Origin of the sequence: Algoriella sp., assembly GCF_036647415.1 — a bacterium.
Lineage (GTDB): Bacteria > Bacteroidota > Bacteroidia > Flavobacteriales > Weeksellaceae > Empedobacter.
The window spans coordinates 1-57,671 of the sequence record NZ_JAVXKG010000015.1 but is presented as its reverse complement, the minus strand read 5'-3'; the positions used below and the strand labels follow the sequence as shown (position 1 = coordinate 57,671).

Here is a 57,671-nt window from a genome sequence, read left to right as displayed (position 1 = left end):
AATATGTTTTGTAATCTTCTAACGTTTTTGTAGTATGGTTTAATTTATTTTCAGATTTTAATTTTTCTATCTGAAGTAATAAAACTTTGTTTTCATAGTCAGAATTTTTAATTTTCATTTTTCGTTTAAGCGCTAGAAAAACTAGGAAAATTGCTAAGATTAACAATGAAATAATAACTATTAAAGCATTTTTTAATAATTTACTTCTCTCTACTTTTTCTTGCTCTGCTTCAAATTTATAATCAAAATTCTTTTTTTGAATGTCCCAATTTATTTTATCGATGATTGCTTTTCCATCTGTTTTTTCTAAATGAGATTCAATATCACTTAATTTTCTTCTTAATTTTAATTCTTCTTGTGTATCATTTTCTTTTAATGCTATTTCCAATAGAGTAGAGTTGATTTCTAATTCGAAACTCTTCAAGTAATCTTTTGTCGAAGCATATTCTTCAGCTAATTTGATTGTTTTTTTAGCTTCCGTAATATTATTTTGATTCAAATAGATTTTCCCCAAACGTATATTTGCAAACATAACATTTCTTTCATCATTTTCTTTTTCAGAAATATCAATATCAGTTTTTAGATAAGCAATAGCTTTTTCGAAATCTTTATTGTGACAATAGATTAACGCTAAATCACCCAGTATTTTTGCATATCTTATTTGATCGTGATTTTTTTGGGCAGAAATTTTTGCTAATTCATAATAATGTTTTGCGTTGTTGTAATTTTTACTTTCGTAATACAAAGCACCTAAAGCATTCAGAATATTTCCATATTCTTTGTCATAATTATTCGTGTAATCTAATGCAAGTTTTAAGTAATCTTTACTTTTTTCTACGTTACCTACATTTCCAAAAAAAAATGCATTCAATTTATAAACATTACTTTTCTGAATAATTTCAGAGTGATCTGTTGTGTCAAGTACTCGTGAAGCATACATAAAGTGTGGAAAAGCTTTCTGATATTCGCTATAATTATAATAGTAGAAACCAAATTTTGTGTGAAGCCAAATTTGTAAACCAGGATTTCCTAATTCTTTAACTATTTTATTAGCTTTTGCATATAATTGATTACTTTTTGAATTTACTTTATCAAATTGTTTAGAATATATATCAGCCAAATAAATATAATAAATTACATCAAGGTTTTTTCTAAGATAAGAATTTGAAGTGCTATTTAATTTCTCAAAATTGTTTTTTAATAGAACAGAATCATTTACTTCTTTATTTTGGTTGATAACATATTCTAACATTATCATGTCCTCTTTTGTGTTTTTTGAACTAAAAGAAGTAACGAAGATGAATGTTAGAATTGAAATTAAAAAGTAAATATAAGTTTTGAGCATATATTTTTTTTGTAAATATAGAGCAATTTTAACGATTATTTTAAAATTTTCATTTAGAAATTATCAGTTGAAGTGAAGTTGTATTTATTTGATATATAAATTGTTATTTAATGTCCACCCCAATGTCCACCCCTGTAATTTGATTTTTTTTAGAAGTTGTAATAGTTTTGACTAAGTAAAATAAAAGATTACTAATACAACTATTAACTATTACAACTATTACACTCTCGTAGCTACTTAAACCTATTTGTAAGTTAGATTACACAATTTAATTCTCTAAAGGAATACCTTCTTTAGAGAATTTTTTGTATTAAAAATTAACGAATTATTCTTCGTAATTTAGTAGAATAATAGGAAGAAATGGAGAGACTAAAAAAAACAAACTATTCAGTTTTAGATTTAGCTTATGTGAGAGATGGAGAAACTATAAACGAAACATTCAAAAATACATTAGATTCAGCACGATTTGTTGATGAGTTAGGTTTTTCTCGCTATTGGTTATCAGAACATCATAATATGCAAAATGTTGCTAGTGCTGCAACATCGTTATTAATAGGATATGTAGCAGGAGGAACTTCACGAATAAAAGTTGGATCGGGAGGTATAATGTTACCTAACCATACAGCTTTATCTATTGCCGAACAATTTGGAACTTTGGATGCTTTATATCCAAATCGTATAGATTTAGGTTTGGGACGTGCGCCAGGAACCGATCAATTAACAGCTTCTATACTTCGTCGTGGAAATAATTTTATGAATTATAATTTTGAGGAAGAAATAGAAAGTTTACAAACTTTTTTCAGTGAAGAGAATAAAGACAGTAAAGTACGTGCTTTTCCAGGAGAAGGAGCAAACGTGCCAATTTATATTTTAGGATCCAGTACAGATTCTGCTTTTTTAGCTGCAAAATTAGGATTGCCGTATGCATTTGCGGGACATTTTGCACCACAACAATTTCATCAAGCAGTAGAGATTTACCGTTCACAATTTCAGCCATCCAAATATTTGGATAAACCATATACAATTGCGTGTGTCAATATTATTGCGGCAGATACAGACGAGCAGGCGCATTATTTATCAATGTCAATGTATCAAGGTTTTTTAAATATTATTACAGATAAACGTCAACCAATTGTAGCACCCGAGAATACAAATTTAGAATTGGTTTCGCCAGAACAAAAATATATGCTGAAAGGTATGACAGCTTTATCGTTTATTGGCTGTAAAAATACATTGACGCAAAGTTTTCAAGAATTTATTTTTGAATCGAAGGTAAATGAAATCATGGCTTCATCAAATATTTTTGATCAAAAAGCAAAACGAAGAAATTACAAAATCATTAGCGAAATTTTTGGAAACTAATAGATTAATGCATTAAAATACAAAAACGTTTAGAGAATTATTTTTTAAACGTTTTTTTGTAATCAAAATATTTGTCTCTTTTGGCAAGATTCAATCGTTTAAATTTTTTGATTAAACCTAAAAACTTATCTTTGTCACTACTAAAAAAAATCATATAAAATTATGTACTCATTTGATAAATTTCACGAATTAGTTGCACAAACCATCGATGAAAATCCATTTTCTAAATCGCCAAACGAATTATACGAACCGATGGATTATATTTTAAATATCGGAGGTAAACGTATTCGTCCAATTATCGTTTTATTAGGTACAGATTTATTTGACGGTGATATTCATAAAGCTCTGAAACCATCATTAGCAATAGAATTTTTTCATAATTTCTCTTTAATGCATGATGATATTATGGATAATGCTTCTTTACGAAGAAGTAAACCAACAGTTCACGAAAAATTTGGAATAAATACAGCAATTCTTTCTGGTGATGCGATGTTGATAAAAGCATATCAATTTTTAGAAGATTTAGAGCCAGAATTATTTAAGAAAACAACGCAATTGTTTTCTAAAACAGCGTTAGAAGTTTGTGAAGGACAACAATATGATGTGAATTACGAAACGAAAGTAAATGTTTCGTATGAAGATTATATCAAAATGATTTCTTTAAAAACAGGTGTTTTATTAGGAACTGCGTTAAAATTAGGCGCTTTAGTTGGTGAAGCTTCTGAAGAAGATTCGGATGCGTTATACCAATATGGTTTGAATCTTGGAATTGCTTATCAATTAAAAGATGATTATTTAGATGTTTTCGGAAGTTTAGAGCATTTAGGTAAAAAACATGCAGGAGATATTTTTGAGAACAAAAAAACGATACTTTATATTTCTGCATTAGAAGCTGCAAACGAAGAAGAAAAAGAAGAATTGTTATATTGGTATAGCTCTAATACAGATAATGTTGATAAAATATATGCAGTAGAAAATCTATTTAGAAAACTAAATGTGAACCGCAAATTATCAATGTTAATTAGAGAATATACAAATAAAGCACACAGTTTCTTAGATCAGATTGATGTTCCAGAAGAACGTAAAAGTCATTTAAGAGAATTGAGTGAATTTTTAATTGATCGTCAAGGATAAAATGAATTTCAGGACAGAATTAACAATCAATCAAAGCGATTTTTTGATCAATCATGATCAAAAAATTGTCAGTTTTGGCTCATGTTTTGCCGAAGAAATGGCAGCTCGTTTGCTTGATTTAAAATTTAATGTTCTTGCAAATCCATTTGGAATTTTATTTCATCCATTAGCAATAGAAAATGCTTTGCAGCGTATACAAGCCAAAACTTTATATGTTGAAGAGGAAATTTCTAATTTAGATGAACTATTTTTTAGTTGGGATCATCATTCAAGTTTTAATTCAACTTCTGCAGAAAAAACAGTACAAAATGTGAATAATGCTTTGATAAAAGCACATGATTTTCTTACAAATGCAGATGTTATTTTTATTACGCTAGGCACATCTTGGGTGTATAAAATAAAGGAATTAAATTTGGTTGTCGCGAATTGTCATAAAGTGCCAGCAAAGCATTTTGACAAGGTTTTGTTAACGGAACAACAAATAAAAACTTCGTTGCACAATTCATTGGACATGATTACAGAAATGGCACCAAATGCAACTATTATTGTAACAGTAAGTCCTGTTCGTCATTTAAAAGACGGAATGATAGAAAATAATGTAAGCAAAGCAAAATTGTTGAGTGCTTTGTACGAAGTGACAATGAATTTTGATCAAGTAAATTATTTTCCCTCGTATGAATTGATAATGGACGATTTACGTGATTATCGTTTTTATGCGGACGATTTATTACATCCTAATAAGCAAGCGGTAAATTATATTTGGGAAAAGTTTGCTTCGGCATATTTTACACCAGAAACACAACAAATAAATAAACAAATCGAAAAAATTACAACGGCAATCAATCATCGTCCATTTAACGAAGAATCGATTTCTCATCAAAAATTTATTTCGAATTGTATAAAACAAATGCAAGATTTAACTGATACTAATTCAAATTTAGATTATCAGAAAGAAATCGAACATTTCAAATCAAAATTAAACCATGTTAATTGATACACACACGCATTTATATTCAGAGCAATTTGAAAATGATATAGATGAGGTAATTGCAAGAGCGATAAATAATGGTGTTAAACGTTTTTACTTACCAGCAATAGACAAAAGTTATACTGACAAAATGTTGGCTTTAGAAGCGAATTATCCAAATGAAATGTTTGCGATGATGGGGCTTCATCCATGTTCGGTAAATCCTGATACAATTACAGAAGAATTAAATCATGTAAAAGAATGGATAGATAAACGTCCATTTAAAGCGATTGGCGAGATAGGAATTGATTTGTATTGGGAAAAAGAACATTTACAGACTCAACAAGATGCTTTCAAAACGCAAATAGAGTGGGCAAAAGAAAAAAATCTTCCGATTGTGATTCACTGTCGTGATGCTTTTAATGAAGTTTTTGATGTTTTAGAAGAAGTAAAAGATGAGAAACTTTTCGGAATTTTTCACTGTTTTTCAGGAACAAAAGAAGACGCACAACGTGCGATAGATTATAATCTGAAATTAGGAATTGGTGGAGTTGTAACGTTTAAAAATGGTAAAATAGATCAATTTTTACAAGATTTTGATATCAAACATATCGTTTTAGAAACAGATTCGCCATATTTAGCTCCAGTTCCATTTAGAGGAAAACGAAACGAAAGTAGTTATTTAACATACGTTTGCGATAAGTTGGTAGATGTTTATCATCTTTCAGCAAAAGAAATTGAAACAATTACAACAAAAAATGCATTAGACATTTTTGAACGTTAGGATAAATCAGAATAGAAAAATTATATTTGCAAAAGAAAACCTTTGGATAAAATGAAATACAAAAGAATATTACTAAAATTGAGCGGAGAGGCATTAATGGGAGATTTACAATATGGTATTGATCCAAGTATGCTGAAACAATATGCACAACAGATAAAAGAAGTAGCAGAATTAGGTTGCGAAGTAGCAATTGTAATTGGTGGTGGTAATATTTTTAGAGGTGTTCAGGGTGTTGCTTCTGGTATGGATCGCGTACAAGGTGATTATATGGGAATGTTAGCAACTGTAATCAACAGTATGGCTTTACAAGGAGCCTTAGAAGATGCAGGTGTTAATACACGTTTACAAACGGCAATTCGTATGGAGCAAATCGCAGAACCATTTATCAAAAGAAGAGCAACTCGTCATTTAGAAAAAGGTAGAGTAGTAATTTTTGGTGCAGGTACAGGGAATCCTTATTTTACAACAGATACAGCGGCAGTTTTAAGAGCAATTGAAACACAAGCAGATGTTATTTTAAAAGGAACTCGTGTAGATGGTATTTATACTGCTGACCCAGAAAAAGACTCTACAGCAGAAAAATTCGAAACAATTTCTTACCAAGAAGTGTACGATAAAAACTTAAAAGTAATGGATATGACAGCTTTTACTTTGAGTGAAGAAAATAATTTACCTATTATTGTATTTGATATGAATACAGAAGGTAATTTGAAAAAATTAATTTTAGGAGATAACGTAGGTACTCTAGTAACAAATAAATAAATCCCGAAATGGAAGAATTAGATTTTATCTTAGATACAGCTAAGGAACAAATGCAAGGAACTGTAGATCACTTACAAGTAGCATTTGATAAATTGAGAGCAGGTAAAGCATCTCCAGCAATGTTAAGTTCAGTTCGTGTAGATTATTACGGAAGTTTAACACCGTTAAGTCAAATTGCAAATGTAAATACACCAGATGCAATGACGATAAGTGTACAGCCATGGGAAAAAAATTTAATCTACGAAATTGAGAAAGCAATTATCAATTCTAATTTAGGTTTTGCACCTTCTAATAACGGCGATACCATCATTATTAGTATTCCTCCTGTTACAGAAGAACGCCGTAAAGAGTTAGTAAAAATGGCAAAAGCAGAGATGGAGCATGCGAAAATTTCGCTTCGTAACGCACGTCAAGATGCTAACAAAGCTCTAAAAGTTGTAAAAGAAGCATCAGAAGATATGGTGAAAGACTACGAAACACGTGTTCAAGGTTTAACAGATAAATTTACTAAAAAATTAGAAGAAGCTTTAACTAAAAAAGAAGGAGAAATAATGAAAGTATAATCTTTCTCAAAAAATATATTTTTTAAGGCAGCGTTTCGCTGCTTTTTTTATTTATTTGCATAATTAATTTCTAAAAATGAAAAAGTATCTATTCTTTTTAAACTTCTGTATTTCACTTGCCATTTTCGCTCAAATTAAAGTAAGAGTATATGATGCGCAAGACGAATTTCGTTTAACAGGAGCTAATATTTATGACGATACAAAACAATTTCTTGGTCAAACAGATGAAGTAGGAGAGTTAGACATTAGCGATTCTATTCATTCTATAGATATTGTAAAAAATGGCTATTTTTCTGAAACGATACAAACCGACGGTAAAAAGTTGATTGAAATTATGATGAAACCTTCTTACATTAGTTTAGATGAGGTTACATTCACGTCTAATGATTCGGTTGGTCGAAATATTATCATCAAAGCCATAAAAAATCAATCTAAAAATTCCATCAGAAATGGAGGAAATATTTTCCTAAAATCATATACCAAATTTTGGAGTACAGTAAATAATGATTCAATTCCCTATATCATTCAACCCAAAAATCATAAAGATTCGGTTTCTAATCAATGGAAAAAATTGATAGAAAACAGTCACTTGTTTTTTGGAGAACGAGCAATGGATCATAAAATTTCAAAAAGATTGGGAATGAAAAATATTGTACAATCTTCACGAATTTCTGGAATTCGCTCACCTTTGTACGAATATCTAGCGATGCAACCAATTGCGTTTAATTATGATCAAGATAAAATTAATTTTTTCTTTAAAGGAATTGTAAATCCTGTTAGTAGAGAAGGATTATCGCATTATCGATATGGTTTTAAAGAAGATATTTTTGTTGACGGTCGTCAAATAGCTGTTGTCAGTTTTTTTCCATCTATAAAAACAGATAAAAGACAAATAAAAGGAATACTTTGGATTGATGATAAAACGAATGCTTTAATAAAATTTGAAGCAGAAAATACAAATGCAAATTATGTTGCAGAGTTAGAAGCAGACTGGAAATTGAATAACGGAACATGGATTCCGAATCAACAAAAATATCGTATGGAAGCTGGTAATTTTAAATTTACTGAAAAATTAGCAGGTGATGATTTTATTGATAAAAAAGAAAAAATTTGGATCAATTTAGAAACAACTTTCAAGGATATTCAAAATCCAGCACATTTCAAAAGAAAAGAATTTATTGGATACGAAGACGAAATTGCTTACAATAATCTGAATGAGAATAAATGGGACAATGTAATGCAAAATTACAGAGATTCTACTTTGTCTAGCAAAGAAAGACACACCTATCAAGCGATTGATAGTCTTGGACAAAAATATAAACTAGATCAACAGATGAAATTGATGCGAATCATAAATTCTGGAGGAAAATTATCCTTAGGAAAAGTTGATTTAGATTTGACTAAGATAGTTGCTTTTAATGATTATGAGGGTTTTAGATTAGGAGCTGCTTTTAATACCAACGAAAACTGGAGCGACAAATATTCTCTAAATGCATATTCGGCATATGGTTTTAAAGACGAAACGTTCAAATTTGGTTTTGGAGGAGATTATTTTGTCAACAAACCATATTCTGGACGCTTGTTTGCCAAATATTCACAAGATGTTTCGGCATCAGGTAAAACACCAATTATTTTACAATCCAATTATACACGTCTAATAAATGGAGCTTTTAGTAATATTTATAACCAAGAATATTTTTCATACAAAAAATATTCAGCAGGTTACGAGCAAGATATTTTCAAGAATGTAACATTTAATATATCAGCAAACTACGAAAAACAAGCCGCTGAGTTTGATTATACATATTTGTTTAGAAATGGTTGGCATGATTTGTATAACACTCAAATTGCTCTACGTTTTGCACCAAAAGATAAGTTTATCAGAACACCTTACGGAAAAGTAACCGTGAATAGTGGAAAATCTGTGCTTTATGCAACTCTGACGAAATATTGGGATATTTTTAATTCAGATTATAGTCCTACTCGTATCAATGTTTCATACTTTGATATTTTTGATACACGTATTGGTAAAACAAATTTCAATATTAATGGAGGTTGGGTTGAAGGAAAAATGCCTTTGATGAATTTATTTGAAGGACAAGGAAATGCGAAACGAAACGATTTTGCAAACTTTGGAGTAGGAGGTGTAACAAATTTTGAAACCATGCGTCCAGGAGAATTTTATTCAGATCGCTTTATTTCATTTCAAGTAAAACATATTTTTGCAGGAGTTAAAATTGGTGAAAAAATCATCTTTCCACAATTTGTATACCGTGGAGTTTTAGGAGATTTGAAAAACAAAGAAGATCATCAAAATTTAAACTTCAAAACATTAAATAACTATTACCACGAAACAGGAGTAGAAGTCAATAATATTTTGTTCAAATCATTTGGTATAGGAGCCTTTTATCGTTTAGGAGCTTATTCTGAAGAAAAATTTCAAGATAATTTCTATCTAAAATTAACAGTGAATTTGAATTTCTTGTAGAATGAAGATTTTGTCATTTCAGAATCTCATGTAACGCTTGGTTTTAAATATAATGATTTGATTATTAAGTTTTAAATTATGAATCTTGAAAATAGTTAATAAACTAAATATTAATTTTATTTTTATGTAAAAGTATCAAACTGAAAATCTATGAAATATTTAATTCCAGCTTTATTTTTTGCATTATTTGGATGTAAAAGCGTCGAGCAAATAAATAAACAAAATGTAGAAAATGCGATTACAAAAAATGCTCTTCAATTATTAGAAGACAAAAGATTTCATTCAGTTTCTATTGCGGTATTAAAAAATGGAGAATCTACTATAAAACATTTTGGAGAATTAACAATTGGTAAAAGTAACAAACCAAATGATTCTACACTTTACGAATTAGCTTCTGTCACGAAGACTTTTACGGGTTATATAGCAGCTAAAGCTGTTCTTGATAAAAAAATAAATTTAGAGGACGATATCAGAATCTATCTCGACGAATCATATCCCAATTTTGAGTTTCAAGGTGAACCTATAAGAATAAAACATCTTATCACTCACACAAGTGGATTTCCTAATTTTCCTCCGAAAAGTGAAAATAAAGAGTCTTTTTTTGAAGGATTAAAATTAATTAAAATAGAAACGAAACCAGGAGAAAAATATTTCTATTCTAACACAGCTCCTGAGTTGACTGCATATATATTAGAAAAAGTATATCAAAAACCTTACGAGGAATTGGTAACAGAATTTATTTTGAAGCCAAATAACATGAACCAAACTAAGTTTTCACTTAATAAAAATGATAAAACAATATTGGTAAAAGGTTATAATGACAAAAACGAATTAATGCCCAATTTTGATAGAACTTTATGGGGCGGAATTGCAGGATTACACTCTACGACGACAGATTTAGTAAAGTATATGAAATTACATCTTGACAAGTCAAATCCTATTGTTAATGAATCTCATAAAAAAATATTTAAAGAAGGTTCTGACTTTTGGGAAGCTTATCATTGGTACATCATAGAAGATGATAATAAATTAATTTATAGACATCACGGAGGTATTTACGGAATGCAGAATTGGTTTGTAATTTATCCTAAACAAAATATCGGAATATCTATATTGACAAATACAAGCTTTAACGAAACAGGAGAAATCTTGGAAAAAGTGGTCGATAATTTGTATCTTGACATTAACGTAAACTAACCTCAAAAACCGTATAAAATGAAATTAAATGCCGGAATTATTACAGAGAAATTGACAGAAACTAAGAAATTTTATACCGAGATTCTAGATTTTGGAGTGACTTTCGAAAATGAATTCTATCTATTATTACATACGCCAGATAAAAGTAGCGAGTTAAGTTTTTTACTTCCTAATCATATAAGTCAACAACCACTTTTTCAACCAAATTTTGACGGAAAAGGAGTATATTTTACTATCGAAGTAGAAAATGTAGATGAAATTTATACAAAATTGAAATCAAAAAATGTACAAATTGAAATAGAGTTACGTGATGAACCTTGGGGAGATAGACATTTTGCAATTCAGGACCCAAATGGTGTGGGAATTGATATTGTAACATATTCACCACAATAATAATTTCACTTCACAAAATAAACTAAAATCAAAAATCCTTTACATTTTCATTGAAATTGTAAAGGATTTTTAGGTTGGTGTAAATTTATTGGCAAAAATTGTGCCTATAATTTTTATAACTTCAAATATTAACTAAATTTGTAAGAATAAATTAATAAAATATGCAATCGTACGGAATTAAGGCCTTACTAGATAAAGGCAAAGATTTGTTATTACAAGAAGTAGTTGTAAATGGATGGGTAAGATCATTCAGAAGTAATCGTTTCATCGCGTTAAACGACGGTTCTACAATTAATAATATTCAGGTAGTAGTAGATTTCGAAAATTTTGACGAGTCAATTATAAAACAAATTTCTACTGCAGCTTCATTGCAAATAAAAGGTGAAGTGGTAGAAAGTGAAGGAGCTGGACAAGAAATAGAGATTATTGCAAAAGAAATCAAAATTTTAGGAACGGCACCGTCAGAAGAATTGAAAGGAACAATTTTACAGCCAAAACAACACAGTTTAGAAATTTTACGTGAGCAAGCTCATTTACGTTTCAGAACCAATATGTTTGGTGCAATTATGCGCGTTCGTAACTCGTTAATGTTCGGAATTCACAAATATTTCAACGAAAACGGATTTGTTTACATCAACACGCCTGTTATTACGGGATCTGATGCAGAAGGAGCTGGAGAAATGTTTCATGTTACAAATTTAGATTTAGAGAATTTACCTAAAAATGAAGAAGGAAAAGTAGATTATACACAAGATTTCTTTGGTAAATCGACAAATTTAACGGTTTCTGGACAATTAGAAGGAGAAACAGCAGCAATGGGATTAGGAAAAATTTATACTTTCGGACCTACTTTCCGTGCAGAAAACTCAAATACTTCTCGTCACTTAGCAGAGTTTTGGATGATAGAACCAGAAATTGCGTTCTTCAATTTAGATCAAAACATGGATTTAGCAGAAGATTTCATGAAATATGTGATTTCTTATGCAATAGAAAACTGTAAAGATGATTTGAACTTCTTAGCAGAACGTTTTGATAAAGAACAAAAACAAAAACCAGAAGCTGAGCGTTCAGAATTAGGATTAATAGAGCGTTTAGAATATGTATTAAACAATAAATTTATTCGTTTAAGTTATACTGAAGCAATTGATATTTTAAGAGATTCTAAACCAAATAAGAAAGGAAAATTCAAGTATCCAATCGAAGGTTGGGGAACAGATTTACAATCGGAACACGAACGTTATTTAGTTGAAAAACACTTCAAAACACCTGTTATTTTATTTGATTATCCAGCAGAAATCAAGGCATTTTATATGCGTATGAACGAAGACGGAAAAACGGTAAGAGCAATGGATGTTTTATTCCCAGGAATTGGAGAAATTATTGGAGGTTCTCAACGTGAAGAGCGTTTAGAAGTTTTAGACGAAAAAATGGAAAAATTCGGAATTGATAAAGAAGAATTATGGTGGTACCGCGACACAAGACGTTTCGGTTCTGTGCCACATTCTGGTTTCGGTTTAGGATTAGAGCGTTTAGTATTATTTGTAACAGGAATGGGAAATATACGAGATGTGATTCCTTTTCCAAGAACACCAAATAACGCAGAATTTTAATCAAAATATTTGTTCGGATTTACACTTAAATTTTGTATATTTAAGGTAAATCCGATTTTTTTATAAGCCACAAAAAGCATACTATGTTAAAGCAGGAACTAAATTTTAAATTACAGCAAAAACTATCACCACAACAAATCCAATTAATGAAGTTGGTTCAACTTCCTACGGTTGCTTTTGAACAACGTGTGAAAGAGGAGTTGGAAGAAAACCCTGCTTTGGATGATCAATCTTCTGAATATGATGATGAGTATAGTAATGATCAGGACGAATGGGATAATCAGAACGATGATTACGGTGATGAACAAGTTATAGATACTGGAGACATCAATATTGATGATTATTTGAGCGATGATGATGTTCCAAACTACAAAACATATACAAATAATTACAGCGACGATGACGAAGATAAATCTGTACCTTATGCACAAGGAGAGAGTTTTATCGAGTATTTGAGAGGACAATTAAATACCTACAGATTAACAGAGCAACAATTTCAGATTGCCGAATTTATACTTGGTAATATTGATGATGATGGTTATATGCGTCGCGAAGTAAAATCGTTGGTAGATGATTTAGCATTTTCTCAAAATATCTATACTTCGCCAGAAGAAGTAGAAAATTTGTTGGTAAATTACATTCAACACATGGATCCAGTTGGTGTTGGTGCTCGTAATTTACAAGAATGTTTATTGATTCAGTTAGAGAATAAAGTAGAAACTGAAACAGTAGAATTAGCAGAAAAATTGATCACAGAATCTTTTGATGCCTTTACAAAAAAGCATTATTCTAAAATCATGGCAAAGTATGATGTTAATGATGACGAATTACGTGCAGCCATTTCCGAAATAGAAAAATTAAATCCGAAACCAGGAAAATCTTTCTCAAGTAGTAGTAAAATTGTAGAACAAATTACACCCGATTTTACGATTAATATTAATGATGGAGAGTTAGAACTATTATTAAACGGAAGAAATGTACCCGAATTGAAAATTTCGAATGCATTTGCAGAAATGCTAGATACATACAAAAAAACGGAGAAAAAATCGAACGATCAAAAAGAAGCCGTAATGTTTGTAAAGCAGAAATTAGACTCTGCAAAATGGTTTATAGATGCTGTTCAGCAACGCCGTAATACACTGTTGTATACGATGGAAGCAATAATGAAATTTCAGAAAGAATATTTTTTAACTGGAGACGAAACCAAAATAAAACCAATGATTTTGAAGGATATTTCGGATCGTATTGGAATGGATATTTCGACAGTTTCTCGAGTTGCAAATTCTAAATATGTAACAACACCTTATGGTACATTTTTAATAAAAGATTTATTCTCAGAATCACTAACTAACGAAGATGGAGAGGAGGTTTCTACACGCGAAATAAAACGTATTTTACAAGATGTAATAGCAGACGAAGACAAACGAAAACCTTTGACAGACGAAAGATTAACAGAAATCTTAAAAGAAAAAGGCTATCCAATTGCGCGTCGTACAATTGCAAAATACCGAGAACAACTTAATATTCCGGTCGCAAGATTAAGAAAAGAAATCTAAGATATATTTAAACAAAAAAAGAGCTTTTATAAAGCTCTTTTTTTATTGTTTTCCCAAGATTTTATCCATTCAAAATAATTTTCTTTGTAAAAATTATCATTCAATCTAGTAATAATTTCCTCTTGTTTTTTTTGATTAAAATCATCATCTATTACAGAAAATGATAAAAATAAATCTTTATTTGTCGTTTTTTTAAAGAAATTTTCATTCTTCAAATCTTCTAAAACTTCTATACATTTTTCGTTAATTTGATTCTGAAATTGATAAAACCAATCCTCATCATCATCGTGTAAATCGACTGCTTTTTTGCACAAATCATTTATTTCCTTGAATAAATTTTCTGCGCCCTTGTACTCAAATTTCCATTCAGAAGGTTCGTATTTGTAGTAATTAAAGTCATCTTCATCAGCAATTTGACTTAAAAACTCAACTGAGTTTGCAGACGGATGAATAGATATTGTAGAGTCGTTATTGCATAAAGCAAAAGAATAAATTTCTTGTGTAGGATTTTGAGTATAAATTTCTAAAAAAGCTTGTTTGGTTGATAGCGCTATTTTGTTCTTTAATTCATTAAAATCCATTCATTTTCTTAATTAAAATTAACATTTATAAAATTTAGTGAAAAGTAGTGAAAAAAGTTTAAAATAAGTATTGTTTATTTTTTTATCAAATAAAAAAAATGAAAAATCAGTGTAACATTTTTAAAAAATAGACGTCTATTAAGAAACAACCACTAATATGAATAAATTATTTTTCTCGCTAATACTTTGTGCTACAACGACCAACTTGTTCGCGCAACAAGAATATAAAGGAACTTTACAATACTCGGATCAAAAACCGATTGCTTTAGCAGATGTTATTATTTTGAAAGATGATAAGATTATTGATGAAACTTCTACGGATGAAAATGGTCAATTTTCGACAAATTTAGAAAGTGGAACTTATGTTATTCGTATTGAGGAAGCTGGTGTTTTATTACATTCCCAAGAAATTATTGTCAATCAAAATCAAGAATTAGGATTAATTATTGTTCCAAAATCAGAAAATGTTACATTAAAAGAAACTGTAGTTAAGAGTCAGAAAAAACTTGTTGAAAAACAAGTAGACCGCATGATTTTTAATGCTGATTTAGCTGAAGGAGCGCGTGGAGGAGATGCTTTAGATTTGCTAAAATTAGCGCCTCGTGTAAAAGTTGATAATGATGTAGTTTCTATTATCGGGAAAAGTAGTTTACGTGTTATGGTTGATGATCGGATGTTAGAAATGTCAGGCGAACAACTTACAAATTACTTGAAAACTTTACGTGCAGACGATATAGAAAAAATTGAAATAATTACAAATCCACCAGCTAAATATCAAGCGACAGGAAATAGTGGAATAATTAATATTGTATTAAAATCTGGAAAGAAAAATTCTTGGAATGGAAGTTTAACCTCTTCGTTGCAACATTATAATAAACCATATTGGAACAACAGCGCATCGTTTAATTATCGTAAAAATAAATGGACGTTTGTTTCCAATATTTTTGGTGGTTTTGGAGAATATGATGGAATTGGTCAATCTGATATTTATTTTACAAAATCGAATGAAATCTGGACTGAAAAAGAAAAAAATAGTGGTAAAAATAAAAATATTGGTGGAAAATTAGGATTAGATTATCAAATTTCGGACAAATTAACAACTGGTTTTACAGTAGATTTATATGAAGGTAATCGTAAAGGAACGGGCGGAACTAAAACAACAATCAATAGTTTGGATAAAAATGAATTGTTAAGTTATATTCTGAATGATAGAGGCGGAAGCAAAGGAAATACAAAATACAATACGCTGAATTATCATGTGATTTATAAGATGGATACAATCGGAAAGAAATTAACATTTGATTTTGATTGGGTAAATTTTAATAACAACAATACAAGTGTTACATCTAACCGTTTCTTTGATGGAGAAAATAAAGTGATAGATTCTTTGTATCAAGGAAATAGAAGTTTGTCGGACCAGAAAGCCAATAATTATAGTTTGAATATTGATATGGAACACCCAATTGATAAATGGAAATTAAATTATGGAGGACGTTATAGTTGGACGAATAATGACAGCGATAATCAGTTTTATAATACTTCTTCTGGCTCTCCAGTTTTTGATGAAAAGCTAAGTAATGGATTTTATTATGACGAAAATATCTTGGCTTTTTACGGTTCTGTAGAAAAAGAAATTTCAGAAAAATTGTCTGCAAAAGTTGGTTTGAGATATGAAAATACAGATGCAAAAGGTTTTTCTCCACAAGTAAATCAACATGATACATACAAATATGATGGTTTGTTTCCGACAGCTTATTTAATGTATAAAGCAGCCGAAAATCATTCGTTTACAATAAATGTAGGTCGCAGAATTGATCGTCCATTTATGGGACAACTAAATCCTTTCCGTACTGTATATTCACCGTATTCGTTTGCAGAAGGAAATCCAAAGTTAAAACCTTCTTACTCGTATAATTATGAATTAGAATATGCATACAAAGATTTGTCTATAACGACTTTATATTATCGAAATTCTACAGACGAAATCAATCAAATTGTGATTGTAAATCCAACTGAAAATACGCAAAATTGGATACCATACAATTATGCAGATTCTCAAAGTTTTGGAATTAGTGAAAATGTGAATTTTAAGCTCCTAAAATGGTGGAAAGTAAATGGAGCTGTTGATTTATTTTATAAAAAAACCAAAGGAATTATTCCTGAATATAATTATACACTAGATGGTTTTAATGGTGAATTTCGTTTGACAAATAATTTAGAATTAAATAAATCAAAAACGTTATTGTTTAATCATACCACGAATTATTCAACAAAATCAATCGATGCGATGTCGAGAGGTCGTGCGCAATGGGGAACATCTTTAGGTTTGAGAGCGTTGTTTTTGGATAAAAAATTGCAAGTATCGTTCAATGTAAACAATGTTTTTAAAGATAGAGCTTGGCAAGATCAAAGTTATAGTAATGATACTAAATTTACTTACACAGGACAATCAGTTCGTTTTTATCGTTTCGGAATTACCTATAATTTTGGTAAATCATTTAACATAGAACAATCAAAAAGTAGTTCAGAGAAAAATAGATTATAAAAAATAAAGCTCAATTTGAGCTTTATTTTTTTATATATAATTCATTCTGTTATTTTTTCGGGTTCAGGAAAAATATCTTGACTTTTAATTTCAAATTTTTTATCTGTTTTGTGCAATTTTAAATTTTCAATTGAGCTGATAATTAATTCTGTCAAACTATCTAATTCTTCAGGAGAATTTCGACTGTAAACTAAAACAGTTTTTTCAATATTATTCTTTTTTAAGTATAATTTATAAATAAACCCATCGAAAAAATTATTATCGAGATAAGTAGAGTCATATTCTTCTAATTTTATATTTTTAAGAGAATTATTTATTTTTTTTCGATCATCTTTATTTAAAATCGTATAATAATTTTCGTGATAATATGGATGTTCTAATTCGAAATTTTCATAATATTTCCTGATAAATACAGTATCACTTTTAGTTAATTTGATTGAATTATGAGCTTGGAAAAAATTACTATATGTTATATCAAATTCTTCAAAAGAATTATTATTTGAACAACTATTAATCAATAAAAAGCCTAAAAATAATTGTATGATATTTTTTTTCATATAGTAAATTTTAGTTTTACTTTTTCTCCATTTTATAAAAGATTAGAATAACGAAACTTATTGCAAACGAAACGCCCATTGCGAGAGCAGAAGTTTTCATTCCGCCAGAATATTCGATTAATAATCCATAAATAACTAATCCTAAAAATAGAGCAAATTTTTCTAACACATCATAAAAACTAAAATAGGTTGTTGTGTCTTCTGTTTCGGGTAATAATTTGGCGTAAGTAGAACGTGAAAGCGCTTGTATACCGCCCATTACCAAACCAACCATTGCGGCCATTACATAGAATTGTATTTTTACGTTTGGATCATTTTTATTGATTAAATAACCAATTATACACGTTATAATCCAGATGAAAATTCCGATTAATAAAGTCTTTTTATTTCCAATTTTTCCTGAAAGAAAAGAGAATAACCAAGCACCCAAAACAGCTTCAATTTGAATTAAAAGTATTGTTAAAATTAATTCTGAAGATGCCATTCCGATTTCTGAACTTCCAAATAAAGCTGCCATCAAAAAAATGGTTTGCATGGCTAAACTGTAAAAGAAAAATCCGGCTAAAAATATGCGTAAGTTTTTGAATTGATTCAAATGATGAAAAGTATCTTTCAACGATTTAAAACTTGTTTTGATAATATCTTTTGGAATTTCGCGGTTTAATTTTTTATTTGGTAAAGTTCTTAAAGCGATTTGTCCAAAACCAATCCACCAAAATCCTGTTAATAAGAAACTTAATCGTGTAAAAAATCCTTGTTTTTCAACTGGTGCAAATTGTATCATTGCTAAACAAATTGATAATAATACAACAGACCCAATGTAGCCAAACATATAGCCGTGTGCAGACGTTTTGTCCATTTTTTCTTCTGAAACTATTTCTGGTAAATAGGAGTTGTAAAAAACTAAACTTCCCCAAAAACCGATACTTGCAGTGATATTTAACAATAATCCTAACCAATTTAAACTAGAATCTGAATAAAAAAACATCGCCATACAAGAAAGCGATCCCAAGTAACAGAAAAATCGTAAAAATTTGATTTTATTCCCGATTACATCTGCAATAGAAGATAAAACTGGCGACATGACAATTACAATAAAAAAGGCAATTGCAAGTGAAAAATTGAAAGCTGTTTCGGGTAAAAGTCCTAATATTTTGGTTGGATTTTCTGTGCTAGAAAGCGTCATAGCACCGTAATAAACAGGGAAAATAGCTGAAGCAATAACCAATGAATGCACAGAATTTGCCCAATCATAAGAAATCCATGCTTTTATTAATTTTGAGTTATCTTTTTGTATCATATTAAATTATAGTAAATTGGTTGTATTGAGTTTTTAAACTTAAGAAAAATAAATAGAATGTTTTAAATAATAAATTTAAGAATTGGTTATTTTATACTGATAAAGCTTATTGTTAGGATAAATTGTTTGAGAAATTTGTTTAAAATTATTTTTTTCTAAAACTTTACAAGAAGCCAAATTTTCTTTTTTTACCCAAGCCTCCAAATAGTAAAAATCTTTTGTTTTCAGATAATCTACCATGATTTTTACAACAGCGCTTCCGTAACCATTATTCCAAAAAATTTCATCAATAGAATAACCAATAATCGCTTTGTTAGCAACGGGTTGATACATGATAGAACCAATTAATTTCTCTGATTTTTTTTCGATAATTGCAAATCTGTATTCGTAAGACGTTTGTTTCGTTTTTTTTGCGCGGCTTATCATTTCATAAGCATCTTCTATCACAATCATCGGTTTTGTTTCGCGGTATTTCATTGCTTCAGAATTAGAATATATTTCGAATAATCGATTTGCATCATCATCCATTAATTCTCTCAAATATAACCTTTCGTCTTGCATTGTAAATAGTAATTATAAATCAAAAATACTCTTTTTTGAAGATGACTAATGATTAATTTGAATATATTTTGTTCAAAAAAAAGTAAGTCTGTATATGAATATTATTTTTTGAATATTAATAGAAAATCAATCAATAGTTTTACATTTACAACTCAAATTATTAAGATTAATATGGCTTCAGGAATTTTTGCAATTTTAGATGATATTGCAGCTCTTATGGACGATGTTGCGGTAACAAGTAAAGTTGCAGCAAGCAAAACCGCAGGAATTTTAGGTGATGATTTAGCAGTAAATGCTGAGAAAGCAACAGGATTTTTAGCTTCAAGAGAAATACCAGTTTTATGGGCAATAACAAAAGGTTCTTTCATCAATAAACTAATTATTGTACCAATTGTTTTACTTCTTAACCATTATTTACCAGACGCAATAAAATATGTTTTGATTGCTGGTGGATTTTATTTGGCTTTTGAAGGTGTAGAAAAAATTGTAGAATTTATTTTTCATCGACCAAAAAAAGGAGAAGAAGTTATAGCCGAAGATAAGAATGAACAAAAAGAAGTTTCTGAAAAATCTAAGGTAAAATCTGCAATTATTACTGATTTTATTCTATCCGTAGAAATTGTAATTATAGCTCTTAGTACAGCTTTGGAAAAACCTTGGGCAATTCAAATTATGACAGTTTCTGTTATTGCAATTGTAGCAACAGTTGGTGTTTATGGTATTGTAGCACTTATTGTGCGAATGGATGATGCAGGATATAAATTGATAAAATTATCTAACGATAAAGGGGCGGTTTCTACATTAGGTCATTTCTTAGTAAAGGCTTTACCTTATGTTATAAAAACGTTGGGAGTTGTTGGTACTATAGCATTATTATTAGTTTCTGGGGAAATTTTTGTTCATAATATAGACTATATTCATCATCATTTGCCAACAAATATTCCGATAAAGATTAGTGAAGTTTTAGTGGCTTTAGTAGCAGGATTATTGGTCGTTTTATTGGTGACTATTTTCAAAAAAATATTCAAAACTGGAAAAGCTCATTAGAAGTTTTTAGTTTAGAAAACACAAAATCCACTCAATAGAGTGGATTTTTTTATTGAGTTATTTTTAAATAAATGAATTTCTTTTTCAGCTAAGAAACATCGTATAATATGTTATATCAATTTATTTCTTAACGAACTGAACCTCCAATTCCCCTAACAGGAGTTGTGGTAGGTGGAACAGGGTCTTCCTCTATCACTTGTGGTTCATCAATAGTAGCCTTGTTACTTTTTACTTCATTTTTAGGAGCTTCTATAACTTCTGGTTTCGGTTTTCTTAATTTATCCAACAAACGTTTTGCCTGCTTAGCTTCATCAGTTCCGTCATAAGCTGTCATCACGATTTCTAAAGCTTGTTCAAAATCTGCTTGTGAACTAGTTTGTTTAATCGTATAAGCGTTAAGTAAAGCAAATTTAGCCACAATTATTTCCGTAGGAAATTTTACAATTGCTTCTTGTACTTTTTTCTTAACATCGTCGTATTTTTCTTCTTTATATAAATCGTAGGCAACTTTGTAAGCATCCAAAGCTTCTTTTGTTTCTGCTGTTATATATTCAACATCTGGGTTAAGAATATAGCCTGCATAAATTGTATTTGGATAAGTTGTTAAGATTTCATTTTTGTATTGATCTTCAAGTTTTTGATCACGATTTTTATAGATTCGATACAATTGATACGTTGCTTGTAGCTTAACATCTTCTGATTTTGGAGGAGTAGCGACTAATTCTTTTAGCTCTTTTCCTGCTAATTCCGAATTATTAAACGTATCAAAATAACCAATTCCTAATGCTAATTGTGTTGTATCACGTTCAACTTTAAGATCATTTAGCGTTTTCATAGATGTTGGAATTTGCTCTAAATAAAAATCTAATTCGAAACGACGAGGATTACCTGCGTCAACTTTACCAGATAATTCTGCTTGTTTATCCTCTATAACTGTATTTATTGCATTAGAATTTCGCCAATTATCTTTCAAGGTTAATCCACCCCAAATGCGTTGAAATTCTGCTTGTCCAGTTGATTTTAAATTTTGATTATAGAAATAGAATTTTCCTTTATCAGGATTATCAAAGCTAGATGTAAAACTTGCAGTTTTTGTTTCTAACTGAAAATTTTCCATTTCTTTACGTTCTTCTTCAATACGTTTTTCTTCACTTTTCTTCATCTTTTCGATGTAGTTTGTAAAGAATTTACTTTGATCATCTTTAGAAAGAGCAGCTATTTTTAGAATAGAATCATTTTTCTGAACTAAATAATGTTTTTCCATCAGCTTTTTTAAAGCTTCATTACGTGTCAAAATTCTATTTTTATCTTCCTTCAAATTATAGGTCGTATAAGCAGAATCATAATAAGAAGAGGCGTAAACGTAGTCGTTTTGTTTAAATTTTATATCTCCATAATTTTCAAACGAACGAGCACGAATATACGGATCAGAAATAGGTCCTTTTATACTTAATTTTGCATATTCTACAGCATCATCCATATTATCTGAACGTAATGCCATTTCAGAAATACCGTAATATAATTCGTTTTGTTTTGAGGTATAAATACCTTTTTTTGCTATGTCAAGTAAGTTTTGTTTGTAGTTACCATAATTATTAACCTTCGGATCAAAATTAGCTGCAATTGCAAGCTGAGATTTAACTTCGAGATCAAAACCAGGACTCATTTTATATACTTTTGTAAATGCTTCTCCAGCTTCTTGTTGTTTACCTAATTTAGAAAAAACTTGTCCCATTACATAAAATAATCGAATACGTTCCTCTTTATTACTTGAGTAATATTCTGCTTTTTGTAGAGGATCTAAAGCTTCTTCGTATTTTTTCTGATCAATTAAAAACTCTGCATACGTACGTGCAATCAATGTTTTTAATGCTTTGCTTTTATACGGATCGCTTTCGTATAATTCTTTTAAATGCTCAGAACCATCAAAATAATTACCACCTTTTATTTCAGCAATTGTTTTGTAAATATCAGCTTCTTGTGCGTATGATGAACCTTTGAAGGTTTTTACAACATAATTTAATGCATCTAAAGCTTCAAAGTATTTTTTCTGATAAAATAAAGATTTACCAATCAAAAGATAAGCTCGACCAATCATTTTGTTGTTTTCTTGTCCTTTGATTAACATAGAATGTTTCTCAATAACAGTTGCAGCTTTTGATTCTACAGCAGCAAAGCCAACAGGTTTTTCTACTTTATCTGTATTGTTTCGGTTTCCACCACCAATACCAAAATTGGGTGTGTTTCCACCAATAATATTAGTAGAATCGGAGATAGAAAAATATTCTATTCCAATAGGTAAAATTTTAGAATAATTCTCTTCATAACTTTCCTGAAGCTCAGTATTCCTTTTTTCTAACTCTTCTTCAGCATTAAAAACTCCATTAAACCACGATGTCATTTTATGAAATTGGCGGTTTTTGAATGTATTTTTTTGTGTAGAACAGCCGATTAATAAACTTGCGGCAAAAAAGCTAAGTACAATCTTTTTCATGTTAGCGAATAAAAACAAATCTACAATAAAACGTTCGATTACAAAAAATCTTGTATAGCTTCTAGATTTTAGATACATTTATAAGAAGGAAAATATATTTATTTAGAATTTGAATAGATAGATTGTAAAATGATTGCTAACAATTTAGCATTAACGGAATTAAATTTTGACTAAAAAAAATAATGTAAAAGTTTCTGTAAAATTGGTATTATTCCTTTAAATTAGACCATTAATAATGTTATAAACAAACAAAATGAAAGCTTTTCTAGCTAAAATTTTCGCAAAACGTATTGTCAATAAAGAGCAAAAATGGATAAAAAATCCGTTGGAAACGCAAGACAAAATTTTAAAAGAATTGGTTGCTTTTGCAAAAAATACAAAGTTTGGAAAAGATCATCATTTTGATCAAATTAATACTTACCAAGATTTTAAGAAGTTAGTTCCTGTTCATGATTATGAAGGATTAAAACATTATTTTGATGAAGTTGTAGCAGGAAAATCTGATATACTTTGGCCAGAAAAACCAATTTATTTAGCTAAAACTTCGGGGACAACTTCTGGTGCAAAATATATTCCGCTTACCAAAGAATCAATTCCGTATCATATAAATTCTGCTAGAAATGCATTGTTGTATTATATACACGAAAAGCAAAATGCAGATTTTGTGAATGGTAAAATGATTTTCTTACAAGGAAGTCCTATTTTAGAAGAAGAGAATGGGTTGAAAGTTGGTCGTCTTTCTGGTATTAGTGCACATTTTGTACCTAATTATCTTCAAAAAAATAGGTTACCTTCTTATGAAACAAATATTATTGAGGATTGGGAAACAAAGGTAGATCGTGTAGTAGAAGAAACTGTAAATGCTGATATGACCTTGATTTCTGGTATTCCACCATGGTTGATTATGTATTTTGAACGATTGATTAAAGTTTCTGGAAAAGAAAATGTTCAATCAATTTTTAAGAATTTACAACTAATGGTAACAGGAGGTGTAAATTATGAACCTTATCGTGAAAAAGTAAATCAATTAATTGGTCGTAAAATAGATTTTATACAGACTTATCCAGCATCAGAAGGGTTTATTGCATATCAAGATTCGCAAAAATCCGAAGATTTGTTATTGCTGTTGAATAATGGAATATTCTACGAATTTATTCCTGTTGATGAATTTTTTGATGAAAACCCAACTCGTATATCGATAAAAGAGGTTGAATTAGGAAAAGATTATGTTTTAATTCTTAATACAAATGCAGGACTTTGGGGATATAATATTGGAGATACGGTTCGTTTTACGTCTTTATATCCATTCAAAATTGTTGTTTCAGGCCGAATAAAACATTATACATCAGCTTTTGGTGAGCATGTAATTGGACACGAAGTGGAGCAAGCTTTGCAAAAAACGATAGAGAAATTTCCTGCAAGTGTAAATGAGTTTTCTGTAGCGCCGCAAGTCAATCCAACAGAAGGATTACCTTATCATGAATGGTTAATAGAATTTGATCAAAAACCACAAAATATGCAAGAGTTTAATAAAGAATTAGACTTACAAATGCGAAAACAAAATACATATTATGACGATTTGATAACCGGAAATATTCTAACTCAATTACAAATATCTGTTGTAGAGAAAGGTGGTTTTCAGTTGTATATGAAATCAATAGGTAAGCTTGGCGGACAAAATAAAGTTCCTCGTTTGTCAAATAATCGCGAAATTGCAGATGAATTTTATTTATTAAACCTAATCCAAAAATAAAATGAGCACAGATACAATGATTTATAAAAAGGTAAAAAGTTCTCTAATAACTTTTTCTCAATTAATGCTACCGTCACATTCTAATTTTAGCGGAAAAATACACGGAGGCTTTATTTTATCACTTTTAGACCAAATTGCATTTGCGTGTGCATCAAAATATTCAGGAAAATATTGCGTCACAGCCTCTGTAGATCAAGTCGATTTCTTATCACCTGTAGAAGTTGGGGAATTGTTAACACTAAAAGCTTCAGTTAATTATGTTGGTAGAACTTCTGTTGTTGTAGGTATTCGTGTAGAAAGCCAAAATATACAAACGGGCGAGGTAAAACATTGTAATTCTTCTTATTTTACAATGATTTGTAAAGATGAAAATGGACAAAATGTAGAAGCACCAAAGTTAATTTTAAAAACCTCAGATGAAGTAAGACGATTTTACAAAGCACTTCAACGAATAGAGGAAAGACGTAATGCAAAAAGTCAGTTAAAAAATTCTGTAGATTGTAAATCAAAAGAAATGATTAACAACTTGATAGAAAATCATTTTGTAAAAATAGAAATGGATTAAAGTCTGTTTTCTCACAATTTAAAAGCTCAATTCAGTAATGGATTGAGCTTTTTTTATTTATATGATTTGTATCAGTTTGATAATCAATTTTGTCGAGCTATATAAAAAATCGAGCATTCATCTAATTTAATTTAGAATAAATAAAAATAAAGTAAAATATTCGTTTATATTTGCGTTATTAATCATTAGACTAATTCTAAATAGAATTAAACTTTGATAAGAAATAACACACAATGAGAAGATATTTTATTCTATTAAGTTGCCTTTCGGGATTACAACTATTTGCACAAACCAATGATTCGATTAATAAAAATCAATCGATAGATTTGGAGCAAACCGTAATTTCTGGGCAATATAATAGCCAATCAGTCAAAAAATCAATTTATGAAGTTCGTGTCATCAATCAAGAGATGATAGAGCGCTTGGCAGGAAATACATTAGCCGATTTATTAAACCAAACGTTGAATATGAATATTATTCCGAATTCTTCTTCTGGTAAATCGACTGTTACCATGTTCGGTTTGGATGCGCAATATTTCAAGATATTGGTAGACAATATTCCGTTAGCAAATGATGAAGGCCTTGGAAACAATACAGATTTAACACAATTAAACCTTGATGATGTACAACAAGTAGAAATTGTAGAAGGCGCTATGGGAGTAGAGTATGGAGCAAATTCTTTGGGAGGAGTAATAAATGTTATTACCAAAAAAGGAGGAAAGAATAAGTTTGATATTTCTGCAACGCTACAAGAGGAGACGATTGGCAATGAATATAATTGGAAAAATAAGGGAAGACATATACAATCCTTGAAAATCGGGCATAAATTTTCAGACAAAATCTACGCTAATTTAAGTTTTTCACGCAATGATTTTCAAGGATTTTTTGACAACAAAAAAGGCGAAAATTACCCTGTAAAAGGACTTCGAGGATACGAATGGTTACCAAAAATACAGAATTCTGCAAAAGCATTATTTCAATACAAAAATGAGAATTTTAGATTGTTTTATAAGTTTGAATATTTTACAGAAAAAACAAAATATTACGAATCTAACTTGACAGTAGTTCCTAATATACCAACTGCAACTACAGATTTTTACGGAGCTGATCGTCAATACACAACAGATCGTTTTTATAATCACTTCAATATTGCTGGACGATTTAGAAATGCAATTAACTACGATATTTCGTTGTCTTATCAAGAACAAAAACGTAAAGTAAAAGCTTATCAATACGAAGTTTTAACAGGAAATGAATTGGACGTTAATAAGTACGAATATGAAAGCCGAAAGGTTTATTATTCGAAAGGAATGTTCAGTAATTTCATCAATAAAAATGATGTTTTTGATTTTCAGTTTGGTTATGAAATCGATCAAACAAGAGGATTTGCTTCGCCACTTTCAATGGAATTTAATGATGTACCAGAAAATAATATTGAAAGAAATATAGGTACTTATGACTTTTTTGGATCATCAGAAATTAATTTGAGTGATAAAATTTCTTTACGTCCTGGTGCTCGCGTAATGTTTTCGGAACAATTTGATACACAAACCGCAATTAGTTTGAGTGCGAAATATGTTTTCGGGAAAGATTGGGAATTAAGAGGAATTGTTGGTACATCGCCACGATTGCCAAATTATGACGAGATGTATTCTTTTCTTGTTGATGTAAACCATGATGTTCGTGGTAATGAGGACTTAAATCCAGAGAATGGATATTCTGTTTTTTTACATCTGAAAAAGAATTTGAAATTCAATTCAGGATCTAATTTAGAACAAAAATTATCACTTTGGAATATTGATCTGAAAGATAAAATTGCGTTAGTTGTGATTGGAGAAACACCTTTGCGTTATCAATACAACAATATTGATACCTACAAAGTTCATGGCGCAACATATATGAATCAATTTACAATCGGAAATATTTCGGGTGGAATAGGAGCGTCGTTAACAGGAATTAAACAATCTATCGATCAAGAAAATTTTATAGAAACAGTAAAAAATAAGTATTTCTATTCTGTACAAGCAAATGCAAATGCTTCGTATAAATTACCTTCTACAAAGACCATTTTCTCTGTGTTTTATAAATACAATGGCGAGCAAGAACAATATACACTCAAAACAAATACAGTTACCAGAGAATCTTATTATGCAAAAGGAAAACAACAAGCATTTAGCTGGATGGACGCTTCGGTAAGACAAGCATTTTTTAGAGATAAATTTGATGTAACAATTGGTGCGAGAAATTTATTTGATGTAAAATATCTTACCAATACAACAGGAAATGATGGTGCTCATACTGCTGGTGCATCAAGTATTTTGTACGGTTATGGACGTTCATATTTTGTGAAACTTTCATTCAATTTAGGAATTAATTAAATCAATTATTATGAGAATTTTTTCAATCATATTTACCCTTATTACAGCTTTATTCATCACATCTTGTTCGGATGAAAGTTCGCCAATAGGACAAGATTTCGTTGTGGCTTTCAAAAATCAAAGTGTTGATTTTAGTACAATAGAAAATCAAGAAAGTATTCAACTTATTTTTTCTAAAGTTGCAGAACAAGATGGTCAAGTACATATCAAAATTTCGACTGAATTGGCAAATTATGGAACAGATTTTTCTACACTGCCAGCTTCATCACAGAATGAATTAATTATTCCATTTAAAAAAGGCGATACTTCAGTTAATTTTTCGTTCCAAAATTTAATTTATCCTTTTGATCGTTCAGATAAAAAAGTTCAATTTGAAATTACTAAAATAGATTATCCGCAAGCAATTATTCAAGGATATTCTATCGTTTCTATTTCTTTTGATCGTTCTATTGGCGGAACAATTTCTCCAGAAATAGGTGGACCAAATCAACCCAATCAGGTTTATGTCGATTTAAGTAAAAATGCACAAACAAAAGTAAGAAGAGATAGCTGGGATTTAGGTTTTTATAATGGAAGTTATTTTCGTGTAGAACTAAATGGATCATTATATATGGCAACAAAAGCGTTGACAGAAACAGATATAACGAAAGTAACAAGAGCTTCTGTAAATAGTTTATTGAATGAAGTTGCTGTTGGGACATTTGCAGATTCAAACAAAGAATTTATTGATCATCCTACTGGTGATATTTTGAAAACAGCAATTGCCGAAATCAAAGACAATGACGCCGAAAATCCTGTGTATTTATTAAATCTTGGCTATACTGTTGGTACATCAACTCCAGCTGCAGGTTCTGCCGCAATTGCGGGAGATCAGAGAGGATGGAAAAAAGTGAGATTTCTTAAAAAATCAGGTCAATATATTATTCAATATGCTGATTTGGATGATAAAACATATCAAGAAAAAACAATTTCAAAAAATGGGACACACAATTTTACTCATTTCAGTTTTACTACCAATAATACAGTCTCTGTAGAACCAGAAAAATTAAAATGGGATATAAACTTTACTGTTTTTACTAATTTGATTGAAGGAAATGGTTCTTATGGCTATTCAGATTTTGTGGTTAATAATACAAAAGCAGGTGTAAAAGCATATCGCGTAAATGTTGCAAATGGAATAACGTATGATAATTTTTCTGAGAGTAATATCGATGAGTCAAAATTTGATAGTGATCAACGAATAATAGGAGATTCTTGGCGACAAGTTACTGCGCCACAAAGTTTGTTTACAGATAGATTTTATGTGATAAAAGATACAGAAAATAATTATTACAAAATAAAAATGCTTGCATTTCTTAACGCTTCTGGCGTGAGAGGTTATCCAAAATTTGAATATAAATTAATTAAATAACAATTATAAAATCAATAAATATGAATACTAAATTTACACTTTTAGCAGCTGCATTGTTTATGAATGTTGCCGCACATGCACAACAAGTAAACGGTCAAGTGACGATGGGATCAAATTATGCAAATGATGTTTATTATGGTTTAGATGGACAAACTGCAACAGTAACAAATAGAGCGGATTGGGATATTTCATTTTATCGTAAATCAAACTTTTCTACAGGAATTAGAGTGAATGATACAAAAGGAATTCAGGTTTTTGAAGCATCAAACGATTTATCTACTTGGAATAATATAAATGTTGCAAACGCTGGGTCTTGGACAGAATTGTATAATGACGATACAAATTGGCAAGAGGGAGCTTTTAATCAAGCTTCTGCGGTTTATGGTTGGGGAGCTTATGATATTGCAACGCATTTTGTAAAAGGAACAATTGTTTTTGTACTAAAATACACTACTGGTGAATATGTAAAATTGAAAATAGATCAGTTAAATGCACCAAGTGGAACGTATAGTTTTACGTATGCTAAATTAATTAATGGAACTTGGTCTACGGACAAAACAGTTTCTATAGCTCATTCTGTTTCGCCAAATAACTTATTCAATTATTATAATTTTATTACAGATAGTGTTACAACACCAGAACCAGAGCAAAGTAAATGGGATCTTAAATTTACAAAATACATTACACCATTAGATGCAGGAGGGAGTACCGTGATGTATTCTGTAACAGGAGTTTTGCAAAGTGATTTGATAAAAGTTGCTAAAACAGAAACAGGAAATCCTACAAATGATGCAGCGTATTTAGCGAGTATAAATACAGTTGGATATGATTGGAAAACTTTTAATATGAGTTCTGGAGGTTATACTATAAAACCAACTAATTTCTTTATTAAAAATAGTACAACAAATAAAATATACAAATTAAACTTTACAGCTTTCGAAGGTTCTGCAACAGGAGTTGTGAAATTTAATTATGAAAATGTTACAGCATCTTTAGGAACATCTGATTTAGAAAAAACAAAGTTCGGAGTTTATACAACTAACCAACCTAAAACTATATCTATTGTTTATAATTCGAATCAATCTGCATCATCGAATCTCTCTGTTCAAGTGTATTCTATGAACGGGCAATTGGTTCATCAAGAAATCTATAAACCAACATCATCATTTACCAACAAAACTATACAGTTATCAAAACTACCTGCCGGTGTTTATGTTGTAAAATTACAGTCTGCGGATAAAGTAGAGTCGAAAAAAGTCGTTTTACAATAAAGTTTTGAATAACTTTATTTTATCTCTTTGTGAAGGTTGCTCTATTTGGAGCAACTTTTTTTGTTGATTATTTTGAATTACAATTCCTCATAATCTATCATTTTAATAAAATAACAAACTACTAAATCCCCTCTGTCAAGCTGAATTCATTTCAGCTTCTTATTTCGTATGCAGTTGTGAGTTCCTTTCAATTTGGTATATTTACCATAGTTCTTTCAACTGTTTAATTTATTCCAATTTTCGGCTATTTGTTGTGAGTTCCTTTCAATTTGGTATATTTACCATAGTTCTTTCAACACCCGCAACCAGTGTTAAGAGCGCATTCCAGTTGTGAGTTCCTTTCAATTTGGTATATTTACCATAGTTCTTTCAACTCAAGCAATCCAGTGAATTGAGATACTGTAGTTGTGAGTTCCTTTCAATTTGGTATATTTACCATAGTTCTTTCAACAAATAAGCTGGGCTTAAGTACAGCTTTAGCGTTGTGAGTTCCTTTCAATTTGGTATATTTACCATAGTTCTTTCAACGAAGTGATTATATTTTGCATGATAGTTTATGTTGTGAGTTCCTTTCAATTTGGTATATTTACCATAGTTCTTTCAACCTATATCTACAAGGTCATGCCCTCCGATTGTTGTGAGTTCCTTTCAATTTGGTATATTTACCATAGTTCTTTCAACATTATACATAAAGTTTATTTATTTAATTTGGTTGTGAGTTCCTTTCAATTTGGTATATTTACCATAGTTCTTTCAACCAGCTAAAACCCAAACAATGAGCAAACTAAGTTGTGAGTTCCTTTCAATTTGGTATATTTACCATAGTTCTTTCAACATTTTCGGATTTCATAACGGCTTTGAAACTGTTGTGAGTTCCTTTCAATTTGGTATATTTACCATAGTTCTTTCAACCGAAGTTCTTATCAGTAGTATTAAATTCCTGTTGTGAGTTCCTTTCAATTTGGTATATTTACCATAGTTCTTTCAACTAAACCATCTAATTATATACACGACGCAATGTTGTGAGTTCCTTTCAATTTGGTATATTTACCATAGTTCTTTCAACAAAAGCAGCAGCAACTCCACCTCCACCAGTGTTGTGAGTTCCTTTCAATTTGGTATATTTACCATAGTTCTTTCAACAACTTCATCAAAAGTTACATCAAATAAATGGTTGTGAGTTCCTTTCAATTTGGTATATTTACCATAGTTCTTTCAACCTCAATTGTATTGAGCTTAGTGTTTAATAGGTTTTAGATGGTTTGTTAGAATTAAAAAAGTAAAGAAAAAATCCTATAATTCAAGTTGATTATAGGATTTTTCTTTTTCTAAAATAGTTCTAATTGTTGTGGTGTCGAAGGTAAATCTGTTTGTTGCTTAGAAAAAAAGATTTCCATTTGTCCAAATTGTTTATCAGTAATACAAATTATACCAACTTTGCCGTGTTGTGGTAAAGATTTTTTAACACGCCTTATATGCACATCCGCATTTTCTTTACTTGGACAATGTCGAAGATAAATCGAAAACTGAAACATTGTAAAGCCATCATCCAACAAATCTTTTCTGAAACGTGTTGCCTGACTTCGTTGCTTTTTAGTTTCTGTTGGCAAATCAAATAAAACAAGTACCCACATAATTCGGTATGCATTATAGCGTGAAAAATTCATGTAAATTCTGGATAACGAATCGTTCGCTGTTCTCCTGTCATACACTTATATAACGAACTTGTTGTAGAACTTACAGCAACCAATAAAGGTCGAGTTAGTCCATCAATTTTTACATCTTTTGTCGCAATTTTTAGTAAATGCGTTTTCGCTTCTTTTGATAACTCTGTAGGTCGAAAAGGCTTGCTCAACCATTCCAAAACCAACTCGTCCACGTACGGGCGATAAGGCTCCATAATATCATCGGCAAGGCAATAAGCATTGTATTTATTGCGATGAAAAATTCCGATAGTTGGATTTAGTCCCGAACTTACCAACGCACGAGCCACCATACTTCTTAAAATTGAATAGCCAAAATTGAGATAATTATTAGGTGCATCACCACCTCGTTCTCGTGTAAAATTCTCGAAAAGTTGTTTCCAATAATGTTGTGCTGCAATACCCTCCATATTACTTGTGTCCCCAGATTTTACATTTGTCATATAAGTTTGCATAGGTTCAGATACATAACCAAATTTTGACAACAAAGCTTTCTGTTGATAGATTTTTGCCTCAACAGTTTGTTTCCACAATTGCTTTTTCAACGGTTCAGACAAATTAATTTGATGTTTCAACCGTTCACTATGCTCCACGTGACCACTTATAGGCAACATCAATCCCAAAGGTAAATGACTTTCATCACAGCTAATAATCGCGACATTATGTTGTTGTAAAGCGATGATTAATTGATGACTTAATGTAATTTGATAATGATCTAATACCAAAAAACCTAAATCTTCCACAGCCACAGAACCTTTCAACTCCTTTGTTATTCCATCTTCTATTTTTAACTGATTATCTTTCAATTTCAAATATGATGGATTTCCGATATAAATGGTACGTTTTAGCATAATGTTAAGCTTTTGAAATATTTCCTAATCTATCCACTTTGAGTTTGATGCAAAATTCTTTTATCATAATACCATCAATTGACTTTTCCATTTTATTTAAAGCAGAAAATTCCACTTTATTTACAATAGTTGTAGAAATTTTATTTTGTATAAAAAAGCATTGATAAGTAGAAAAACTCACCACTTTATAAATTTGCTCTACATTTATTTTATTCTCATCAAAAACACCTTCAACTGGAACATAAACTAAATCATTTGGAGATAAGGTATATAATAACTGTTGTCCTTTTTCATTGGTTTCGGGAACGGCTTGTAAACCTTGTTTTTGTCTTTCGATAACAACATTTAAAGGAATGGTTTCATAACTGCGTTTTCCTGTTTTATCTTCATAAATTCCGAAAAACAAATTGGTTCCTTTTGCAGCTTCTACAAATTTTGTTGTTTTATTTCCTGTTTCTCCTAAAGAAAACTTACTACCTTGCTCAAAAACACGAACCTTTAAAATAGGCTGATGAGATTTTCCATCGTTGTAAAGGCTTATATTATTATTTAATTCTTCAATTCCTTCTGGTGAAAATGCAATTTCTGGTTTGTTGTCTTTTACTTTTAGATAATTCAATAAAATCTTTTGTATTCCTGTATCGGTAATTGATAAAATACTTTTTTCATTAAATGTAGCATCTAAAGATTTACGAGTAGCTGTTAATATTTTTCCTTTCGCCACTTTTATTCTATCCAAATGTACTTGCCCCGAAACCGTTTCTTTGTGTAACGGTTTTCTTACAGCCCAATTTGTACCTTTTTGTTCAACTTTTACCTTTTTACCATTCTCAATTTTTTCATAATAATTGGTTGCTTTATTAATAACACGGAGGTTTTGTTTGAAACTAATTACAATATTTTGCAAGGAATTACGACTATCTTCTGTAAAAGTTTCCCAAGGTTTTTTAAAACCTTTAAAGGCAGTTCTTTCCACACCGTCTTTATCTAAATACGTTTCTTGTATTCTCAGATTGCGTTGTAAATCAAATCTAAATTTCTTTTGCTCATCTTTTGTTTTATTTTTCTTTGGCAAAGCACTTTCATTATTCAATAAATTCACATGATCTCTCGTTGCACAGGCAATAACTAATGCATCCATTGCGTGATGGCGATGATCGATACGTTTTTTAGAAAATCCTTTTGATAACTCAATAGGAACTGTAGGAATTATTTTTCCGTGCGTATTTTTTGATGTAAAATCTGTTGAATTAGTCAAAATATTCATTCGTTCAAAACGTGGTAAAACCAAGTCATTCCAAATGTCGTTCAATCCCCAATCTTGTTTTAATCTTGTGGTAATTTTTCCATTTCCTGGTACAATATTTTTTGAATTTACGCCGTCATCTTTACTTCCAGTTTTATCATCACGAACAATATTCGATAATAATTGTGTAACATATTTGCTGATATAACGCGTATCATTCAACTGACGTTCAATCATTTTTTCAGGAATATCTTCTAACAATAACTTGTTGCGTTTCCCTCTGTTTTTATCATAATTCTGTTTTACAAAATCTTCATATTCAGAAACTTCCAAAATAGTCATTTTATCAGAAACCTTATATCCATGAAATTTCTTAATAAATTCAAAGCCTAATTGATTGTCTTTCAGTTTATTTACAGCCGATTCGCAAATCACTTTATTGCTCATACTATCATCAAAATAGCGACTTTGTGGTATAATGTGTTCAATCTCGTATTCTGGTGTAAACAATTTATTCAATGGAATAATTTGTCCCGTATAAGGCGAACGATATTTTTGTTCTAACCACAATTTATATCGTTTTAAATCAGAATTAGATGGTTGAGCAGTTTTACTAATTTTCAGAATATCTTCATCAATATTTTCTTCGGCATTCAAAACACCTTCTTCGTAAATCTTCAAAATTTCTTGTTGCATTGGCGAATATGGTCGAACATTATCTACTTTTGTATCTAACGCCATTTCTGCCAACAAAGCTTTGATACGCAAATTGGTATTCTCATTATCTGTAACCGTTGCTGTAATGCGTTTACGATCATCTGCTGTATTTTTCATTTCACGACCTAATTCGATATGAATTTCAGTAAAGAAATCTTTCGCTCCTTTTCCATAATGGTTCCAAATATCTTTTACCACACGCAAAGTTTCGGTAATTACTTGCTCTACAATTGGATTTCGTAGTGAATGTTGTTTAAAATCTTCTAAAAATTGATTCAAATCCTCTACAGAATTCCATTTTCCTGCAATAGATGCCTCAGAATGTCGCCCATAAACCACATATTGAGCTAACCACAATGGTAAAGCTTGAAAATCATCTTCAGAATTAAGATGTTTTGCTTTTTCACGAACACGATCTTTGATATTTTCATCATATTCGCCAGTGATTATTTTTTCGATTCTTTCTTTAGAATTTTGGTCAATATTTTCCCAATTCCATTGATTTCCGAAACGCATCAAAGGCAATAGTTTTTTGATTGCTTTTTCCGAAAAACTACCATAATCACTTTTGAAAGGAGGAAATTTCTTGAAAGCATCTATAAAAGTTGTTTCCTGCAAACCTTTTTTATTGGCGAAAGTTTTTAACGCTTTTTCATACTCAATTTTATCGTTTACCGAATAAATGATGTGCCATAAAGCCATTTCATTTTCAAAATTTAGAAAATCTTTTGGCGCATTTTCTACTTTATCTAAACGAGATTGAATTAAATTTCGGGTTTCATTTCCAGGATAATCTTTGTCTTGAACGTAATTCCAACGGTATTTTACCACTTCATCATTTAAAGCTTTTCCTTTTAAACCATTGCCATCAAGTAAGAATTTTATTAAAGCATCTTGTTTAATTTCTTTTTTAGAGTTTAACCAATACAACAAATTTTCCCAATCTTGTGTAGAATTTAAGAAATTATTTGTTACATTTTTATCATCATCTTTGGTATAAATAGCCAAATTTTGCAACCATTGCAGCAATCTAAATTCTTGAAAATAAGGATTTGATTTCGCAAGAACTTTTAGCGGACGAATAATTTCTTCTCCGTTTTCATTTTTTGATTTCCTAAACTCTAAAGTACAATTTGAAATACCAAATTTTTGGCTTTTCAAAGGGCGTTGATAAAAGATTATATCATTCAAAAACAAATGCACGAAATCTTTTGAATCTAAAATTTGTTGATGTTGTTCGTTATTTTTATATAATTCTCGAACACAATCTTGTAACAAATTTTCATTTTGTAACTCTGTATGAAATTCTTTTTGAGTTTTTAGAATTTGTTCTAATTCCTGTTTATAAAATTTACGCTCAATGGTACGAACCAGTTTTCCTTTTATTTTCTGTTTAGGATTCAGTAATAGATTCTCATAAATATAAGTTCCTACAGTTTTTTGAGATTGATTAATGTCTTGTTCGGTTTTCTTTTTTAATAAAGTCCAATCTTCTGCACTTGGTGCACGAAAACTACGTTTTACCAACCCTTCTTTATCTAATTTTTCCGTTCCATCATCATTCAAATCTGTGGTAACTATAAAATCACGCACTTTATCTTTCCAATCGTCCATAGAAATCTTGCTCGATCGTCTGTAAATCCAACCATTTTCTAAATGCAAAGAATACCAAATTTCTCCTTTTTTATTGGTTTCAGCATCAGGTATAACATCAACAATTTTCAAAGAATGAAATTCAACTAATTTATTTGGGTTTTCTTCCTCTTCTTCACCTCTCAACTGGTAATATCCACGTTTTTGATTAAAATTAAGAATCAACCAAGCTAATTCATCTTTTTCAATTTTTTGAGTTAAAGCTTTTTTTCGTAAATAATAAATAGTCCAATCGTAAGGAATTAAACAATCATTTCCATTTTTATCTTTAAGAAATTCGGGTTGATTTTGCTTAAAATCTTCTAACATTTCATTGAAAGAATTCTTAAAAAGAAACTCTGTATGAAATGCTAATTTTGGTTCAGCTTGATTGATGAATTTACCAAAACGTTTAGTAAAATCAATCTGCTCATCATAATGTTTTGGTAAGAAACCTAACAAATGCAAAACGCGATGCAAACGCTCACGACGTAACAAATGACGCTCTCTCAATCGACGAACTCCACGATAACCAGTACGTTCTGCTGTTTGAGAAATAGAATTTCCTTCTCCAAATTTTCCTAAAATATCTTGAGACATTGGAATAATTCTACTTCCCATTCCTAAGATATTACCTTGCTTATTTTCAAAGTCTTGCTGAATCAACGCCCAACCAATTGAGTTGGTTCCGAGGTCTAATCCGAGTATATTTTTAGTCATAAAGTCTTTTGCTTCTAATTTAAGAAGAAAAAAGAAACAAAATTTACGGTTTCCCGTATTGTGGATTAAATTTATTAATCTACATTTGTAATGAAAGGAACTCACAATAAGGATTATTCCGTTGTGAAAACATTTAGTGCCTCGCCTATCTGCGGGGCTTTTTTATGTCTATATATCAACTGCTAAATTCCTTTCGAGTTAGGTGTGGGAATATATTTTTTCTTAAATCAGCATAAAAACACCTCTGTCAACCTAAACTCATTTCAGTTTCTCATCATCACCTTAAAAATTTAAAAACCTACCAACTTGAAACTAACTAATAAAAAAATCCCCTCTTGAAGGGGTAAGGGGAGTGTTTTTTTGGACAGAATATAGGATTGTAAAAACAACTTAAAAACCTACCAACTTCCCAACTTAAAGACCTACCAAGATAAACCATGAATATCTCGTGGTACTTTCGTCAATATAGAATGGTTAACGAAAAGATACAGAATGGATAAACAAAACCTAAAGAATATCAAAAGATGAATATCCATCGTGTTTATTTTCAATTTATTACGTGTTATAAAAAAAGTAAAAACAGGTAAATTATAGTAAAATAAAGCAAATTTCAGTAAATTTTGGTAAATAGAATTTTTGTCCCAATAGTTTTCACAACTTTACATAACAACCCTTAAAACATTATAAAATGGGAAAAATTTATGACTCTTTATTATCTGGCTCAAGTGGGCGAACTGGACGTGTTGTCATTGCCAACATAAACGGACACGAAATATCTCGTATTCGTCCACGTAAACGAACTAAAACTCCAACTGAAAAACAACAATTAGTTCGAGATCGTATGAAAGTATGTGTAGATTTTATGGTTTCTTACAGAGCTTTTGCTTGCAAACATTATGGATACAGAACAGGAATGCGATCATGCTACAACCAAGCTTTTACAAATCTTACAACAAGCTTTGGTATAGACTATACTACATTTAGTATTGTACCAGATTATGCGAAAATTGCATTTGCAAAAGGTGGTTTATTGGCTGTAATTCCTACTTCAATAGCAATTCCTACACCTAATACGATAGAAATTACTTGGCAAAACAATGCCGGCTCTAATCCAGATAGAGAAACAGATATGTTGCAAATATTAGTAGCTTTTGAAAATGAAATCAATACAAATTTTATAGAGAATGCTGCTCCTCGTCTTGATGAAACGTATACATTAAATCTGACGAACTATCAATTAGGAAAAGTACTCCATTTTTGGATAGCTTTTCGTGCAATAGATGAACTTTCAGTATCCAATTCAATCTATCTTGGCAGTATTACGACATAGAAAAAGTAAGATTTACTAAAGAGTTAAAATGGTATAGATCTATAATTCAGTTTAACTCTTTAGTCATTATATTTCTCTAAAATCTGCAAATAAATCATCATTTTCAAATAGTAACATCTACTACCAAGCTTAAAATACTTTATTTCACCATTGGTCTTTAACTTTTCTAATGTTTTAGGACAACAATCAAATAATTCCATCACGTCTTTATCAGACATTAAATCATCTTTGGTAATTTTATAATTCAAATCTTCAAAACAATTCTGAACCTTTTCTAACAAAATTGAGAGTTCTTGGGAGGTAAATTCTATCTTTTTCATAAATTTAAAAGTTTGGGACGATTAAATTACGAGTTATTTAGCTTATATACAATATTTTAATGATTTGATTTAATACTGAAAATACCTGATTATATCACTAATTTTTTAAAATTTATTTGTTTACTCTCCCAACAAAACACCCGAAACATTCCAATAACTAAAGCTATTTCCTTCTGGTTTTCCTTGTGGAATAATTATTTTTACGGTATGTTTCCCAGCTTTTAAATTCCCTAAATGGATAAAATAAGGATTTGTAATTGTTCCTGGGCACCAATTAGAACGACTATAATCTGAAGAAGATAAACCATTATCAAAATTACCTGAAGCTGGATTATAAGCACGATATGAGCCACAATCTTGTCGCCAAGGAATAGTATTGAATACTTTTTGATTGTCTACAAAAACCGTATTTTCTTTTGGTACAAATTCATCTCCATTTTCCCAACCACCATGACCAGTTGTTATAAAACGCAGTTTAGCATTAGTAAAATCCTCTTTTAAAGTAAACTCTACTGTAAATCCATTTGCATCATCAAATAACGATGGATACTCTTGTCCAGCCATTTCCATCACATTAACCGTATTGAAAACTGACTGAACTTTTTGATTAGGAAGTGTTGATCCACTTGATGGATGAACCGTTATATTAGCAGAAATTGTATGTCCGCCTTGATCGTAATTTCCAATAAAAAAACCGATTAAAACTTCTTGATTAGACAAGACAGATTGAAATTCAGATATTTCTTGACGATATTTTGCTTCTGTTTCCCAATCTTGATTTTTGATTTGTATGTGATTGAATTTATTGATTCCGAAAGGCGTAAAAAAGCGCATCAATTCAATGTTTGATGTGTATTTATCTGTTGTAAAATAGCCTTGATATTTTTTACCATTACCGTTTGTATAAATAGGTAATTGATTAATTCCTTTTTGTAAACCATCTAAAAAAGTAATTTCAGAGTTTTGAGGAATAAGAAACACAGAACCCGTTCTGTCGTACGCATCGCCATTAGATTGTTGAGTAACGTTTAAGAAAATTTGACTTCCACTTTTTATCTGTGGTATTTTTATTTTTCTTACGACAACTGTTCCATTTGCAAAGCGATAAATAGAATCATTAGAAGGAAACTCTTTACTAAAATTAATCTGTTGATTTTTTAATAAATTAATATCCATAAACTTACTTTTCCAGATAATTTCCTTGTAGGTTAATAGGTCTAAAGCGGGTTGTACCAATTCTTTTGTAATAAATTGTGATGGAATAATATCTTTTTCACGTTCAATTTTCACGGCACGAATAGTAGAATTATTGTTACGTGTCAATTCCAAAACAAAACCAAGATTTAGTCCAACCGTTGTTGGTGCTGCATTCAGGTTCATATTGTCAACGTACCAAACATCAATTGTGTTAGAATTAATAGAAGTTGTAGCTTTTTTACAACGCAATCCCAAAATACGTTTTGTTTCTTTTGTAAGTGTAAATACAGCTTTATTAAAAGAAATTGAATCATTACTAATAATAGAATGAATTGAATCAAATTGAGTGATAGATGAAATGACAGGCGATTTATCTTTATTGAAATAAAATAGTTCATTCGGAAATTTACCTGATTGATTAAAGCTATTTTGCGTACCAATAATTGTTTCTTTGGTATTTGCTAAAACTTGAATAGGATTACTCTCTTCAATTTTTTTACCATTAGAAATACGTTCGTATGTAATTTGATACGTTTCTTGTGCATTTACAAAAAATGCTTGTATGCAGATAATGAATGTTATAATTAATTTTAATCTCATATTTTCTAAAAATAAAAAAGGTTTACAAAAGAATTGTAAACCTATAAAATATTATGTTTTAATAAAAATTATATCAGATAAAAGCGTTAATTCCGGTAACATCTGCACCAGTTATCAATAAATGGACATCGTGCGTACCCTCATAGGTAATGACCGATTCTAAATTCGCAGCATGCCTCATCATAGGAAAATCGCCCACAATTCCCATTGCACCAATTATTTGACGAGATTCTCTTGCAATATCAATCGCCATTTTCACATTATTGCGTTTTGCCATAGAAATTTGTTCTGGCGTTGCTTTATCTTCATTTTTCAACGTACCTAATCGCCAACATAAAAGCTGTGCTTTTGTAATTTCTGTAATAAATTCGGCTAATTTTTTCTGTTGCAATTGATAAGAAGCAATTGGTTTTCCGAATTGTGTTCTTTCTGTAGAATATTTCAAAGCAGAATCGTAACAATCAATTGCAGCGCCAATTACGCCCCAAGAAATTCCGTATCGTGCAGAATTTAAACAAGATAAAGGGCCTTTTAAGCTCTTAACATCGGGTAAAATATGATGTTCTTCAATCTTAACATTTTCAAAAACTAATTCACCTGTTTTAGACGCGCGTAAAGACCATTTATTGTGTGTTTCTGGCGTAGAAAAACCTTGCATACCACGTTCTACAATTACTCCACGAACTTTTCCTTCTTCATCTTTTGCCCAAACAACCGCAATATCGCAAATTGGCGAATTTGTAATCCACATTTTTGCTCCATTCAAGACATAATGATCACCGTTTTTTATTAGTCGAGTTTCCATTCCTCCAGGGTTAGAACCATGATTTGGCTCTGTTAAACCAAAACTTCCAATAAACTCTCCTGAAGCTAACTTTGGTAAAAATTTACGTTTTTGCTCCTCTGATCCGTATGTATAAATTGGATACATAACCAATGACGATTGTACCGATGCAGCAGAACGTACAGCAGAATCGCCACGTTCTAACTCTTGCATGATCAATCCGTATGACATTTGGTCTAATCCTGCACCACCATATTCTTCAGGAATATACGGACCTAAAGCGCCAATTGCACCCAATTTTTTCATCAAATCAGGAATGTCTTTGTGATGTTGTGCAGCATCATCTATGACTGGTTTTATTTCGTTATCCACAAAATCTCGAACAGATTGACGAATTAATTTATGCTCATCAGTTAATAAATCATCAATCTTAAAATAATCTGTAGTTGAATTCATTTTATGCGGTTTTATTTTATTAAATCTAATTATTATTCACTAAATTAAAAATAATTCTGAATATTATTTACTAAATATTTTAAATCTAAAAACTTTTGTCTAATTTAGGTAAACTTTAAAACCACAAAATAACACAAAAAATGATAGAAAACGAATTAAAAGAATTAGGTATTTTGTCCGATAACTTCGGAACTTCAACAGGAAGTACTTGGTTTGGAAAAGGAGAACTCTTAAATTCTTATTCGCCAGTTGACGGAAAATTGATAGGAAGTGTTAAAACTTCAACAAAAGAAGATTACGAAGAAGCGATTCAAAAAGCACAAAAAGCATTCAAAGAATGGCGATTGATTCCTGCGCCAAAACGTGGAGAAATAGTTCGTCAATTTGGAGATAAATTGCGTGAAAAGAAAGCTGATCTTGGTAAATTAGTTTCGTACGAAATGGGAAAATCTTATCAAGAAGGTTTAGGAGAAGTACAAGAAATGATCGATATCTGCGACTTTGCAGTAGGTTTATCACGTCAATTATATGGTGCTACAATTCATTCCGAAAGACCTTTGCATCGCATGTACGATCAATATCATCCGTTAGGAGTTGTAGGTGTAATTTCTGCTTTTAACTTTCCTGTAGCAGTTTGGGCGTGGAATACTTGTTTAGCACTAATTTGTGGAGATACAGTAATTTGGAAACCAAGTGAAAAGACGCCGTTGTGCGCAGTTGCTTGTCAACATATTTTGGCTGAGGTTTTAGCGAAAAATAATGTGACTGAAGGCGTTTCTTGTTTAGTGATAGGAGATAAATCTATAGGCGAATTAATTTCTCATGATCGTCGTGTTGCATTGGTTTCTGCAACGGGTTCTACGAGAATGGGAATTGAAGTAAACAAAGTTGTAGCGGCTCGTTTAGGAAAAACTATTTTAGAATTAGGAGGAAATAATGCCATTATTGTAACGCCAGATGCAGATCAGAAAATTATGTTGACGGCCGCAGTTTTTGGAGCAGTTGGTACTGCTGGTCAACGTTGTACAACAACTCGAAGATTAATTGTGCATGAGGCTATTTATGATAAAGTAAAAGAAGCATTAGTAAATGCTTATAAACAAATAAAAATTGGAAATCCATTGGATACAGCAAATCATGTTGGTCCGTTAATCGATACACATGCAGTCAAAATGTATATGGATGCATTAGTAGAGATAGAGAAAGAAGGAGGAAAAATTTTGGTTGAAGGTGGAGTTTTAGAAGGAGAAGGTTATGAAAGTGGTTGTTATGTAAAACCAATGATTGCTGAAGTTAAAAATGAATTCAAAATAGTTCAGAAAGAAACATTTGCACCAATTTTATATTTAATTAAATATTCAGGTGATGTGATGGAAGCAATTGATATTCAGAATAATGTAGCACAAGGTTTATCATCATCAATCATGACAAATAATTTGCGCGAAGCTGAATTATTTTTAAGCCAACAAGGTTCTGATTGTGGAATTGCCAATGTAAATATTGGAACATCTGGAGCTGAAATTGGAGGAGCTTTTGGAGGAGAAAAGGAAACTGGAGGAGGTAGAGAATCTGGTTCTGACGCTTGGAAAGCCTATATGCGACGCCAAACAAATACGATTAATTATTCGACAGAAGTACCATTGGCGCAAGGAATTAAGTTTGATTTTTAAAATTTTACACAGATGAGTACAGTACACGAAAGATTAGCAAAACATATATTAGCAGACGGATATCCAATTGTAATGGATATGGATAAATCACACGGTTCTTATGTTGTAGACGAAAATGGAGTAGAATATTTGGACATGTTTTCGATGTTTGCCTCTACAGCGATTGGTTATAATCATCCACATTTGATGGAAAAAATAGAGTTTTTAGGTAGAAATGCAGTCAATAAACCTGCAATGTCCGACATTTATACCAAAGATTATGCAGATTTGATTGATACATTTGCACGTGTGGCAATGCCAAAAGAATTGCAGTATTTATTCTTTATTTCAGGTGGAACATTAGCTGTAGAAAATGCACTAAAAACAGCTTTTGATTGGAAAACTAGACTTAATTTATCAAAAGGAATAGAGCAGGAAGCGGGCGAAGTTATTCATTTCAAGCAAGCTTTTCATGGTCGTTCTGGTTATACATTGTCGTTAACAAATACAAAAGATCCTCGTAAATACGAGTATTTTCCAAAATTTGATTGGCCAAGAATTGATAATCCAAAAATTAATTATCCTGTAACAGAAGATAATTTATCAAAAACGATTGAAGCTGAAAAAAGAGCGATAGAACAGATAGAAAATGTTTTAGAAACGCGTAAAAATAAAATTGCATGTATTATTATAGAGCCAATTCAGGGAGAAGGAGGTGATAATTATTTTAGAAAAGAATTCTTCCAAAAATTACGTGAAATTTGTGATAAAGAAGAAATCTTATTGATTTTTGATGAGGTACAAACAGGAATGGGAATGACTGGTAGAATGTGGGCTTTTCAGCATTATGATGTGATTCCTGATGTGATTTCTTTTGGTAAAAAAACGCAAGTTTGCGGAATTTTAGCAAATAAAGAGAAGCTTGATCAAATTCCGAATAATGTGTTTAAAGAATCGAGCAGAATCAATTCTACATTTGGTGGAAATTACATTGATATGTTGCGTTTTAAATTAATATTAGAAGTAATAGAAAAAGAAAATTTAGTACACAATGCCGAAGAAAAAGGAAAATATATAATAGATAGATTAAATGACATCGCGAAGCATACCAATAAAGTGCACAGTGTCCGTGGTTTAGGATTGTTTATTGCCTTTGATTTTGATTCGGATATTAATCGTTCAGCGTTTATTAATACGTGTTTTGATAATAAGATGATTATTCTTCCGTGTGGAGAAAAATCGGTTCGTTTGCGACCACATCTTAATTTATCCTTCAAAGAAGTTAACAAAGCGTTAGAAATTATTAAATTAGCATTAAAATAAAGTAAAAAAGCAACCAATTAGAGGTTGCTTTTTTTACTTTTGTAGATTGAAACAAATAGTATGATAGAATCTTTTTTCTTTGATTTTGATGGAACTTTACAAGGTTTTGAGAATCATCAAATCAGTGAATCGACGACAGAAGCGTTGAAAATTTTAAAACAAAAAAACAAAAAAATATACATTGCAACTGGGCGAAATTTAGTCGATATGCCTGAGCATGTTTTTGAATATAGTTTTGATGGATACATCAATAATAATGGTGGAATGTGTTCGGATGAAAAGCGAGAAACGTTTTATGTGGAATATATAAATCCTTCTGATATTGAGGCTTTGTTAAAATATGATGAAACAAATCCGTTTGCTTTTTCGTATATGACAAATGATAAATTTAGTATTAATCGTATAAATGAGCGTGTCGAAAAGTCGTTCGCTTATTTTGGAATGGAAGTCCCGAATGTAGTAGATCCACGAGATTTACCAAAAGATAACATTATGCAAATGAATTTTTTTGTTGATGAAAAAGAAGAAAAATATTTGATAGAAAATGTACTGAAAAATAGTATAGGTACACGTTGGATAGAATATTTTGCAGATATTAATCCCAAAGGAATTAATAAAATGAAAGGAATTGAGCGAATGGCGAATAAACATCAACTTGATTTGAATAAAACAATGGCTTTTGGTGATGGAGGAAATGATATTACGATGATACAAGGTTGTAAAATAGGCGTTGCGATGGGCGATGCAAAAGATAATGTAAAAGAATTGGCAGATTATGTTACAACTTCTGCTGATGATCATGGAATTTGGAATGCGTTGAAATTTTATGAATTAATTTAAGAATAATCGATAAAAAGATAAAGTTTTGATAAAAAAATGCATAAATCTGTATGATTTATGCATTTTTTATTTAGGTTTATTACAAAATAGCATTTTATGAAAAAATATGTACTCTTTGTAATTTTATTAACTACAATTTCGGTATTTGCACAAGAAAAATTATTGGTTAAATACCAAGAAATTACTTTTCCTGTAATGTATGATATGAATGGGAAAGAAATTGTTCAGAGCCTAGAAATGAAGAAATCTTTATCCCAACCTGTTGATTATTTTTTAACGATTGATGGAAAAATTGGTCAATATTATAAAATAGAGAAATTAGACAACAGCCAAACTGGTTTTAAAATGGTAATGACTGGAGGAATTTGGGATGAAAATAGAGAATTTGATTTTGAGAAAAATGAAATTCATATTGAGTATATGGCAAATAACAAACCTTATATTTTGATTGATTCTATTCCGCGAAAAAATGATTATCAGTTAACTCGAGAAACAAAAAAAATGTTAGGTTATGAGGTGAAAAAAGCAGAATATAAAACAGAAAAAGCAACTATTGTAGTTTGGTATGCACCAAGTTTACCTGCTCGTTTTGGTCCAAAAAGATATATTAATTTCCCAGGCTTAGTTTTATCTGTTCAGTTTTATAAAAATGGAGAAACAGAACCAGTAACAGAAATTACTGCAACTTCTGTTGAATTTGATGATAAATTGAAGCCCTATCAATTGAAAAAAGGGAAAACGATTAATAAAACAGAATTAAATAATATGATAAAAGAAGATGAAATTCGTCAAAAAGAAGAATTGATTCAATATCAAGGTGTAAGTAAAGATTAATTTTAAGTCTACACTTGTAGAATCTAAATAAAATTATTATCTTTAAAATAGAATTATAAAAATCATGAATTATATGAAAAATAAATTACTATTTACGTTGTTATTTTCGAGTTCAATTTTATTTGCTCAAGAAAAATTGTCTGTGGAGTATCGTTATACAATAAAACACGATGATGAAAAAATGAAAGAATTTGAAATGCAACAAGCACAAAAAGGTAGTGGAGTTATGAAATTAGGAGGTTCTCCTAATATTTTTTATCAATTAGAGTTCAGTAATAATCAATCTAATTTTAAAAAGGTTGAAGTGATTAATAATGAACAAAATAACGGAGGAGGAATGAATATGTCCATAAATATTGGTGGAGAATATAAAACTTTGACGAATAATATTGATCAGAAAAAATTTCAACAAGAAGTTTTTTTAGACAAACAAGATTATGTTGTAATTACGCCTTACAAAGATTATCAGTGGAAAATAACAGATATAGAAGATACAATTCTGGGATATAAAGTGATAAAAGCTGTAGGAGTAGACAACGGAAAACAGATTGCAGCTTGGTATGCACCAGAACTTAAAATAGATGCAGGTCCAAATCAAATAAATGGATTGCCAGGATTAGTCTTAAAAACGGTGAGTGAATTGGGTAATAAATTAGCTTCTATTACAACGTATGAAGCTGAAAAAATTAACGTAAATCCTAAGAAAATGGCTAAAATTCAGTCAATGAAAGGTAAAGAAATTTCGCAAGAAGAATTTAAGAAATTACAAGATGAATCCAGAGAAAAAATGAGACAAAGTTTTTCTATTGGAGTAGATAAGAGTTAATAAAAAAGCCAACTTTTTAGTTGGCTTTTTTATATGGAAAACTGTAATTTATTATTTTTCAATACAACCCATTACGCGTTGCATAAAGGTATTGGCAGCAGTACGCTCGTCCATTCCTTGCTCTTCCATCATTTGCTTCATTTCAATAGCTCCACAAATGTTAGAAATCATTTCTCCTATTACTTCTTGTTCTGGCTCTTTTACGGCTGGTGAATCAGCATAAACTTCCAAAACTTCCAAAGCAGCTTCCATAGCTTCTACAGAAACATTTTTTGATAAATTTTTAAATACCGGTAGTTTCATTGATCAATTCTTTTACAGCATCAATTTTAGACGCAGTTACTTGTCCTACTTTTTCTCCTCCTTTAAATACCGCGAATGTTGGTAAATTAGGCACTTCAGCTAATTTTCTTGATTCTACTAATTTCTCAGCATCAACGTATAAAAATTCTGCTTGACCTTCGTATTCAGCCGCTAATTTCTTGAATTTTGGCTTTACCAAACGGCAATTTCCGCACCATCCCGCACCGTATTGTACAATTACTATATTGTTATCAGCAACAACCTGTGCTAAGTTATCTTGTTCTAATTCTGCAAACATATTATTTACTTTTATTAAAAGTTAAAAATTGGATATAAAAAAGGCTGTCTAAGAAATAAACGTATTATTTTATATTGAAAATGAATTCTTTAAAAAATCTTCTGTCAATCATTTTAGACAGCCTCTGTAAATTTTAGAAAATCAACGATTTTCTAAATTATTTTTTAGTGAGAAGCTAAGTAAGAAGCAACACCATCTTTTGTAGCGCTCATTGCATCTTTTCCTTCTTCCCAGTTTGCTGGACAAACTTCACCATATTTCTCAACATGTAAAATAGCATCTAATAAACGTACATACTCATCAATGTTACGACCTAATGGTAAATCGTTGATAGTTTCGTGACGAACAACACCGTTTTTATCGATGATGAAAGTTCCACGGTAAGCAACTGGGGCTCCTTCAAATTTTAAAGAATCATTTTCTTCATTGTATACATATTCACCAGCCAATACACCATAATCCATAGCAATAGTTTTAGCAAAATCTGCAACGATTGGGTAAGTAACACCTTCGATACCTCCGTTATCTTTTGCAGTGTTTAACCACGCTAAGTGAGTTTCTTCTGAATCTACAGAAGCAGCAACAACAATTGCATCTCTTTTCTCAAATTCAGCTAATTTAGCTTGGAAAGCATGTAATTCTGTTGGACAAACAAAAGTAAAATCTTTTGGATAAAAGAATAATACAATGTTTTTTTCTCCAATTGGTAAAGAAAAGTTTTCTACAATTTCGTCTCCATCAATTACTGCTGGCGCTGTAAACAAAGGCGCTTTTTTTCCTACTAATGACATAATTTTAATTTTTATATTTTATTTTTTAATTCTTGATTTAATAAAACTAACTAAAGTTTTTTAGCTCTTTTACTGATACAAATTTAGAATGATTTGTAAGATTGTCAATAGATTTTTAATTTCAATTATAGATTAAACTATAAATAAATCTTATAACCATTGATTGTCAAAATTTATTGAGTTTATCTTTTATTGAAAAATTGCTTTTAGACTTTTCTTTCTAATCATTATTATGCTAATTTACAATTTGTTTAGTCTATAAAGAATGATATTACTTATGTTGATGATTATTTAAAACCAATAAAAAAGTCATTACAAAAATTTATAATGACTTTTTTGAATATCTATTAATAAGAAATAAAGCAGACTTCAACAATATCGTCCCCAGATTTACAATTTTCTATCTGTATTTTTACAGAATTTTCTCCGGGTACTATTCTTATTTCATTTGATAATTTACTATATCCATTTTTTGGATTTTTATATTTTACTTGAAATCTACCTATCTTGTCCATCGATGTTAGGTTATTATAATCAAAGATATAAGAACATTCGTTCGTATTTTTTGTCCAATTTGTTATTGTTACAAAAGGAGTACAACTATACGACTTTGTATCATTATCAAATAAATTATCATAAAATTCATCACAAGAAAATAGTGTGAAACAGAAAAGGAGAAAACTAAATTTTATAAACTTCATTCACATTAATTTGAGTTGTAAATAAACCATAATTCACAAAAACGATATCCTTCTTTATTTTATCAATTGTACCAACAGATGTAGAACCATGTATTTTTACACGATCACCAACTTTCAAGGCATCAATTTTTTTCTTAGTTTCGGCTTTTTCTTTTTGTACAATTACTTCTTTTTGTTTAGAAATGATAGCCGAATTATCTTTCAACTCTCGTTGAACTTCTTTTTCTACTATTTTTTCTATTTTTTTCAGTTGCTGAACTTCCTTTGTTTTTTTTGAATTTTCCATTTCAATTATCTTCAAGAAATTAGCAATTAATTGCTTTTTATTTTTTGATTTCAAATACGAATCCGACATATCTACAATTCGTTTTCCAAGCATCATTGTTTTTTGTTCGCGATCATACAATTGTTGAAAATCATATAGCTTTTGTTGAATTTTTTCGTTTGTTAACTCTAATTTTTCGTTGTTTTCGATACTCGATTCACGTAATTCTTCAACTTGATCTTTTGTTTTCTGAATTTCAAATTTTTCTTGTTGAAGTTTTAAAATTGTTTTATCTAAGCTAACTTTATCACTTTCTACTTTTTTCTTTGCACGATTGATTAAACGAAATGGAATCTTATTTTTTTCTGCAACTTCAAATGTAAATGAACTTCCGGCTTGTCCAACTTCTAAGCGATAAAGTGGATCTAACGATTTTTTATCAAACAACATACATGCATTTATCGCTTCTGGTAAACTTTCCGCGCTCAATTTTATGTTGGTATAGTGTGTTGTAAAAACTCCGAAAGAATTACGCTCGTAAAATTCCTCAAAAAAAACTTCAGCCAAAGCTCCTCCCAATTCAGGATCAGAACCTGTTCCGAATTCATCAACAAGCAATAATGTTTTATCGTCTGCTTGTTTCAGAAAATAAGACATTTGTTTTAGGCGATAACTGTAAGTTGATAAGTGATTCTCGATAGATTGATTATCACCAATATCTGTAAAAATTTGATTGAAAAAACCAAACTGACTTTCCTCTTTTACAGGAACCAAAACACCACTTTGAAACATGATTTGTAGTAAACCAATTGTTTTTAATGTGATAGATTTTCCACCTGCATTTGGTCCAGAAATAATAATGATTCTACATTTCTCATTTAATTCTAAACTTTGTGGAATCGTTTTTTCTTCACGTCTTTTATTATTTAGAAACAAGACAGGATGATAGGCATCGATTAGTTTGATAACTCTATTTTGAGATATTTTTGGTAAAATACCATTTATTAGAAATGCGTAATTTGCTTTTGCTTGGGTAAAATCTATGTACTCTAAAAAAGCTTGATATTCTTCTAAATTTGGTTTATAGATAGCAATTTGAGCAGTTAAATCTAAAAGAATTTGAATGATTAAATGTTTTTCTTCTTCCTTTAATTCTTCCCATTCTCGTCGTGGAGCTAAAACACTTTCGGGCTCTATAAATGTAATAGAACCTGTTTTTGAAGTTCCTAAAAATTGACCTTTTACACGTTTTCTTTGGAATGATTTTACAGCTAAAACACGTCGATTTCCAATTACAGATTCTTTAATATCATCTAGATTATCTGCATGATAAGCCATAGATTTATTGAATAACTCTGTAATACGTCCATTTAGATGGCGCAAACGATCGCGAACAATTTTAAGTTCTGGACTTGCGTCGTCCTTAATTTCTCCAAATTTATTAAAAACTTGATCGATTAATTTAACAATGTTTTTTTCGTAGACAATTGATTCTCCTTTCTGAAATAAAGAGGGCGAATATTCTTTAAAAGCCGTTAAATATTTCAAAATTTCTTTTACTTGTAAAGTATTTGCTTTAATCTTGAAAAATTCTTCAGCAGGTAAATAATAATTCTCAATTTCTAGTCGTCCCAGATTTTCATCTAAAATATAATATTCAGAAAATGGAAATTGATTTCCACCTTCAATACTCGATAAAATTTCGTTTGTAGTCTGTAAATCTTCAACCAAAAGTTGTTGATTTTCGTATGGTTTTAGTTGAAAAATAGATTTTTCAACTTTTTCAGTATAGGCAAATGCTGCAATTTCTTTTTGTACAGCATTGAATTCTAAATCTTTTAATGTTTGCTCTGATATTTGCATTTAGCTAGAGTGCTAATTTTATTATAAAAAACTATATTATAGGTAATTTAGATGTTTTTTGGTTGAATGTGTTCAAACAAAGCTAATCCTTTTACAAATATATGGATTTAAAATTAGCACATTTTTATCAAGCTATTTTTATACGTTCTCTAATTCTAAATAATATTTTATAATATTCTTTATTTCCTCATTTAGTTTATAAATATCATCTATTTTAGTAAGTTCTGTTTTTATTTCTTTTTTTGTTTCGTCAAAAATTCCAATTTGTAATCTTTTATCTGTAAAATATAATCGACAAATCGGTTTTCTATTGTTATCATCAAATAAGATTGCGAAATAAGATTGCGCATCTCTGTAAATAATTCTTTCTGGCGAACATTCTGCTGTACAAATTGCCTTTATAATTAAAAATGCATTTAGTTCATCTTTAGTTGTAATAATTTTTGAATCTTCTAAATCAGTTTCAGAGTCCTCTAAATTAGAATTATTAATTTTAGTTTCCTTGTTCAATGCTGTTTGTAAACGGTCTGTTACGACATCACTAAAATGTTGATTGAATGAATTTTTGACCAAACCTGTAAATTGATCTAATACTTTTTGTGTAATAATTGATGGATAAATTTGCTTTGCAAAATGACGAACAAAATCCGCCGACGGATTATTAATTTCTTCATTAATAAGTGCTTTTAATTCATTTGTGTATTTCAAGTCACTTGCGGTATTTACAATTTTTTCAAAATCAAACTGAGATTTATGAAACTTTTTAAGTTCTTCAATTTGATTTTCTTTTATTTCAGTTATATCAAAGTGAAAAAATGGTTTTTCGTCCATTTTATTTGTTTCTACTAAATCAGTGAAAAACTTATATTCAATTCCATTTGTCAATATTGCAAATTTTGCTTTTGTTGTATGAAAATATCGAAACAATTGAGATGCATTACTTATAGATAAAGGTGCAGCATGATGTTTACATTCAATCAAAATAATAGGTTCATTTTCTTGAATAATTGCATAATCAATTTTTTCACCTTGTTTTATTCCCAAATCTGCAGTAAACTCGGGTACAACCTCAAAAGGATTAAAAACGTCATACCCAAGATCTTTAATAAAAGGCATAATAAATGCATTTTTAGTAGCTTCTTCTGTTGTTACTTGAGCTTTTAAGGTATCAACTCTTTCGCCTAATTTTTTTACAATATCTTTAAAATCCATAATTAATTTTGTGTTTTCAATAAAGTTAAAGAGTATGATTTGTATATTTTTACGGTTTCACGTAATTGGATAATAAATGAGAGATAATTTTTATTTGCAGTACGATGAAATAAAACATAATTTTAGATTTCAAAAAAAATGAATAATGATTGCAGATATAGAGGAGTCTTGGAAAGGAGTTTTAAAAAATGAATTTGAAAAAGATTATTTCATAAAATTAACCGAATTTATTAAAAATGAATATGCTACAAAAATAATTTATCCACCTCAATCTCAAATTTTTTCTGCTTTCGACTACACATCTTTTCATGATGTAAAAGTTGTAATCATAGGTCAAGATCCTTATCATGGCGAAGGACAAGCAAATGGTTTGTCATTTTCTGTTGCCAATTATGTTAAAATTCCACCAAGTTTGCGAAATATTTATAAAGAATTAAAAACTGATTTAGGAATAGAAGAATCCGTTTCTGGTAATTTAGAATCGTGGGCAAAACAAGGTATTCTGTTGTTAAATGCGACGTTAACTGTCGAAGCTTCTAATGCAGGTTCGCATCAAAAGAAAGGTTGGGAAGAATTTACAGATACAGTTATAAAACTACTTTCAGAAGAAAAACAAAATATAGTTTTTATACTTTGGGGAAGTTATGCGCAGAAAAAAGGAGCAAAAATTGATCGAACGAAACATTTAGTTATAGAAACGGCTCATCCATCTCCGTTAGGAGCTTACAGAGGTTTTTGGGAGAGCAAACCTTTTTCTAAAACAAATGAATATCTTAAAAGTAAAAATATTCAAGAAATTAACTGGAAAATATAAGATTACATCGCCATAATTTTGTCTAAATATTCTTTAAATATAATTGGATGATTTATATTAATGTAAGGAATTTCATTTGTAATAGGTTCTTTTAATTTATTATAAGTTGCTACAAAAATTATCGAATTTGGCTGATTTCTTTTGATTATTTCAAGACTATTTTTTATTTGATCTTGATCATAATCATTGCTAATATATGTAAGAACGTGTGTAATATTAAGGTTGTCTAAACATTCTTTGATTGATTCTGTTGATTGATTTTCTCCTAAATAAATACTTTTTTCACCATTTAATTTTAATAATAAATGTCCGTACAATAATTCGATATCGTTAAATTCGTTTTCGGGTAAAAATAACAGCCAAGTACGTTTATTTTCAGAAGAATAGGCGGTAGATTTTATTAAGAAAAATAATTGTTTTCGAATTAAATTTTTTGTAAAAGATTTGATAGAAGAATAGACAGAATTCATATCTAAAAGAATGGCCAATTCGCTAATTAATGGAAAAACAATTTTTATACAACAGTCCTCAATACCCATTTGTTTGAAGCAAATTGATAAGATAGAATCAAATGATTTTGCATCGTATGTAAAGCAAAAGCAAACCAATAAATTGACTAATGATGAAAAATCATTATTCTTTTTTAGAAAATTTTGAAGCTCGAATTCTATTATCACACATAATTCTGAAATAGACTGTGCACAAAGTTTTTCTACCGTATAGCGTTGATTAGAGTTTACTAAAAATGAAATAATAATTAATTTTTTTAAATCATCTTTCGTAAAAAGAGATGATTTAGTGATTTTTTCATCATTAAAAATTTTATATTTCTTGTTCCATAAAACAATCATTTGTTCATTTAATTTTGAAAATTGAACCAAATGATTTAATGTATAGCTGTACATAGTAGAGATTTTTTACAAATTTTACGATTACGTGTATTTACTTTTAAAGTTAATCATATATTTCAATCATATTCTATTTATTTTTGTAATATTGATAATTAATTATGCTGTTTTTTTTGTAATTGATAATTAGCGACACATTTTTTAGTATAAAAAAATGCTACCTTAGCAATAAGGATAAAATCAAAACACAAATAAATGTCACAAATAGCTCAAGAAGAGAAAAAAGAGAAGTTCGTACATCCTGTACAAGAGGCTTATCAACCCAAAAATAAAGTACGTATTGTAACTGCAGCTGCTTTATTTGACGGTCATGATGCGGCAATTAATATCATGCGTCGAATTATACAAGCAACTGGTTGCGAGGTTATTCATTTGGGACACGATAAATCTGTAGAGGATGTTGTAAACACTGCGATTCAGGAAGATGCGAATGCAATTGCTATGACGTCTTATCAAGGTGGACACAACGAATATTTTAAATATATGTATGATTTGCTTCAAGAGAAAGGAGCTGGTCATATTCGCATTGTTGGTGGAGGCGGAGGAGTAATTCTTCCAACAGAAATCAAAGAATTGATGGATTACGGTATTACACGTATCTATTCTCCAGACGATGGTCGTGCACTTGGTTTACAAGGAATGATTAACGATATGGTAGAAAAAGCAGATTTTCCGACAGGTAATTTGGTTTTACCAGCAGGTAAAGACGTTTATCAATCCCTAAAAGATAAAGACGTTACAACGATTTCTCGTTTAATTTCATTAGCAGAAAATAGAGAAGAAGACTTTTTGAAAGAGTTTGATTATACAAAAGTAGAAGATAAATCTGCGCCAGTTCTTGGAATTACAGGAACAGGTGGAGCAGGTAAATCATCAATGGTAGACGAGTTAGTTCGTCGTTTTTTGATTGATTTTCCAGAAAAAACAATTGCTTTAGTTTCAGTAGATCCATCTAAGAAAAAAACAGGAGGAGCATTATTAGGAGATCGTATTCGTATGAATTCTATTAATAATTCGCGTGTTTATATGCGTTCTTTGGCTACTCGTCAATCAAATTTAGCTTTGTCTAAATATGTAGGCGAAGCGCTTCAGGTGCTGAAATCTGCAAATTATGACTTAATTATACTTGAAACTTCGGGTATTGGTCAATCAGACACAGAAATTTTAGATCATTCTGATGCTTCGTTATATATTATGACACCAGAATTTGGTGCAGCGACGCAATTAGAAAAGATTGATATGTTAGATTTTGCTGACATTGTTGCCATCAATAAATTTGATAAACGTGGAGCATTAGACGCGCTTAGAGATGTTAAAAAACAATATCAGCGCAATCATAATTTATGGGATATAGATCCAGATACAATGCCAGTTTTTGGAACAATTGCTTCGCAATTTAATGATCCAGGAACTAATCAATTGTACAAATCGATTATTGATAAAGTGGTAGAAAAAACAGGTGCTGATTTGAAATCTAATTTTGAGATTACAAAAGAGATGTCAGAGAAAATCTATGTTATTCCACCAAGTCGTATTCGTTATTTATCTGAAATTGCAGAAAATAATCGTGCGTATGATGCAAAAGCAATTAATCAAAAAGATGTTGCGCAAAAATTGTACGGTATTTTCAAGACAATCGAAACTATTTCTGGTCAAATACCTACATTAACTCAGCATGGTATAGAAATTACAGGAACAAATAATCTTGATTTATCAAAAGTATTATTAGCTGAATTTGATAAATTGAAAAAAGACTTTGATCCTCACAATTGGGAAGTAATTTTTACGTGGGATGAAAAGGTAAATAAATATAAAAATCCAGTTTATACATTCAAAGTTCGCGATAAAGAAATTAATATTCAGACGCATTCTGAGTCTTTATCGCACTTACAAATACCAAAAGTTGCTTTACCAAAATATGAAGCTTGGGGAGATATTTTGAAATGGGTTTTACAAGAGAATGTTCCAGGAGAATTTCCATTTACATCAGGTCTTTATCCGTTTAAGCGTGAAGGAGAAGATCCAACACGTATGTTTGCTGGAGAAGGAGGACCAGAACGTACAAATAGACGTTTTCATTATGTTTCGAAAGGAATGCCTGCAAAACGTTTGTCAACAGCTTTTGATTCGGTAACTTTATATGGAAATGATCCAGGTCACCGCCCAGATATTTATGGTAAAATTGGAAATGCAGGAGTTTCGATTTGTTGTTTAGATGATGCAAAGAAATTGTATTCAGGGTTTGATTTGTCTCATGCAATGACATCTGTATCGATGACAATTAATGGTCCAGCACCAATGTTGCTAGGATTTTTTATGAATGCAGCAATCGATCAAAACTGTGAAAAATATATCAAAGAAAATGGTTTAGAAGCTGAAATCGATGCTAAAATCGATGCTATTTATAAAACAAAAGGTGTAGAAAGACCATGTTACAATGGTGAATTACCAGAAGGAAATGATGGTTTAGGATTGATGCTTTTAGGTGTTACGGGTGATTTAGTTTTACCTGCTGATGTTTATGCGGAAATTAAGAAAAATACATTGGCACAAGTTCGTGGAACGGTACAAGCAGATATTTTAAAAGAAGATCAAGCACAGAATACATGTATTTTCTCAACAGAATTTGCATTGCGTTTGATGGGAGATGTACAAGAATATTTTATCAAAGAAAATGTTCGTAACTTCTATTCTGTGTCTATTTCTGGTTATCATATTGCCGAAGCGGGAGCAAATCCAATTACACAATTGGCGTTTACTTTGGCAAACGGATTTACGTATGTCGAGTATTATTTATCTCGTGGAATGGATATCAATGCATTTGGACCAAACTTATCGTTCTTTTTCTCGAATGGTATCGATCC

Annotated in this window: 45 protein-coding genes and 1 CRISPR repeat array (1 of these 46 running past the window's edge); of the genes, 26 read left to right on the top strand and 19 right to left on the bottom strand. The window is 30.3% G+C overall.

Annotated elements, in window-relative coordinates:
* On the bottom strand, window positions 1-1,258 hold the 5' portion of the coding sequence (locus RSC72_RS08195) for a tetratricopeptide repeat protein (protein WP_332565939.1). 386 nt of this gene lie to the left of the window's left edge; 1,258 of the gene's 1,644 nt are visible here — the first part of the coding sequence; it begins with the start codon at window positions 1,256-1,258; its stop codon lies off the left edge, out of view.
* Window positions 1,259-1,705: 447 nt separating this feature from the next.
* On the opposite strand from RSC72_RS08195, the gene RSC72_RS08190 reads away from it, so the two are divergent.
* From RSC72_RS08190 to rpoN, 11 genes are all read left to right on the top strand, one after another.
* Complete coding sequence (locus RSC72_RS08190; protein ID WP_332545379.1) at window positions 1,706-2,707, top strand: LLM class flavin-dependent oxidoreductase; 1,002 nt, start codon at window positions 1,706-1,708, stop codon at window positions 2,705-2,707.
* Window positions 2,708-2,869: 162 nt separating this feature from the next.
* Window positions 2,870-3,841, top strand: coding sequence for a polyprenyl synthetase family protein (locus tag RSC72_RS08185; RefSeq protein ID WP_332545381.1), 972 nt, complete (start codon window positions 2,870-2,872; stop codon window positions 3,839-3,841).
* Between the two features lies 1 nt (window position 3,842).
* Window positions 3,843-4,835, top strand: a complete 993-nt coding sequence (locus RSC72_RS08180) for a GSCFA domain-containing protein (protein ID WP_332545383.1) — start codon at window positions 3,843-3,845, stop codon at window positions 4,833-4,835.
* Entirely contained in the window at window positions 4,825-5,592 is a 768-nt protein-coding gene (locus tag RSC72_RS08175) for a TatD family hydrolase (protein ID WP_332545384.1), read from the top strand. The genes RSC72_RS08180 and RSC72_RS08175 overlap by 11 nt, the downstream gene beginning before the upstream one ends.
* Window positions 5,593-5,643: 51 nt before the next feature.
* A complete protein-coding gene (pyrH, locus tag RSC72_RS08170; protein ID WP_332565936.1) occupies window positions 5,644-6,354 on the top strand; it encodes a UMP kinase in 711 nt (236 codons plus the stop codon).
* Window positions 6,355-6,362: 8 nt separating this feature from the next.
* Window positions 6,363-6,917 carry a ribosome recycling factor gene (gene frr, locus RSC72_RS08165; protein ID WP_332545388.1) on the top strand — a complete coding sequence of 185 codons (555 nt, stop codon included), beginning with the start codon at window positions 6,363-6,365 and terminating at the stop codon, window positions 6,915-6,917.
* 76 nt (window positions 6,918-6,993) lie between these two features.
* Window positions 6,994-9,405: a hypothetical protein gene (locus RSC72_RS08160; RefSeq protein ID WP_332545390.1), complete on the top strand. Its 2,412-nt coding sequence runs from the start codon at window positions 6,994-6,996 to the stop codon at window positions 9,403-9,405.
* Window positions 9,406-9,555: 150 nt separating this feature from the next.
* Window positions 9,556-10,602 (top strand): serine hydrolase domain-containing protein, encoded by a 1,047-nt coding sequence (locus RSC72_RS08155; RefSeq protein WP_332545391.1) that lies wholly within the window; start codon window positions 9,556-9,558, stop codon window positions 10,600-10,602.
* An 18-nt stretch (window positions 10,603-10,620) separates the two neighbouring features.
* Window positions 10,621-10,995 carry a VOC family protein gene (locus tag RSC72_RS08150; protein WP_332565935.1) on the top strand — a complete coding sequence of 125 codons (375 nt, stop codon included), beginning with the start codon at window positions 10,621-10,623 and terminating at the stop codon, window positions 10,993-10,995.
* A gap of 161 nt (window positions 10,996-11,156) precedes the next feature.
* Window positions 11,157-12,605 carry an asparagine--tRNA ligase gene (gene asnS, locus RSC72_RS08145; protein WP_332547000.1) on the top strand — a complete coding sequence of 483 codons (1,449 nt, stop codon included), beginning with the start codon at window positions 11,157-11,159 and terminating at the stop codon, window positions 12,603-12,605.
* 83 nt (window positions 12,606-12,688) lie between these two features.
* Window positions 12,689-14,161 (top strand): RNA polymerase factor sigma-54, encoded by a 1,473-nt coding sequence (gene rpoN / locus RSC72_RS08140; protein WP_332547001.1) that lies wholly within the window; start codon window positions 12,689-12,691, stop codon window positions 14,159-14,161.
* A gap of 26 nt (window positions 14,162-14,187) precedes the next feature.
* Here rpoN and RSC72_RS08135 read toward each other — a convergent pair whose 3' ends face one another.
* Entirely contained in the window at window positions 14,188-14,742 is a 555-nt protein-coding gene (locus tag RSC72_RS08135; RefSeq protein WP_332547003.1) for a DUF4303 domain-containing protein, read from the bottom strand.
* Between the two features lie 157 nt (window positions 14,743-14,899).
* On the opposite strand from RSC72_RS08135, the gene RSC72_RS08130 reads away from it, so the two are divergent.
* A complete protein-coding gene (locus tag RSC72_RS08130; RefSeq protein ID WP_332565934.1) occupies window positions 14,900-17,287 on the top strand; it encodes an outer membrane beta-barrel family protein in 2,388 nt (795 codons plus the stop codon).
* Window positions 17,288-17,328: 41 nt separating this feature from the next.
* Here RSC72_RS08130 and RSC72_RS08125 read toward each other — a convergent pair whose 3' ends face one another.
* The 3 genes from RSC72_RS08125 to RSC72_RS08115 all read right to left on the bottom strand — a co-directional run bounded on the left by RSC72_RS08125 (window position 17,329) and on the right by RSC72_RS08115 (window position 19,705).
* Window positions 17,329-17,844 (bottom strand): hypothetical protein, encoded by a 516-nt coding sequence (locus RSC72_RS08125; protein WP_332546637.1) that lies wholly within the window; start codon window positions 17,842-17,844, stop codon window positions 17,329-17,331.
* A gap of 16 nt (window positions 17,845-17,860) precedes the next feature.
* Window positions 17,861-19,144, bottom strand: coding sequence for an MFS transporter (locus RSC72_RS08120; protein ID WP_332546639.1), 1,284 nt, complete (start codon window positions 19,142-19,144; stop codon window positions 17,861-17,863).
* A 75-nt stretch (window positions 19,145-19,219) separates the two neighbouring features.
* Window positions 19,220-19,705, bottom strand: coding sequence for a GNAT family N-acetyltransferase (locus RSC72_RS08115; RefSeq protein WP_332546640.1), 486 nt, complete (start codon window positions 19,703-19,705; stop codon window positions 19,220-19,222).
* Window positions 19,706-19,876: 171 nt separating this feature from the next.
* Here RSC72_RS08115 and RSC72_RS08110 point away from each other — a divergent pair, with 171 nt between their 5' ends.
* A complete protein-coding gene (locus RSC72_RS08110; protein WP_332546644.1) occupies window positions 19,877-20,752 on the top strand; it encodes a DUF808 domain-containing protein in 876 nt (291 codons plus the stop codon).
* A 127-nt stretch (window positions 20,753-20,879) separates the two neighbouring features.
* Here the strand turns inward: RSC72_RS08110 and porW are convergent, their stop codons facing one another.
* On the bottom strand, window positions 20,880-23,246 hold the full coding sequence (gene porW / locus RSC72_RS08105) for a type IX secretion system periplasmic lipoprotein PorW/SprE (RefSeq protein ID WP_332578471.1): 2,367 nt from the start codon (window positions 23,244-23,246) through the stop codon (window positions 20,880-20,882).
* A gap of 253 nt (window positions 23,247-23,499) precedes the next feature.
* Between porW and RSC72_RS08100 the strand changes: the two genes are divergently transcribed.
* The 5 genes from RSC72_RS08100 to RSC72_RS08080 all read left to right on the top strand — a co-directional run bounded on the left by RSC72_RS08100 (window position 23,500) and on the right by RSC72_RS08080 (window position 30,624).
* Window positions 23,500-24,999: a GH3 auxin-responsive promoter family protein gene (locus RSC72_RS08100; RefSeq protein WP_332565932.1), complete on the top strand. Its 1,500-nt coding sequence runs from the start codon at window positions 23,500-23,502 to the stop codon at window positions 24,997-24,999.
* Between the two features lies 1 nt (window position 25,000).
* Window positions 25,001-25,564 (top strand): acyl-CoA thioesterase, encoded by a 564-nt coding sequence (locus RSC72_RS08095; protein ID WP_332545078.1) that lies wholly within the window; start codon window positions 25,001-25,003, stop codon window positions 25,562-25,564.
* A 233-nt stretch (window positions 25,565-25,797) separates the two neighbouring features.
* Window positions 25,798-27,942: a TonB-dependent receptor plug domain-containing protein gene (locus RSC72_RS08090; RefSeq protein WP_332545079.1), complete on the top strand. Its 2,145-nt coding sequence runs from the start codon at window positions 25,798-25,800 to the stop codon at window positions 27,940-27,942.
* Between the two features lie 10 nt (window positions 27,943-27,952).
* On the top strand, window positions 27,953-29,353 hold the full coding sequence (locus tag RSC72_RS08085; protein WP_332545080.1) for an HmuY family protein: 1,401 nt from the start codon (window positions 27,953-27,955) through the stop codon (window positions 29,351-29,353).
* A 20-nt stretch (window positions 29,354-29,373) separates the two neighbouring features.
* Window positions 29,374-30,624: a T9SS type A sorting domain-containing protein gene (locus RSC72_RS08080; RefSeq protein ID WP_332545081.1), complete on the top strand. Its 1,251-nt coding sequence runs from the start codon at window positions 29,374-29,376 to the stop codon at window positions 30,622-30,624.
* Window positions 30,625-30,797: 173 nt separating this feature from the next.
* Window positions 30,798-31,844: a CRISPR direct-repeat array (repeat unit 47 nt; unit sequence GTTGTGAGTTCCTTTCAATTTGGTATATTTACCATAGTTCTTTCAAC).
* 108 nt (window positions 31,845-31,952) lie between these two features.
* On the opposite strand, the gene cas2 is transcribed toward RSC72_RS08080, so the two are convergent.
* The 3 genes from cas2 to cas9 are packed head-to-tail and all read right to left on the bottom strand — an operon-like array spanning window position 31,953 to window position 37,493.
* Window positions 31,953-32,291, bottom strand: a complete 339-nt coding sequence (gene cas2, locus RSC72_RS08075; RefSeq protein WP_332545083.1) for a CRISPR-associated endonuclease Cas2 — start codon at window positions 32,289-32,291, stop codon at window positions 31,953-31,955.
* A complete protein-coding gene (gene cas1, locus RSC72_RS08070; protein ID WP_332545084.1) occupies window positions 32,288-33,178 on the bottom strand; it encodes a type II CRISPR-associated endonuclease Cas1 in 891 nt (296 codons plus the stop codon). Before cas1 ends, cas2 begins: the two co-directional genes overlap by 4 nt.
* 4 nt (window positions 33,179-33,182) lie before the next feature.
* Window positions 33,183-37,493, bottom strand: a complete 4,311-nt coding sequence (cas9, locus tag RSC72_RS08065; protein ID WP_332566391.1) for a type II CRISPR RNA-guided endonuclease Cas9 — start codon at window positions 37,491-37,493, stop codon at window positions 33,183-33,185.
* Between the two features lie 688 nt (window positions 37,494-38,181).
* Here cas9 and RSC72_RS08060 point away from each other — a divergent pair.
* On the top strand, window positions 38,182-38,823 hold the full coding sequence (locus tag RSC72_RS08060; RefSeq protein WP_332545086.1) for a DUF6266 family protein: 642 nt from the start codon (window positions 38,182-38,184) through the stop codon (window positions 38,821-38,823).
* Window positions 38,824-38,882: 59 nt separating this feature from the next.
* Here the strand turns inward: RSC72_RS08060 and RSC72_RS08055 are convergent, their stop codons facing one another.
* The 3 genes from RSC72_RS08055 to RSC72_RS08045 all read right to left on the bottom strand — a co-directional run bounded on the left by RSC72_RS08055 (window position 38,883) and on the right by RSC72_RS08045 (window position 42,180).
* Entirely contained in the window at window positions 38,883-39,143 is a 261-nt protein-coding gene (locus RSC72_RS08055; protein WP_332545087.1) for a hypothetical protein, read from the bottom strand.
* Between the two features lie 120 nt (window positions 39,144-39,263).
* Window positions 39,264-40,940, bottom strand: a complete 1,677-nt coding sequence (locus RSC72_RS08050) for a PNGase F N-terminal domain-containing protein (RefSeq protein WP_332545088.1) — start codon at window positions 40,938-40,940, stop codon at window positions 39,264-39,266.
* Between the two features lie 73 nt (window positions 40,941-41,013).
* Window positions 41,014-42,180, bottom strand: coding sequence for an acyl-CoA dehydrogenase family protein (locus RSC72_RS08045; protein WP_332545090.1), 1,167 nt, complete (start codon window positions 42,178-42,180; stop codon window positions 41,014-41,016).
* A gap of 140 nt (window positions 42,181-42,320) precedes the next feature.
* Between RSC72_RS08045 and amaB the strand changes: the two genes are divergently transcribed.
* The 5 genes from amaB to RSC72_RS08020 all read left to right on the top strand — a co-directional run bounded on the left by amaB (window position 42,321) and on the right by RSC72_RS08020 (window position 47,652).
* Window positions 42,321-43,850: an L-piperidine-6-carboxylate dehydrogenase gene (amaB, locus tag RSC72_RS08040; RefSeq protein WP_332566348.1), complete on the top strand. Its 1,530-nt coding sequence runs from the start codon at window positions 42,321-42,323 to the stop codon at window positions 43,848-43,850.
* Window positions 43,851-43,862: 12 nt separating this feature from the next.
* Window positions 43,863-45,152: an L-lysine 6-transaminase gene (lat, locus tag RSC72_RS08035; RefSeq protein ID WP_332566347.1), complete on the top strand. Its 1,290-nt coding sequence runs from the start codon at window positions 43,863-43,865 to the stop codon at window positions 45,150-45,152.
* A gap of 60 nt (window positions 45,153-45,212) precedes the next feature.
* The gene (locus RSC72_RS08030; protein ID WP_332566346.1) at window positions 45,213-45,992 is read left to right on the top strand and encodes an HAD family hydrolase; all 780 of its coding nucleotides are present in this window, start codon (window positions 45,213-45,215) and stop codon (window positions 45,990-45,992) included.
* Window positions 45,993-46,088: 96 nt separating this feature from the next.
* Window positions 46,089-46,826 (top strand): GLPGLI family protein, encoded by a 738-nt coding sequence (locus tag RSC72_RS08025; protein ID WP_332566345.1) that lies wholly within the window; start codon window positions 46,089-46,091, stop codon window positions 46,824-46,826.
* Window positions 46,827-46,899: 73 nt separating this feature from the next.
* Window positions 46,900-47,652: a GLPGLI family protein gene (locus RSC72_RS08020; RefSeq protein ID WP_332566344.1), complete on the top strand. Its 753-nt coding sequence runs from the start codon at window positions 46,900-46,902 to the stop codon at window positions 47,650-47,652.
* A gap of 51 nt (window positions 47,653-47,703) precedes the next feature.
* On the opposite strand, the gene RSC72_RS08015 is transcribed toward RSC72_RS08020, so the two are convergent.
* From RSC72_RS08015 to RSC72_RS07990, 6 genes are all read right to left on the bottom strand, one after another.
* Window positions 47,704-47,955: a DUF6952 family protein gene (locus RSC72_RS08015; protein WP_332566343.1), complete on the bottom strand. Its 252-nt coding sequence runs from the start codon at window positions 47,953-47,955 to the stop codon at window positions 47,704-47,706.
* Window positions 47,936-48,253: a thioredoxin family protein gene (locus RSC72_RS08010; RefSeq protein ID WP_332566342.1), complete on the bottom strand. Its 318-nt coding sequence runs from the start codon at window positions 48,251-48,253 to the stop codon at window positions 47,936-47,938. The genes RSC72_RS08015 and RSC72_RS08010 overlap by 20 nt, the downstream gene beginning before the upstream one ends.
* Window positions 48,254-48,417: 164 nt before the next feature.
* Entirely contained in the window at window positions 48,418-49,044 is a 627-nt protein-coding gene (locus tag RSC72_RS08005; protein WP_332566341.1) for a peroxiredoxin, read from the bottom strand.
* A gap of 347 nt (window positions 49,045-49,391) precedes the next feature.
* Window positions 49,392-49,745 carry a hypothetical protein gene (locus RSC72_RS08000; protein ID WP_332578470.1) on the bottom strand — a complete coding sequence of 118 codons (354 nt, stop codon included), beginning with the start codon at window positions 49,743-49,745 and terminating at the stop codon, window positions 49,392-49,394.
* The gene (locus RSC72_RS07995) at window positions 49,726-51,873 is read right to left on the bottom strand and encodes an endonuclease MutS2 (RefSeq protein ID WP_332566287.1); all 2,148 of its coding nucleotides are present in this window, start codon (window positions 51,871-51,873) and stop codon (window positions 49,726-49,728) included. The genes RSC72_RS08000 and RSC72_RS07995 overlap by 20 nt, the downstream gene beginning before the upstream one ends.
* Before the next feature lie 138 nt (window positions 51,874-52,011).
* Window positions 52,012-53,085, bottom strand: coding sequence for a type I restriction endonuclease (locus RSC72_RS07990; protein ID WP_332545962.1), 1,074 nt, complete (start codon window positions 53,083-53,085; stop codon window positions 52,012-52,014).
* A gap of 145 nt (window positions 53,086-53,230) precedes the next feature.
* Here RSC72_RS07990 and RSC72_RS07985 point away from each other — a divergent pair, with 145 nt between their 5' ends.
* Window positions 53,231-53,899 (top strand): uracil-DNA glycosylase, encoded by a 669-nt coding sequence (locus RSC72_RS07985; protein ID WP_332545964.1) that lies wholly within the window; start codon window positions 53,231-53,233, stop codon window positions 53,897-53,899.
* A gap of 2 nt (window positions 53,900-53,901) precedes the next feature.
* Here the strand turns inward: RSC72_RS07985 and RSC72_RS07980 are convergent, their stop codons facing one another.
* Window positions 53,902-54,804 (bottom strand): hypothetical protein, encoded by a 903-nt coding sequence (locus tag RSC72_RS07980; protein WP_332545966.1) that lies wholly within the window; start codon window positions 54,802-54,804, stop codon window positions 53,902-53,904.
* Window positions 54,805-55,002: 198 nt separating this feature from the next.
* Here RSC72_RS07980 and RSC72_RS07975 point away from each other — a divergent pair.
* Window positions 55,003-57,671, top strand: a 2,669-nt coding sequence (locus RSC72_RS07975; protein ID WP_332578469.1) for a methylmalonyl-CoA mutase family protein, incomplete at its 3' end; no start/stop codon positions are given.

Coding starts and splice junctions, on each gene's coding strand:
- RSC72_RS08190 (WP_332545379.1), top strand. CDS start 1,706: ATGGAGAGACTAAAAAAAACAAACTATTCAGTTTTAGATTTAGCTTAT.
- RSC72_RS08185 (WP_332545381.1), top strand. CDS start 2,870: ATGTACTCATTTGATAAATTTCACGAATTAGTTGCACAAACCATCGAT.
- RSC72_RS08180 (WP_332545383.1), top strand. CDS start 3,843: ATGAATTTCAGGACAGAATTAACAATCAATCAAAGCGATTTTTTGATC.
- RSC72_RS08175 (WP_332545384.1), top strand. CDS start 4,825: ATGTTAATTGATACACACACGCATTTATATTCAGAGCAATTTGAAAAT.
- pyrH (WP_332565936.1), top strand. CDS start 5,644: ATGAAATACAAAAGAATATTACTAAAATTGAGCGGAGAGGCATTAATG.
- frr (WP_332545388.1), top strand. CDS start 6,363: ATGGAAGAATTAGATTTTATCTTAGATACAGCTAAGGAACAAATGCAA.
- RSC72_RS08160 (WP_332545390.1), top strand. CDS start 6,994: ATGAAAAAGTATCTATTCTTTTTAAACTTCTGTATTTCACTTGCCATT.
- RSC72_RS08155 (WP_332545391.1), top strand. CDS start 9,556: ATGAAATATTTAATTCCAGCTTTATTTTTTGCATTATTTGGATGTAAA.
- RSC72_RS08150 (WP_332565935.1), top strand. CDS start 10,621: ATGAAATTAAATGCCGGAATTATTACAGAGAAATTGACAGAAACTAAG.
- asnS (WP_332547000.1), top strand. CDS start 11,157: ATGCAATCGTACGGAATTAAGGCCTTACTAGATAAAGGCAAAGATTTG.
- rpoN (WP_332547001.1), top strand. CDS start 12,689: ATGTTAAAGCAGGAACTAAATTTTAAATTACAGCAAAAACTATCACCA.
- RSC72_RS08135 (WP_332547003.1), bottom strand. CDS start 14,742: ATGGATTTTAATGAATTAAAGAACAAAATAGCGCTATCAACCAAACAA.
- RSC72_RS08130 (WP_332565934.1), top strand. CDS start 14,900: ATGAATAAATTATTTTTCTCGCTAATACTTTGTGCTACAACGACCAAC.
- RSC72_RS08125 (WP_332546637.1), bottom strand. CDS start 17,844: ATGAAAAAAAATATCATACAATTATTTTTAGGCTTTTTATTGATTAAT.
- RSC72_RS08120 (WP_332546639.1), bottom strand. CDS start 19,144: ATGATACAAAAAGATAACTCAAAATTAATAAAAGCATGGATTTCTTAT.
- RSC72_RS08115 (WP_332546640.1), bottom strand. CDS start 19,705: ATGCAAGACGAAAGGTTATATTTGAGAGAATTAATGGATGATGATGCA.
- RSC72_RS08110 (WP_332546644.1), top strand. CDS start 19,877: ATGGCTTCAGGAATTTTTGCAATTTTAGATGATATTGCAGCTCTTATG.
- porW (WP_332578471.1), bottom strand. CDS start 23,246: ATGAAAAAGATTGTACTTAGCTTTTTTGCCGCAAGTTTATTAATCGGC.
- RSC72_RS08100 (WP_332565932.1), top strand. CDS start 23,500: ATGAAAGCTTTTCTAGCTAAAATTTTCGCAAAACGTATTGTCAATAAA.
- RSC72_RS08095 (WP_332545078.1), top strand. CDS start 25,001: ATGAGCACAGATACAATGATTTATAAAAAGGTAAAAAGTTCTCTAATA.
- RSC72_RS08090 (WP_332545079.1), top strand. CDS start 25,798: ATGAGAAGATATTTTATTCTATTAAGTTGCCTTTCGGGATTACAACTA.
- RSC72_RS08085 (WP_332545080.1), top strand. CDS start 27,953: ATGAGAATTTTTTCAATCATATTTACCCTTATTACAGCTTTATTCATC.
- RSC72_RS08080 (WP_332545081.1), top strand. CDS start 29,374: ATGAATACTAAATTTACACTTTTAGCAGCTGCATTGTTTATGAATGTT.
- cas2 (WP_332545083.1), bottom strand. CDS start 32,291: ATGAATTTTTCACGCTATAATGCATACCGAATTATGTGGGTACTTGTT.
- cas1 (WP_332545084.1), bottom strand. CDS start 33,178: ATGCTAAAACGTACCATTTATATCGGAAATCCATCATATTTGAAATTG.
- cas9 (WP_332566391.1), bottom strand. CDS start 37,493: ATGACTAAAAATATACTCGGATTAGACCTCGGAACCAACTCAATTGGT.
- RSC72_RS08060 (WP_332545086.1), top strand. CDS start 38,182: ATGGGAAAAATTTATGACTCTTTATTATCTGGCTCAAGTGGGCGAACT.
- RSC72_RS08055 (WP_332545087.1), bottom strand. CDS start 39,143: ATGAAAAAGATAGAATTTACCTCCCAAGAACTCTCAATTTTGTTAGAA.
- RSC72_RS08050 (WP_332545088.1), bottom strand. CDS start 40,940: ATGAGATTAAAATTAATTATAACATTCATTATCTGCATACAAGCATTT.
- RSC72_RS08045 (WP_332545090.1), bottom strand. CDS start 42,180: ATGAATTCAACTACAGATTATTTTAAGATTGATGATTTATTAACTGAT.
- amaB (WP_332566348.1), top strand. CDS start 42,321: ATGATAGAAAACGAATTAAAAGAATTAGGTATTTTGTCCGATAACTTC.
- lat (WP_332566347.1), top strand. CDS start 43,863: ATGAGTACAGTACACGAAAGATTAGCAAAACATATATTAGCAGACGGA.
- RSC72_RS08030 (WP_332566346.1), top strand. CDS start 45,213: ATGATAGAATCTTTTTTCTTTGATTTTGATGGAACTTTACAAGGTTTT.
- RSC72_RS08025 (WP_332566345.1), top strand. CDS start 46,089: ATGAAAAAATATGTACTCTTTGTAATTTTATTAACTACAATTTCGGTA.
- RSC72_RS08020 (WP_332566344.1), top strand. CDS start 46,900: ATGAAAAATAAATTACTATTTACGTTGTTATTTTCGAGTTCAATTTTA.
- RSC72_RS08015 (WP_332566343.1), bottom strand. CDS start 47,955: ATGAAACTACCGGTATTTAAAAATTTATCAAAAAATGTTTCTGTAGAA.
- RSC72_RS08010 (WP_332566342.1), bottom strand. CDS start 48,253: ATGTTTGCAGAATTAGAACAAGATAACTTAGCACAGGTTGTTGCTGAT.
- RSC72_RS08005 (WP_332566341.1), bottom strand. CDS start 49,044: ATGTCATTAGTAGGAAAAAAAGCGCCTTTGTTTACAGCGCCAGCAGTA.
- RSC72_RS08000 (WP_332578470.1), bottom strand. CDS start 49,745: ATGAAGTTTATAAAATTTAGTTTTCTCCTTTTCTGTTTCACACTATTT.
- RSC72_RS07995 (WP_332566287.1), bottom strand. CDS start 51,873: ATGCAAATATCAGAGCAAACATTAAAAGATTTAGAATTCAATGCTGTA.
- RSC72_RS07990 (WP_332545962.1), bottom strand. CDS start 53,085: ATGGATTTTAAAGATATTGTAAAAAAATTAGGCGAAAGAGTTGATACC.
- RSC72_RS07985 (WP_332545964.1), top strand. CDS start 53,231: ATGATTGCAGATATAGAGGAGTCTTGGAAAGGAGTTTTAAAAAATGAA.
- RSC72_RS07980 (WP_332545966.1), bottom strand. CDS start 54,804: ATGTACAGCTATACATTAAATCATTTGGTTCAATTTTCAAAATTAAAT.